We start from the raw sequence: 57671 nt of genomic DNA, 5'->3' as shown, positions 1-57671 counted from the left end.
TTTTCAAAGAAAGGATTTCCGGCATCTACTTTAATATCATTTGAAATTGTTTTAGCTACCGCCATACCTACCAAATCTAAAATCGTTTGAATCTCTGTTTCAGAAAAACGGAATTCAGCGACTTCATCACTTACATCCAATGCTCTTTTGGCCTGACGAACTGCTCGTTGTTTAGTACGAAAGTCTGGTGCATGATTCCCATATGCTTCGATCCGTTCAAAGGCATCTTTTGCATCCAAAAATGCTTTTTGTTTGTCTCGTACATCTTTTGATGCATACATTGTTTGACGATTTATTTTATAAGATTCAATGCTGTCACTTGTTAAAATTGCTTGAACAAGTTTTTCTGTTTGATCTTCTATTTCAAAAAGTTTTTCTGTCACTATCATACTTATTCACTTTCCTCTGTTTGAGATATTTCTTTTTCTGTCTCTTGTAATAAGACTAACATACTTGCTTTAGAGAAAGCAACGCCAATGTTTTCATTTTCTTGGTGTGCAAAGCGAGAATGATATAATGAATCAGAAAACCACGAAAGCACTGTGAATGTTGGATCATAGATTGGCTCAGTATACATACCTGTCGCTTTTTTCTTATCTGATTGACCAGCCTTCAACAATTTTTGATATTCATCATTCGTCAATGTGAAAATAGCTTCTGAAGTCATTTGTTCTTTGCTAAACTGCCAACTTTCTGCTCGTTCCGGTGAAAGGATATTTTTTTGATTTTTGTTTAAGGTCTCAAAGAGTTTCTGAGCATTCTTTTGACTGTCTGTGTTCGTATAATAGATAGGTAAACCTTCTTTAAGCTTTAACAAATTGATTATTCGGATAACCTGATTACTTTTAACCGCATCAAAACCATTCAACTGTTCATTTATAGGAAGTGGAGTGGCTTCGCCTTCAAGAAGTTGATAGGGCATTAGCGTCAATAATGATTTTTTGTCTAAGTACGTCACAGCTGAAAGTTTACCAGTACCATGATTAAAAAATAAAATAGCAAATGTCTTATTGTCAAAAGCAATTAAAGGACGATAATTCATATCTTCTTCCATTAATTCGACATTATAGCTACTCTCTTTATATGTAAATGCAAAATTTGAATAAATAGTCATCAATTCTGAAACATCTGATAATTTCATTCCAATTGAAAATGGTGTTGTTTCTTTTGAATCATTAAAAGCTTTGATTGCAGAAATTTTTTCTTCTTGGATATTCACTTCTAAATAATCAGCATCTTCTTCACCATAAATCCAAAGTTCATAACCCATTCCTGTCTTGTGTTTTTCAAGTGGCTCACCAAACTCAGCAACAAAATCAGTGATTTTTCCACCTATATAAGCAGCATAACCAGAAGTTAAAATTTCTTCATAAGGTAAAGCAGTGTGGGAGACGATTGGTCTCCCTTTATCTGCTTCTTGCTGCATTTTATCAGCAGGGAAAAAGACAGGTTGTAAATAACCACCTATCAGGACTACAAAGAAAACGCCTAAGAAAGCTAAAAATCGTTTCATCTTTTCCCCCACTTTTCTTTTAATTTTCTTTTACTTCAATTAATAGATCACCTGAACTGATCGGTTCCTCTTCAAAAACATAGATATGTTCAACTATACCATCAAAACGTGCTTCGATCGTTGTTTCCATCTTCATCGCTTCCGTTACAAGTAAAGCATCGCCTTTTTTAACTTTATCTCCTTTGCTTACTAAAACTTGGAGGACAGAGCCAGACATTGTTGCTCCGATTTGCTCTTTATTGGTTGGTTCAGCCTTACGTTTTGCTTGAACAGAAGATTTGATAGAGGTATCTTTGATAACGACTTCACGACGTTGTCCGTTCAAATTGAAAAATAGTACTCTGTTTCCTTCAATATCGGGATCACCGATTTCATCTAGACGAATAATCAGAGTTTTCCCTTTTTCGATTTGAACTTCTACAGATTCTCCTTGACGAATCCCTTGGAAAAATGTTGGCGTATCCAACAAAGTAACATCACCAAAATTTTGATAAGAGGTACGATAATCCAAGAATACTTGAGGATACATTAAATAGCTCAATATCTCTTCTAGTTTTGGTTCATAGCCGATCTTTTCAGCCAATTCTGCTTTTACTTTATCAAATTTTACAGGTGCTGCCAAACTTCCTGGTCTTTCTGTAAAGGCCGGACGTCCTTTCAAAATAATTTTTTGTAAATCCTTAGGAAATCCGCCTACTGGTTGACCTAGATCTCCTTGGAAAAACGTCACTACTGATTCTGGAAAACTTAATTCTTCTCCATTATCATAGATATCTTGTTCAGTTAAATTATTTTGAACCATAAACAGTGCCATATCACCAACAACTTTTGAAGAGGGTGTCACTTTTACGATATCACCAAACATCAAGTTGACGGTATGATACATTTTTTTAATATCATCCCATTGATGGCCTAGTCCAACAGCTTTAGCCTGTTGTTGTAGATTAGAATACTGTCCACCTGGCATTTCATGCATATAGACTTCTGTTTGTGGTGCATTCAAGCCATTTTCAAATGGTTGATAATACATACGAACATCTTCCCAATAATGGTTGATCTTTTGCGTATTGTCGATGTTAACATCTGGTGTACGGTCTCCATTGACTAAAGCATAATATAAACTGCTCATGCTCGGCTGACTTGTTGCACCACTCATTGCACTTGTTGCTACATCTACGATATCTACACCAGCTTTAGTCGCAGCTGAATAGGTGATAATACCATTACCACTTGTATCATGAGTATGCAGATGAATCGGTAAATCCGTTGTATCTTTTAGCTCACTAATTAAACGATACGCAGCTTGTGGTTTTAATAAACCAGCCATATCTTTGATTGCAATAATATGGGCACCCATTTTTTCAAGTTCTTTTGCCATATTTTTGTAATATTCAACATTATATTTTGCTCTCGTTGGATCATTGATATCACCTGTATAACAAATAGCAGCTTCTGCAATTTTCCCTGTGTCTCTAACTGTTTGAATACTTTTTTCCATTTGTGGTAACCAATTCAAACTATCAAAAATACGGAAAACGTCAATACCTTGTTTTGCTGACTCTTTAATAAATTCTTCAATAACATTATCTGGATAATTTTGATAGCCAACAGCATTCGATCCTCTAAACAGCATTTGTAATAACGTATTAGGCATTAGCTTACGAATTTTACGTAATCTTTGCCATGGATCTTCATTCAAAAAACGATAAGCAACGTCAAAGGTTGCCCCGCCCCACATTTCACTAGAAAATAGCTCAGGTAATCCTTCACCAGTCAATCGTGCGATTTCTTTGAAATCTTGTGTTCTCACGCGAGTTGCTAATAAACTTTGATGTGCATCACGGAAAGTCGTATCAGTCAATAAAACATTTTCTTGTTTTTTAACCCAATCGATTACGCCTTTTGCACCGTCTTTATCTAAAATATTTTTAGCAGTCACATAATCACTACGTAACTCTAAATCAGTTGGAACACGTGGTGCATCAAAGTATTTTTTCGTTGATTTTTCAATTCCAGGAAACCCATTGACCGTTACTTCGCCAATATATTTCATGGTTTTATTACCACGGTCTCTTAATTTCGGAAATTCAAATAATTGTGGCGTACTATCAATAAATGTCGTTTTGGCTTCACCAGACTGAAATTCAGGATGAGCAATTACTTTGTGTAAAAATGGAATATTAGTTTTAACACCACGAATTCTAAATTCTCTTAAACAACGCTCCATCTTTTGAATTGCTTTTTCAAAAGTGAAACCATGTGTACAAACTTTTACTAAAAGAGAGTCAAAGTATGGTGTCACTACAGCACCTGAGTACGCATTCCCTACATCCAACCTAACACCAAAACCACCTGGTGAACGGTACGTATCGATTTTGCCAGTATCCGGCATGAAGTGATTCAGCGGATCTTCGGTTGTGATCCGGCATTGGATAGCAGCTCCATTTAAAGTGATTTGTTCTTGTTGTGGGATCTTCATATCTTTATGTAGATCAAGCCCTTGAGCGATTTGCAATTGAGAGACTACAATATCAATATCTGTAATCATTTCTGTAATTGTATGCTCTACTTGAACACGAGGATTTACCTCGATAAAATAAAAATGATCCCCTTCAACAAGAAACTCAACAGTCCCTGCATTGACATAATTAACATGTTTCATCAGTTGAACCGCAGCATCACAGATTTCTTTACGTTTTTCTTCGTTCATTGACACACATGGCGCAACTTCTACAACTTTTTGATGACGACGTTGAACTGAACAATCACGTTCAAATAAATGAACCACATTTCCATGAGTATCCCCTAAGATTTGAACCTCAATGTGTTTTGGATTTGAGATATATTTTTCTACATAGACCTCATCTGAACCAAAAGCGGCTTTTGCCTCACTTTTAGCTCGATCATAGCCTTCTCTAGCTTCTTTTTCATCGTGAGCTACTCGCATTCCGCGACCACCACCACCAAGTGCGGCTTTAATCATAATCGGAAAACCATGTGTACGGCCGAACTCTAAAACGCCTTCGATTGTATCCACCGGCCCATCAGAACCAGGTATAGACGCAATACCAGCTGCAACAGCCGCTTCTTTTGCTTTGATTTTATCTCCAAAAATGTCTAAGTGATGTAATGAAGGGCCAACAAAAATAAGTCCTTCTTCTTCACAACGACGAGCAAACTCTAAATTTTCGGATAAAAATCCATAACCAGGGTGAATGGCGTCAACACCAGATTTTTTAGCGATCCGGATAATATCTTCCATGTCAAGGTAGGCTTCAATTGGCTTTTTACCTTTACCAACTAAATACGCTTCATCCGCTTTAAAACGATGAACTGAATATTCATCTTCCGCTGCATAGATTGCCACTGTCCCGATGTGCATCTCTGTGCAGGCTCTAAAAATTCGAATTGCAATTTCTCCACGATTTGCTACTAAAACTTTTTTCATTTTTTCACTCCTACCCGTTTTGTTGAGGCTAAAACAGCAGTACCTAGCTCACTTCTCAATTCAAATCCTTCGTGATGCAATCGAATTGGAGCAAAGTAGTCGCTTTTGTTTCATCCTATATTTGTCTTCATTTATTAATTACCAAGTAATTGGTATTCTTGGTCCATTTTTTGCTTTTTCTCGTCTGCGCTGATATTTAGTACAAAAGCGACAGCGATAGAAATAATCAGTACACTATTTCCTCCTTGACTTAAGAAAGGAAACGTTACTCCTGTTAAAGGAATTACACCTGTAATACCACCTAAATTGATAAAAACCTGTAACAGTAACATTGAGCCAATACCGATACACATCAATGAGTTAAATGGTTTTTTAGAGCGCACCCCAACTAAAATAATCCGAGCAATCATAAACATTAAAATTGCTAGTATCATAAGTGATACCAATAAGCCTAACTCTTCAATCGTAATAGCAAAGATAAAATCTGAATGAGCCTCAGGTAAAAAACCTTTTTTCTGAATGCTATTTCCTAAGCCTTTTCCGAACCAACCACCATTATTAATAGCGAAATAAGAATTTGCTAACTGATGTCCTGCATTCCGTTCGTCTTTAAACGGGTTTAAAAAAATTGCAAAACGTTGATACACATATTGATACCGATCTGGAATAAAACTTCCTCCAGTTAAAAGCAAGGTTTGAATCACAGCGATACTACCTATAATGCCAACACCACCAACAAGATATGTGTACATATAATTAACACCGCTGGCAAGCACCATGATAATCACCAATAAAGTCAAAATTGCCGCATTACCTAAATCGGGTTGAATCGCTACAAGGAAAATTAAAAAACCAACCAAAAGCATTGGTCTAAAAACAGCTTTTTTAAATTCTTTGTCGATATATTTCTGTCTTCGACCTAAAATATAAGCTAGGTACCAGATGACCATAATTTTAAGGTATTCGGCTGGTTGCATTGAAAATGACCCAATCTGAATCCAACCTTTAGCACCATTGATCTCAGCCCCTAACTTTGTAAAACGAACAGCTAGAAGTAATACGGATATAACTACAATCGCAAACATAATGAAGCCTTTAATTTGAAAAACAGTAGTTTTCATTTTATAAATAAAAAACATTGCGACCAAACTTAAAAGCCAAAATTGTAATTGCGTGACAACCATTCCAGTTGGCGGTTCTCCTTTGGATACTAGTAAAGAGGATGTTGAACTGTAAACCATAATCAAGCCTATCGCACTAAGGACTAAGTACGGGATCAAAATACTATAATCTAACAGATGCCTCTTTTTTATCTTGTTTGGCAAAGTTTAACCCTCCTTGCCAATCTCTTTTTTTTCTTGTGTTTCCTCATAAACGTCACTATATAATTGGTTAAGTTCTTTTTCCAAATCACTTAGCAATTGATGTCCTTCTTTTGAACTTAAAATACCTAATCGAATGGCATAAGTCACTTGACGAGAGAAACCATACATTTGTGTATCTACGACTTCCTCAAAGGCTTTACATTGGGAAATACATAGGCTATTTTTTTGATTACGGATCAACATCATGATCCTTTGTGCATCATCGTTCAACAGCTGAACGGCAAAATCTTTTGAAATGGATTCCATTGCACTAAAACCTCCCATCTTAATTATGTAATTATAGCATAATTTGTCCATTTATTAACAGAAATTTCCTGAAAATCCCGTGTTTAACAATTTTTTTAATTTTTATGAAACAGAAATAAATGGAAATCTCATTATTCTTACAGATTATAGGGAAAATTAATCAAAGAAATAAGTTGTTTATTATAGATAGCAATAACTAAATTCTATCATTTGATGGATTGAAGCACGACACAAATAGTATCTCAAAGCGTTATTTTTATAACTAGTATTTTTCTTTTATTTCAATTTAAACCATAAACAATTGCGTAATAAATTACATAAAACCAACTTAATGCACCATGAAACACAGCCCAAATAATACTGTGCCAATTCACATACGAAATAACTAAAGCTAATGCACATCCAAATGAAATTCCTGCTTTGGCACTTTCTTTCATAATTGCTCCTCCTAAAATTAATGACTTATTTTATAAAATAATAGTTTAGATTATGATGAAAACCACGTTAGTTAAATGGGATACTTCTTTTTTATTGATTCGTTTAACAAATACATAATTCTATTATTAATAGTAACAGAATCTATTTTAAGAAGCTATCAAAGCAATTAGAAGAGAGGCGTTGTTCTAAAAAAAGACCCTTAAAAGTTAGAATTTTAACTCTTTCTTTAAGGGTCTTTACTATTTAACTTTTTTTTACCTTAGAATTGTTTTATTTTTTTAAATCAACAACCATTCTACCTTTGATTTTGCCTTGTTCCATTTCTTCAAAGATGTCATTGACTTCATGTAGACAACGTGTTTCTACAACTGGCACTACTTTACCTTCTGCACCAAATTGGAATGCTTCTTCTAAATCTTTACGTGTTCCAACTAATGAACCTACGATTTGAATCCCATCCAATACAGTTTTAACGATTGCTAAATCCATTGTTTCAGGCGGTAATCCAACTGCAACGACTTTCCCAGCAGCTCTTACAGAATCAACCGCTTGGTTAAAGGCAACTTTTGAAACAGCCGTAACAACTGCCGCGTGAGCACCGCCGACTTTCTCTTGAATCCACGCTCCTGCATCGCCATCTGTTAGTGGGTTGCAAACCAAATCAGCGCCTAATTCTTTAGCAAATTCTAACTTATCATCATTGATATCAACGGCAATTACTTTAGCATTAAATACATTTTTAGCATATTGAATCGCTAAATTACCTAATCCACCGATTCCGTAGATAGCAACCCATTGTCCTGGTTTTACATCTGACACTTTGATTGCTTTATAACAAGTAACACCCGCACATGAAATACTGCTGGCCTGAGCTGGATCTAATCCTTCTGGTACTTTAACAGCGTAGTCAGCTTTAACGATACATTGTTCAGCCATCGCACCATCTACTGAAAATCCAGCATTTTTCACTTGACGACAGAAAGTTTCACGGCCTGTAATACAATATTCACACGTTCCGCATCCTTCAAAGAACCAAGCAATACTTACACGATCTCCTACTTTAACACTTTCAACGCCAGGAGCAATTTCTCTAACGATCCCGATTCCTTCATGACCGATTACTCGTCCTGGCACTTCACCAAAATCACCATGAGCCACATGTAAGTCAGTATGACAAACACCACAATATTCAACATCCACTAAAGCTTCCCCAGCTTCAAGTGGTCTAAGACTTACTTCCTTGATTTCTACTTTTCCATTATTTTCTTTCGTTACAACAGCTGCTTTCATTCTATCACTCCTGTATTTTATATTATATGGTAACAATTATATTTTACCATGTATGAAATCGTTTTAACAGTCTTTTTGAGAATAATTTCACAATACGAGAAAATTTGTTTAACATACATAAAAAAGAGTGAAAATGAATCATTTTGCATGATTCATTCTCACTCTTTTTAAAGCTATAATTAAAAGTTTAGATTGCTGTTGTTGCGCCACGGTATACAATACCACGACGAGGATCAACAGTGATTAATTCATCGTTAGCAATCAAGTTTGTTGCATCAGCTGCACCAACGATTACAGGAATATCTTTCGCAATTGCAACAACTGCTGCATGAGAAGTTAATCCACCTTCTTCAACAACCAAAGCAATTGCTTTGTCGATTGCAGGCATATAATCTTTGTCAGTTGTTTTAACAACTAGAATCGAACCTTCTACTGCATTTGCTACTGCTTCTTCAGCTGTATTTGCTACAACTGCTTTAGCAATAACTGATGATTCACCGATCCCTTGACCTTGTACTAATTTTGATCCGATCATTTGGATCTTCATTAAGTTGGTTGTACCTTTCTCGCCTACAGGTACCCCCGCTGTAATGATGATCAAATCACCTTCACTTGCAAATCCTTCTTCTTGAGAAATGTGTGTTGCTAAGTTGAACATTTCATCAGTGCTTGATGGTTTGTCAGCAACAGTTGCATAAACTCCCCAAGATAATGATAAGCTACGAGCTTTTTGTTCTGAGAAAGTGATCGCAACGATATGAGATTTTGGACGATATTTAGAAATCATGCGAGCAGTGTGGCCTGATTCAGTTGCTGCAACGATAGTTTGGATACCCAAGTTACGTGCAGTGTGACCAACTGATTGTCCAATTGCTTCAGCCATATCTGTTTTGCTGTAAAGTTTCAAGGCAAATGAATCTTGGTTAATCAATGCTTCTTCAGTACGAACTGCGATACGAGCCATTGTTTGAACAGCTTCTAATGGGTAATCCCCCGCAGCTGTTTCACCAGAAAGCATTACTGCATCTGTTCCGTCATAGATTGCATTGGCAACGTCATTTGCTTCCGCACGTGTTGGACGTGGGTTACGTTGCATAGAATCTAACATTTGAGTTGCCGTAATAACTGGTTTGCCTAAAGCGTTACATTTTTTGATCAATTCTTTTTGAACAACTGGAACGTCTTCTGTTGGAATTTCAACACCCATGTCACCACGAGCAACCATCAAGCCATCAGAAACTTTTAGGATTTCGTCAATGTTATCGATACCTTCTTGGTTTTCGATTTTAGGAATAATTTGGATATGGGTTGCGTTTTCTTCTTCTAAAATTTTAGTAATTTCTAAAACGTCAGTTGCACGGCGAACGAAACTTGCTGCGATAAAATCAACACCTTGTTCGATACCAAAACGGATATCAGCAGCATCTTTATCAGTGATACCAGGAAGATTTACAGAAACTCCAGGTACGTTAACACCTTTTTTATTTTTTAGAACGCCTTCGTTTTTAACAAGGGTAACGATTTCGTTTGCAGCACGGTCGATATCAGTTACTTCTAAATCGATTAATCCATCATCTAAAAGAATATGAGAACCAACATTTACATCGTTGATCAATTCTGGATAAGTGATTGAGAATTTTTCGTTAGTCCCTAAAACTTCCGTCATAGAAAGACGTACTGAATCACCAGTTCTTAAAGTGATTGCGCCATTTTCCATTTCGTTCGTACGGATTTCAGGACCTTTTGTATCAAGTAAGATTGCTACACGTTTTCCTGTAATTTTTGCAGCCTCACGAATATTTTTGATGCGGTTACCATGTTCTTCAAAGTCACCATGTGAGAAGTTCAAACGGCAAACATTCATTCCTGCATTCATTAAGTTGACTAGCATATCTACAGTTTCACTAGCTGGTCCGATCGTACATACGATTTTCGTTTTTTTCATTACCAAACGCTCCTATTCCATTTTTGTTTATACGTTGTGAAGATTATCTATTTTCCTCAAGCGATGCTTAAGACAGCTCAAATTTTAAGCTCATCCTTAGAAAGAAATCTCTTGATTTAAATCATAAAGTGATAAGTCGGGTTTATGTTTGTGGTTTTCCAATGTGTCAACGATATCCGCTGAAACAACTTGGTTATCAAGCATACCAATACATTGTCCGCCTTTGCCTGCTTTTAATAATTCGACAGCATATGATCCAAACTTACTTGCTAATACACGATCACGAGCACTTGGTGAGCCACCACGGACAACGTGTCCTAAAATAGATACACGTGTGTGGAAATCGCCATGTTCAGAAAGTTGGTCAGCAAATTCGTTACCGCCCATAACACCTTCAGCTAAAATGATCAAGCAATGTTTTTTACCACGATCGCGGCCTTCTCTAATGCGCTGAGCAACATTGACCATATCAAAATCATGCTCTGGAATGATGATTTCATCAGCGCCACCTGCTACGCCTGACCAAAGAGCGATATCGCCTGCGCCACGTCCCATTACCTCAATAACGAATGTACGTACGTGTGAAGTTGCAGTATCACGAATACGGTCAATCGATTCTAATACTGTGTTGATCGCTGTATCAAAACCAATCGTAAAATCAGTCCCTGGGATGTCATTATCGATCGTTCCTGGAATACCAACAGCTGGGAATCCACGTTTAGTAAGAGCCATCGCCCCATGATAAGAACCGTCTCCACCGATAACAACTAGTCCTTCGATGCCGAATTTTTTTAATTGTTCGATCCCTTTTAATTGTCCTTCTTCTGTTGCGAATTCTGGATAACGAGCAGAGTATAAAAATGTTCCACCACGTTGAATCTTGTCACCAACATCAGCAATGTCTAAACGACGGATGTCTCCTGCCACTAAACCTGCAAAACCGTAGTTGATCCCATAAACTTCGATTCCGTCAAAAATACCTTTACGTACTACTGCACGAATTGCAGCGTTCATTCCTGGGGCGTCTCCCCCACTGGTTAAAATACCGATACGTTTCATTCGTTCTTTCACCTCATATAATATACTTTTAAGCTGTAACAAATTTTGTTACAGTTATTCATTACTCAAAAATATTACGTCACTCATTTTACCATTAATAGTGCAAAATGTCTTGGTTTAAGAAGAAATAATTGAAAAAAGATGAAAACAATTAGTATTTTTTACCGTAAATCATTTGAAAACAACATTTTGACCACCTAAGATCGCCTCTAATTGTTCTTTTGCATCTACTGTATCCGTTACCCAATTCTCTTCTCCTAAGACTAATTTCTTCCCATTTTTTTCAAAATAAATGATTACCGGCGTATTGCCTTTGTATTTTTGAATGACTTCGTGAATGCTTTGCAGAACCTCTTTTTGATCTTTCGCTTCAATAATTTTTAAATAACAAGTTGTTGCACTAATACTATTTTCAATTTCACTAGCTTTTTCAATCTGGTTTACCAATAATTGAAGTTCTTGATTATAGTTACTTTTTTCTATTTTACCTTCTACGAAATAAACTTGATTTTTTTCAACATTTTGACGAAGGGTTCTGAAAACTGTAGGAAAAAGTGTCAAAGATATTGCCCCAGTCAAGTCATCACCTTCTACAAAAGCCATTTGTTCGCCTTTTTTTGTACGAATCACTCGGATATCTTTTACATAAATCAATAGGCGCGCCGTTTGATTTTCCACTACGTCGCTGACTAACATCACTTGTTTGGCCAAACGAGTTTTTTTGAATTCCTCAGTAGGATGACCTGATAAATAAACACCTAGAAATTGTTCTTCTTGTTCTAATTTCTCTTCTAAAGTGTAATCGGCTACTTCTACTTCTTTCAATTTCAGCGTATCTTCTAAAAGATTCATACTGCCCCCGCTATAGATAATATTTTGAATTTCACTATCTAAGCTGACAGCTAATTGACGGCGATTTGATTGTAATTCATCAAAGGCACCAATGGCGATTAGAGGTTGAATATTTTCAGCTTTTAGCCACTTTCGGTCGATACGCAATAGAAATTGGTCAAAAGATTTAAACGGTCCACGTTCTTTACGTTCCTCTATGATATTTTGGATAAAATCTCTACGTATCCCTTTTAACGAGCTAAAACCAAACGTTATTTGATCATCATTGTTTAGGTAAAAGCTGTATTGACTAGTATTGATGGAGGGTTGGATGATCGCCATTTTATTTTTACGTGCTTCGCCGATATATTCTTTGATTTTAGTCGGATTATGTCGTACAGAATGGAGAATTGCTGCATAAAATGCCCCTGGAAAATGTACTTTTAAGTAGGCCATTTGAAAGCCTATAAAAGAATAAGCAAACGCATGAGATCGATTAAATCCATAGTTAGCAAATCGCTCGATATAATCATAAATAGTCGTTGCAACTTCTTCACTATGACCTTGTTTCATTGCGCCTTCAACAAAGTGCTTGCGTTCTTCATCCAGTACATCTTTTTTCTTTTTACTTACTGCACGTCGTAAAATATCTGCTTGCCCTAGACTAAATCCTGCCATCGTAGAAGCCACTTGAATGATTTGTTCCTGATACACAATAACACCATAAGTATTTTTTAAAATCGGCTCTAAAACAGGATCTGGGTAATCAATTGGTTCTATCCCTTTTTTTCTGCGAATAAACAGGTCGATATTTTGCATTGGACCTGGTCGGTATAAAGCATTAACAGCCGCAATATCTTCAATACTTGATGGTCCAAGTTTTCGTAAAACATTTCTGATACCTGCTGACTCAAACTGAAAAACGCCACTTGTTTCCCCTCGTCTAAACAAGGATAATGTCAATTCATCATCTAAAGGAATTTGATTTAAGATCACTTCTTTTTTGTAGACGCGTTTAATCGACTTGATCGTATCATCAATGATCGATAGATTTCTCAATCCTAAGAAATCCATCTTTAGTAGTCCTATCTTCTCAACATCATTCATTGTAAATTGCGTCAGGAAAATATCATTTGAACCCGGTTGTAATGGGACGACATCTAAAAGATCCAAGTCACTGATCACCACGCCAGCTGCATGAGTTGAGACATGACGAGGTAACCCTTCTAAACGAACAGCTGTATCATATAACAAGCGGTTTATCTCAGATGAATTTACTAATTCGACAAGATTTTTTGAATCAGCATATGCTGTTTTCAAGGTCATTTTTAGTGCACTAGGTACGGCATTAGACCAGCGATTTGATTCACTTTGAGATAAACCGAACACTCTAGCAACATCTCTTAAAACCATTTTTGCTGCCATTGTACCAAAAGTAGCGATTTGTGCCATATGATAATGTCCATATTTTTCACGAACATATTGCAGCACTTCTTCACGCCGATTATCAGGAATATCTAAGTCTATATCGGGCATAGAATGCCTTTCTGGATTTAAAAATCGTTCAAAGAGTAAGTCGTATTTGATTGGATCGACATCTGTGATCGACAAAACATATGACACTAAAGAACCCGCAGCAGAACCACGACCTGCACCTGTTACGATTTTTCTATCATGAGCAAAGGCCATTACATCCCATACAATCAAGAAGTAATCATCAAATCCCATCGTATGAATAATATCAAGTTCTTTTACTAACCGTTCTTCATATTCAACTGAAACATTCGAGATGCGTTCAGGTAGTTTCTTCAAGCATAACTCTTTTAAAAATTCTCCTGCTTGTTTCCCCTCTGGAATCGGATAATGCGGTAGTAAACGTTGATGTAACGGAATCTCCAAAATACAAGAATCAGCAAGCTTTTCTGCATTTTGGACAGCTTGTTCATTCACCTTTATGAGTAATTGTTCTGCTGCATCTGTCTGATTTCTTAAATAAAAGGGGCCTTCAATCTTTGTTTCCTCGGCATTTAACGTCATCTGTTGGCCTTCATCAATGTGCGCTAATACTTTCAACGCAAAGCCGTCTTCTCGGTTTAAATAACGAGTTTCCTGCAAAGCAAGGAGCGGCTGATTTTTTGCTTCATAAAACTTAAAAAGTGCTGGATCAGTTTCCGGATTACATGTAAATGAGGCACCTGCAAAAAAAGACGACGGGTCAAATAATTGCACTAGCTGATCTAAACTTTCAGAGGCCTCCACTTCATTTCTTTTTAAAGCAAAAGAAACTTCTCCTTTGTCAGAGGGCATAACAGCAAACAAATGCGTTAAATGTTCTTTAATTGCATCTAAATAAAAAATTCTTTCGCTATTCATTTTCGCAGTGGAAATCCGCATCAAGTTTTGGTAGCCTTCTATATCTTTTGCATAGAGTAACAATTGAGCCGATTGTTCGGACTTTTTTGGGGTGTAATCTAACGTCAAACCAATGATTGGTTTAATTGCTTCCTTTTTACAGACTTCAAAAAATTCGATTGCCCCGTGAAGTACATTTATATCCGTAATTCCTAACGTCGTATAACCTAATTTTTTTGCTTGTTGCACTAATTCTTGAATACGAATAGTACTGGAGAGTAATGAATAGGAAGTAATTGTATATAATTGTGGAAAGGGCATAGGACATCTCCTTTTACATGTGATGGTTTTAAATCAAAAATGTAACTTTCATTTTCTTTACATTTACAAAAATTGTGCTAAACTATAGCTAGAAAAGAGGTGCAATCCATGCGTTACATTCTTGTATTGTTGTGGTCCTTTTTACTAGGACAAGTGGTCGGCTATATCGGTGGTGCCTTAAACGGCGGAACCTATGATTTTATGCTGACAACGATTATGTCATTGACTACCGGCGTGATTATCTTATTGATTGGTCAATTCGCATTACCAAAAAAAGAAACCACTAAAAGTGCTCAATAACTCTGAAGTTGCTATCTTAAGCTGATTTTTCAAAACAGCTTTTGAACTGACCATCTATTAGTTGAAAATCATGATTATAAAAAAACCAGTTACTACAAACATTGTAACTGGTTTTTTTATGTTTTCAACTGTTTATAGCCTTTTATTTAAAATTTTTCGGAAATTGAACAAAGATAGGCAAATATTTCCCAGTACAAAACAGGCTGTTACAATAAATACCGCGCTGTACCCCATACCGTGAGCCACCGTCGAACCGATCATCGGACCTAAGACTTGTCCAAAATTACTAAACATTTGATTATAACTATAGACACGACTAACACCTTCTGAGGGCGTGATTTTGCTGATTAAGGTGTTGATCGACGGCATCAAAGCTCCAGTTGAAAATCCTAAGAAAAAGCGCAATAATCCTAGTTGAAAAGGAGTTTTAACAAATGCCATAGGAATATAACAAATCATTGATAAAAACAACCCTGCTAACAAAACCTTATGATTGCCAATCTTGTCCCCTAGTTTCCCTAAAACTGGCGAAGAAATCACCGCTGATACACCTGCAACAGAAACAATTAAACCACTAATGAATAAAATATTGCCAGTATCATGACTCAATGAACGAATATATAACGTTAAAATAGGGCTAATACTCGTAACGCCAATTTGTAAAATCAACGTTGTAATGAATAATCCAATCAAAATAGACACATGGTCCATCTTTGAAAAAATTTCTTTTGTACTTAACAAATTTTTCTTTTCAACTGGTTGGAAGTCTTCTTTCACCATAAAAATCGTTAATATTGTCGTAATCAACAATACAATTCCAGTGATAATAAAAACATTTTCCATCCCAAACCATTGAGCCAACGCCCCTCCGATAGATGGCCCAATCAAGTTTCCAGCAATAGCACCTGTGGAAAGCGTTCCTAATGCCCATCCACTTTTTTCTTTTGGGGCTTGAGACGCGATCATGGCGGTTGCATTTGGAATATATCCAGACAATATACCGTTAAAAAAGCGCATGATCAAGAGCCAATAAACATTTGGTACAAATGCTAACGACCCCATCGTAATTGTCATTCCAGCTGCTGCCCGGATCATCATGAGCTTTCGCCCTTTTCTATCCGCTAAATTACCCCAAATAGGTGCTACGATCGCAGCGGCAAATGCCGTAACAGATATGGCAAGTCCAGAAAACAACGCAACCTGACTCTTTGGTGTTCCTAGCTGCTCAACATAGACGGGGATAAAGGGCATCACTAAACTAATACTTGCACCAGTAAAAAAACAGCCTAACCAGGCAACCATTAAATTTTTTTTCCAATCAATTTTCATTTTAAAGCACACCTCACAAGTTCTTCACTATTAACTATACTCCAAATTTTCAAATCTCTCAAAAAATTTTTACGCAAGCACATAAAAAGCTTAACTATCTAAATGACAGCTAAGCTTTATCAATAATAGTGGCTTACAAAATCGCCAAAATAATGAAATTCAGGATAAACAGCGCGTTAACGACCCAAAGAATTGGTGAAATTTCTCTGAATTTCCCTTTTGCAAATTTAACAATTGCATAAAAAATGAAGCCTGCTGCAATCCCATAAGAAATGCTATAACATAATCCCATAAAAATAGAAGCGAAAAATGCAGGAATTGCTTCTTCTAAATTTGTCCATTCAATATCTTTAAATGAAGCAAGCATCATCACACCCACTAAAATCAGCGCAGGTGCAGTTGCTTGTGCTGGAACAATTGCAATCAGTGGTGAAAATAGACTGCTTAATGCGAACAAGGCAGCAACCACAACTGACGTTAAACCAGTCCGTCCACCAGCTCCAATACCTGCAGCACTTTCAACATAGGTCGTAGTGTTAGATGTTCCAAAAACAGCACCGATTGATGTTGCAATTGCATCTGCAAACAAAGCTTTATCCATTTTTGTAGAAAAACCTTTACTATCTTCCAATGCTAACTCATCTTCTTTAGAAAATATTCCTGTACGGCGTCCTGTTCCAATAAAAGTACCGATCGTATCAAATGTGTCTGACAAGCTAAACGCAATAATCGTCATCAAAACTTGAGGGATTTTTGAGGCATCACTGAATAACGACTGCATACCGTCAGCACCAAAAGCCGCACCAAAAGTCGTCCCTAATTCACCGATAGAATTTCCTAAAGAATTCGCTTGCCAGTCAATCGCTGACAAATCAACGACACCTAGTGGAATCGCAATGATCGTTGTGGCTACGATACCAATCAAAATAGCACCTCGAACATTTAACACGACTAAAACCGTGGTTAAAACTAATCCAATCACAGCTAATATAATTTCTGGATTATTAAAATTTCCCAAAGCAGGAACGATACTATTGCCATTAACAACACCCTTAGTAGGTTCAGCTTGTACTGTAAAATCCAATAATTTTGCATTTTTGATACCTACATATGCAACAAAAATTCCAATACCGCCGCCAATTGCATGCTGCATGCTTTCTGGTATAGCTTTGATGATCAACTTTCGTATTTTTGTGACAGTAATCAAGACATTGATTAGTCCACAGATAAATACCATTGCTAATGCTTGTTGCCAGGTATACCCTAAGCCAAAAACCACAGTAAAGGTGAAAAACGCATTTAATCCCATGCCTGGTGCTTGAGCATAAGGGACATTTGCAAATAGTCCCATGATCAAAGTTCCTATAATCGATGCAATAATCGTTGCTAAAAATACTGCTTGAAATGGCATTCCCGTTTGAGATAAAATCGACGGATTTACGAATAAAATATAGCTCATCGCAAAAAATGTCGTTACCCCTGCCACCATTTCAGTTGAGATCGTTGTTTTGTTTTCCTTTAATTTGAAAAACTTTTCCATGAAATTGTCTCGCTCCCTTTTTACCAAAAAATTTTATCAGGATGATTCAGTTTGCTCGTCGAAATAACTATTTAGAGAGCCAACTGTCTGTAAATAATAAGTGCATGTTCCTGTTTCCTGATGAATACTTTTAAAGTATAAGACAGCCATTTCTTCTTTTCAACAAAATATTAACTTTCACACTGTTTTTTCTTTTTAATGTTCGTGTTTCAGGAACAACTAATTGTTTCTTCTACTCATTACTCGATGTTAATAAAAAACTTTACAGTTACTGAATGAAAATCATAACTGTAAAGTTTCTTTATTCTATAGAATTTTTCGTTTCAATATAACAACAACACAGGTACTGATTGCCATAGTTCCAGCTAAAATTGCATGACTAGAGTGTTGTTCACCAGTTTTCGGTAATTCTTTTTTAGCTCCTGTCTCAGGAAGTTCTTTAGTATTCGACGTTATCAAGATTGCTTCTTTTCTAGCTAGAATTTCTATTGGAAATGCCATTTTATTTTTCTCTTCATCCAATACAAGAGCAGTCAATTGCTTCTTCTCGATAAGTTTTAATGACGTAACATCGATTTTAATACGCCCTTCCGAATCAGCATGTCCAGCTAAATCAGCATCTGGAAGTTCTGTTGTTCTTGCATTTGTTTGAGGAAATTCACCATCATAGAGTAAAATCGTTGCATTTGGTAGTGTAACACCTCTCAAAAGTTCGTCATCTTCATACAAAGGATCAAAAATGGTCGCTTTTTTGATTTTGTCCTCTGCTTCTTTTGAGTCCGGTGCTCCCGGGTCTATTGGCGAACTCGGATCAATTAGTTTTTTACGGTTTTCAATGGATGCTTCAATCAGCTCTCCGGATGCTTCTTTACTTTCAATATACCCAACAAATGTCTCTGTATCGGGTTTAATCGCATTAACTAACTTCCCTCCGGTAAACCCAGAAAAGCCATCGCCTCCGCCAAATAAAAAGTCATTGATTACGACGAGATATGTTTGACCTGTCTGAATCGGAGTACCGTCTTTTTTATACATATCTTGGACTTTAAAGGGTTGATTTTTATCTTTAGTTGCTACATAAGTATAGGATAATCCAGAAATTTGTAAGAAGTAACGTCCTTCTTCATCGTATTGCTCATTTAGTACTTGTTCAACTTGCGCGCCAGTCATTTCGACTACTTGCATGATATTCCCAAAAGGTTGCACTGCTTGAGCCGCCCCCCACGTAATATCACGATTTTCTCCAACAGCTAAATCAGCACGAATACCACCATTGTTTGTCATAGCAAAATCAGCATCAATTCCTTGAGCCTTAGCCATCGCAACTTGACCATCAGTGATCAGATTACCAAGCGGTGATTCTTTCGACTCATTGACTTCCCGAGTGATTGCCCCATTCTCTTTAGCTGTTCCAATTTTCTTATTCGTAACTTCTGCTACACGTTTTTCAGCATCTTTTACGGTTGTTTCCACTTTTTCATCAAGCTTAGGAGCATCCTTTACACCTGGATCTACTGGTAAAACCTTTGCTTTAGGAACATCGACAAAATCTTTTGTTTCAGGATCAAGTGTTCCTTGTAAGTCGATATAGCCTTTTCCTTGAGCCGTTGACTGAACTACTCTTGTTTTGTTGACTACCCCATTTGTATATTGGTGGTTGTGCGCTGCAAAAAATGCATCTACGCTATTTTCAGGATAGATTTCAGCGACTTTATTCATAATTTCTCCAGCTTCACCGTTCACTTTATTCTCTTTGCTAGTAGCAGGAACATGGGCTAACACAACGATTGCTTTCACTTTTTCTTTCTCTTGTAGTATATTAGAATAATAGGCAATCGTTTCAGCTTCATTTAAAAAGTCATACGCTTCATAATGTTCCTTTAAAACTAAATTAGGAATTTCAGTTGTAACAACGCCGATAAAACCAACTTTTACTTTATTATTTTCTGTTCCCACTTCTTTGATCGTATAAGGTTTCCAACCAAAAGGGATTTCTTCTGTTCCTTTTTTAACGACATTTCCGATTACAAGCTCCGTTTTCGATGCCTCTCTTGGATAATCCATTAAAATCCCATACGGATCATTTTTTGGCTTTTCACCAATCATGATTCGGTTAAACTCTTGTAAACCTTCATCAAATTCGTGATTTCCTAAGGTTCCCACAGAAAAATTCATTTGATTCAACACTTTAATCGTCGGCTCATCTTGAAGCAGACCTGAACTTGCTGGACTTGCTCCAACCATATCACCAGCTTGAACACGTATTGTTTGCGCACCTTTGTTAGCGGTTTCAAACCGCTTTTGCGCACGATTCAAATAGCTTGCTAAAAGTGAGGCTGTCCCAGCGTTTGCTGTTTTATTGCCTTCGTCATCAAAAAAAGATCCTGTTGTATTCAAAGCACCATGAAAATCATTGATGCCCAAAATTTGAAAGGGGATCTTCTCTTCTTGTGATTGTTGCTCCACTAACTGATTGCTATTTTCTATATCATTGACCGTTTGTCCATCAGCAAGCTTGCTAGTTCCAACGACACTACCACTGATTCCCCCAATAGTAAATAAAACAGTCAACAAAGAGCTTTGCCACTTTTTCATGTTGATAACTCCTCTTCAATTATTTCCAAACATACTTAGTTAAAGAGTAACAATTTCCTCACACGCTGTCAACACTACATCTCACCTTCATCAACCAATCTCAATCCTTTCAATCCAAAAATAGCCGCCAATAAAAGGAACTGCATCCCTGTAAATAAAAGGATAAATAAGACTTTGTTCACTGAGCAATTAAAAAAAATAATTTGTAGTGTCTGGATAGGTTTAGTAAGTAAATGAACACTATGTAAACGATCAAATCGCCCAACAAAAATAGCCAAACTGGATAATACATTCACAATCATAATAAACAAAAACCCTTGCCATTTCTTATTCAAAATATTTCTTTGAAAACATTCATTAAGCGTTGTAAATACTGTTGCCATCCCTAAAAGACCATATACACAGATTCCAACCGTCAATAAACTAAAAGAAAACCATGCAGACAATGACTGGCCGAAAATTTGATTCATCCCCTGATAAATAGATAAATTCTCTAAATGAAAAAAGTCTGTGAACAGATACGGTGCATTGGGATAGAATAATAACCATAATATTCCTAATAGAAGAAACAATTGATTGTTCACTTTCTTATAATGAAAACTAAGTTCAAGTGGAATATAACCTAACAAGACATTCAATGCCATAAAATGATAATTTCTAGCAACAAATAGCATATAGAAGCAATACACTACCGTTGCTATTCGTATTGACCAACGATACATTTGAACCAAACTTTTCACCGTCCTTTTTTATCTAGTGTATCATAAAGAAAATTTTTTCTAAAATTTTCTTGAAAACTTGTCATTCTACCATTTTATGCTAGACTAAGTTATAGAAAAATTTCCGGGAGGAATGATTTTGAAAAAATTAATTGCAATCGACTTAGATGGAACAACTTTAAATGGACAGTCACTAATTAGTGAAACAACTGAAAAAGCATTAAAAAATGCTATGAAACATGGTCACTATGTCAGTATCGTTACAGGACGTCCCTATCGAATGAGCGGTCAGTTTTATCGCCAATTAGATTTAGCAACGCCAATGGTCAATTTTAATGGCGCTCTTGTTCACATGCCTGAAAAACAATGGGCAGATGAAAAGGAAACAGGAATCCAACGAGACTTAGTTTTTGATATTTTAGCGCAAAAAAAAGCGCTGAACCTTGATTTTGTCGCTGCTGAAAATAAAGAGACATTTTATATCGATAGTTTAGATTACTTTGATTCAGCATTCTTTGCCTCAGAAGCTACACCAAGTAATCTTTTAACTGCTAAAAATTTGATTACGGATCCTACTTCTATGATGGTTCGAACTTCAAAAGATCAAGCAGCTTTCGTTTCAGACTCGTTAATGAAGCAATACGGAGATTATGTAGACGTTAGGACTTGGGGCGGCCCAACACCTATTTTAGAAATCGTCTCCAAAGGGATACAAAAAGCCAAAGGCGTGGAACAAGTCGCTAAATATCTAGATGTGAAACGTTCGGATATCATCGCGTTTGGTGATGAACATAACGATGAAGAAATGCTGGATTATGTTGGCTGGGGAGTTGCTATGAAAAATGCGACTGACAAAATCAAAGCTGTCGCAAATGATGTTACTGAAAAAACCAATGATGAAGATGGCTTAGCTGATTATTTAGAACAATATTTAGAGTTAAATAAGCAATAAATTTAATGACTGGAACACAACCCATACGGCTTTGTGTTCTAGTCATTTTGATTTTTCCCCTTTGACAAAATCAAAAGCTCTTGCTAAAATAAGAACATACGTTCGATTTTTTTAGGAATGAGGGATTAGATTGGATTTGTCTAGAAAAATAGAGATTCTTGCTGAATCAGCAAAATATGATGTTTCATGTTCCAGTAGCGGTGTTATGAATAATACACGACAAGGAGCTATCGGCAGCACATCCGCAGCTGGAATCTGTCATTCCTTCACCAGTGATGGTCGTTGTGTATCTCTTTTAAAATTATTATTTACAAATGCTTGTATTTTCGATTGTCATTATTGCATCAACAGAAAATCTAATTCGATTCCTCGAGCTACATTTACACCACAGGAAGTTGCAGATTTAACGATGGATTTTTATATGCGCAATTATATTGAAGGGCTTTTTCTAAGCTCTGCTATTATAAAAAACGTTGATTACACAAGCGAACTATTGATCAAAACATTAAAAATTTTACGTTATGAAAAAGGCTTCAAAGGCTATATCCATGTTAAAGCCATTCCTGGAGCAGATGAAAATTTGATTGAGGAGTTAGGTTTTTTAGCCGATCGAATGAGTGTCAATGTCGAACTGCCTTCCAGAGAAAGTCTTAAACTATTAGCTCCTGATAAAGATCCATTTGCTTTATACAAGCCAATGAAACAAATCACACATAAGAAAAAAGAATTGTCACAAGTTCCTACTTTACGAAAACCTGCTTCTTTTGTTCCAGCTGGTCAATCTACTCAAATGATCGTCGGAGCTTCTCCAGAAAGTGATCACTCAATCGTAAAGATTGCTGAAAATCTTTATAAACAATATGAATTAAAGAGAGTCTATTACTCTGCTTATATCCCTGTAAATAAAGATTCTTTATTACCTGCAATCACAACTGAGCCACCATTATTAAGAGAGCATCGCTTGTATCAAGCAGATTGGTTGTTGCGATTTTATCATTTTTCCGCTGATGAAATCTTGTCCGAAAATAAGCCTAATTTCAATTTATATCTCGATCCTAAAGCCAATTGGGCTGTTCAAAATTATGATCAGTTTCCAATTGATGTTCAAACGGCTTCTTATGAGCAGTTATTACGAATTCCTGGGATTGGTCCTAAAAGTGCCCTTAATATTCTAAAGGCTAGAAAATATTATCGATTACACCTCTCTGATTTGAAAAAATTGGGCGTAGTAATCAAGCGAGCCCAATATTTTATCAGTTGTAACGGTGCTTGTCAGCCTGGACTAGTCAATGATCCGGAATGGATCATCTCGTCTCTAATTTCATCGCGCCAATACGAGACTTTAAAAAAAGTAAACAGCCAGTCACGACAAGAACAGTTATCGTTATTTGATGTTGAACGTTTTGAAACAAATAAACGAAAGGAATCCCGTTATGCAAATTGAAGAAACCGACGAAATTTGGGAATATGATGGCAGTTTTTATGGATTTCTGACAATAGTCTACCAAGCATTTTCAAAAAAAACATTTCCTGAAATCATCTTAACCCCAAAAACTGCTGTAGAAAGCTTGTTTGTTAGTTCTTGGATCAATACAGATGAATCTTTAGCTCAAAAAATGTATGAAAGACTGACCAAACGATTGAGAAAAGAAAATGTTCAGTTTATTATTGATGGATTTTATTGCTCATTAAAAGAAAAAGACCGGTGTTTGTTAGATGCTATTCAAATCGCATTAGAGTCAAAAGACTTATTGACAAACCATTTGGGACATCCTTCAATTTTAGCATTGGAAAAATCTTTAAAAGCGTTGTTTGGTGAAGTTCATTTATTTAAAGGGTTTGTTCGATTTGAATACATAGGAACTTTACTTTATAGTTCTATTGCACCTAAACATTTTTCATTGCCATACTTATGCCCTCACTTCGCTCAAAGATATCCGCAAGAAACCATCATGATCTACGATGAAACACATCGATTACTTGGTATTATTAAACAAGGACATATACGTTTTATTGAAAACAGCAATCCGCCACCATTTAGTACTAGAGAATCTGAACAAGATATTCAGGAAAATTGGCGTACCTTTCTCCAAGCAGTCACTATTCAAGAACGTAAAAATGAGCGAACTCAATTGTCCCATTTACCGAAACGATACCGTGGACATATGGTTGATTTCCAATAATTTTGGACTAAAAAAGATGATGGTACAAACTTTGACAAGCTTTGTACACATCATCTGAAATTAAAGTAAATGATTTAGTCTATTCTAAGATGGATTTTTTTTACAATCAGTTTGTCTGATAAATGAGATTGGTTACTCTGTTCTCCAATCACTTCAGCAAAAATATTCGTCCGGTCTTCTTTTTTTTGTAAATGATAATCGATTTTTCCAGTCTCATTCAATTCATTCATCATTTCACTATAGTCGTCTGATTCAGCTTTTCTAGTAATAAAACCTAATGATACTAAGTGATCATCTAAATTTTTAGTAGACATTAATGAACCAAAAGCAATTTTTTGACGAATTGCCTGGTTTAATTGAGCTATTTTTATGTCTTGACCTTGCCCAGCCTTTTTTTTCTTAATCAATGCTTCATATTGTTCAGCAGACAACATAACGCCGGCAACTTTTTTTCTATTATAAATATAGACACCAGTATTTGTTTCCTTTGCTGTTTCAAAGATTGTCATAGGAGACTGTTTTACATCTGTAATTGAAAATGCTACATCTTGTTTCACTTTATTGTTCATTTGGCAACTCCCTTTCCAAATGATTATATCATACAGATTTTTGGTGTGAAGTGCTTTTTCATTTTTTCACCCCTTAATCAGTATATAGCAGCAAAAATAAACAGAAAACAGTCCCCTACATTATTGCATTGACATAATACGCCTTTCAATTCGTTGCTTTTACTTAATTCCTTTAAAACCAATGTCCTTACGATAAAATGTTCCTTTTGTATCGACAGCTTTCAAAACATCGTAAACTGCTTTTTGTGCTTCTTTTAACGTTTTCCCACTAGACTCGACAAGATAAATACGTCCGCCATTTGAAACAAACTGAGCATTTTCTTCTTTTACACCTGCATAATAAATCTGCCCTGTTTCTAAATCCGAAAAGTCAGGAAGCTGACAGCCTCTTTTATAAAAATTGGGGTAGCCTTCAGCAGCTACAACTACTCCTAAACTGTAGCCATTTTGTTTCCATTTGATTTGGGGCTCTTTGCCTTTTAGTAAATCGTCAATAATTTGGGCAAAATCACTTTCTAAACGCTGCAATACGACTTGTGTTTCTGGGTCCCCAAAGCGGGCATTGAATTCAATGACTTTAGGCCCACTTTCTGTCACAATCAATCCAGCATACAAAACACCTGTAAAAGCTCTACCTTCTTCTACCATTCCTTTGGCTGTCGGTTTTACAATTGTTTCTATTGCCTCTTTGACTATTTCATCTGAAATCTGGGGTACCGGACTATATGCACCCATTCCGCCAGTATTTGGGCCAAGATCATTTTCGTAAACACGTTTATGGTCCTGAGCAATCACCATAGGATAAACTTCTTGACCTCGAACAAAAGCTAGTAAGGAAAATTCTTCTCCAAACAGGAATTCTTCAACAACAACTTTAGCACCACTTGCACCAAACTTGTTTTTTTCAAGCATCTCTTTTAGCGCTTTAATTGCTTCCTCATCAGTTTGTGCAACTACAACACCCTTTCCAGCTGCTAAACCATCTGCTTTGATAACGATTGGTGCACCTTTTTTCATTACATAAGCTTGTGCCTTTGCAAAATCAGAAAATGTTTGATGTTCTGCTGTGGGAACCTGATATTTATTCATAATATCTTTAGCAAAATCTTTAGAGCCTTCAATTTCTGCCGCTGCTTTGACTGGTCCAAATGCTAATAAACCAGCATCTGTAAAGTCATCTATAATGCCATTTAGTAACGGGATCTCGGGTCCTACAAATGTCCAATCAACCCCATTTTCCTGAGCAAATTTAATCAAGGCAGGATGATCATTTTCTGCAATATCTACTAACGTAATCCCGTCATTTTTCATACCTGCATTTCCTTTAGCACAGTAAACAGTTCTAACTTTAGGACTTTGAATCAACTTTTGTGCGATGACGTGTTCTCTGCCTCCGCTTCCAATAACTAAAATAGTTAAACCCATCGAATTCTCCTTTTAATGTCTAAAATGTCTAATGTCGGTAAATATCATCGCTATCCCATATTTGTCAGCCATATCAATCGATTCTTGGTCTTTGATACTTCCACCAGGTTGAACAATTGCTTTAATTCCATTTTTCCCAGCATATTCAACACTATCTCCCATCGGAAAAAATGCATCACTGGCTAAGACCGCACCATTGACTTTTGCTCCTGCTTGTTTGATAGCAATTTCAACAGAACCAACACGATTCATTTGCCCTGCACCAATTCCTAATGTTTGGTGACTATTTGCAACCACAATCGCGTTACTTTTCACATGTTTGACCGTTTTCCAGGAAAATTCTAATGCGTTTAACTCATCTATTGTAGGTCGTCTTTTGGTTACAACATGCCAATTCTCTGATTTTTCTTTAACAATATCTTGATTTTGAATAAGTAATCCGCCTAAAACAGAAACTTTTTCATCTTCTATAGCTTGATCTTTCTGAGAGAAATCTAGCGTCATCAAACGAAGATTTTTTTTAGCGCTTAAAAGGGTGAATGCTTCTACTGAAAAGCTTGGTGCAATAATGATCTCAAGAAATAACTGATGCATTTTCTCTGCAACATCTTTATCAACCTCACGGTTCAAAACAATGATTCCGCCAAAAATAGAGACAGGATCCGCTTCATAAGCATACTGATAGGCTTCATTGATCGTTTCACCAATACCAATTCCACAAGGATTCATATGTTTGACAGCTACAACTGCTGGCTGATCAAATTCTCTAGAAATACGTATAGCCGCATCAGCATCTTTGATATTATTGTAAGATAATTCTTTGCCATGAAGTTGTTTAGCATTAGCAATCGAAAAATCAACTGGAATTGCGTTTTGATAAAAAGCTGCGTTTTGATGACTATTCTCACCATATCGCAAAACTTGTTTTAAATCGTATGTCAAAGTCAAAGACTCGGGTTCCTTCTCACCTACTGCTTCTGTCAAATATTCTGCAATCATAGCATCATATGCTGCAGTGTGCCTAAAAACTTTTGCAGCTAATTTTTGTCTCGTTGCAAAGGTTGTCTCCCCTGTTTTAGAAAGTTCAGCTAATAATTGATCATAATCCATAGGATCAACAACAACCGTCACAAACTGATGATTTTTTGCAGCACTTCTTAACATACTCGGTCCGCCAATATCAATATTTTCAATTGCTTGTTCTTGCGTTGTTTCCTCTTTTAAAATCGTTTCTTTAAACGGGTATAAGTTCACACAAACAAAGTCTATTGGCTGAATACCATTTGCTTCCATCACTTCTACATGACTCATCGCATCCCGACGGCCCAATAAACCACCATGAATTTTAGGATGCAATGTTTTCACACGACCATCCAGCATTTCTGGAAACTCGGTGACCTCTTCGATGGAGATTGTTGGAATCCCTTCTGCTTCAAGTGTAGATTTCGTCCCTCCTGTAGAAATGATTTCTACTCCTAATTCTACCAATCCTTTGGCAAAAGCGATGATTCCTGTTTTATCTGAAACACTGATCAATGCTCTTTTTTTTGTCATGAACGGCTCTCTCCCTGTAGTGTTTTAATAAGTTTCGCTAAGGTACTTGGAAATAGTTTATGCTCAACATTATGGATTTTTTCTTCTAAAGAATCAAGTGTGTCTGTGTCTTCAATCACTACTTTGGCTTGAGCAATGATTGGGCCAGTATCCACACCATCATCTACGTAATGAATCGTTACACCTGTTTCTGATACATTCGCGTAAAAAGCGTCTCGAATCCCAGACAAACCTGGAAACTGCGGCAACAACGATGGATGGATATTGATCATCCGATTTGAAAATACCTCTAATAAAGTCGGTCCGACGATCCTCATATAGCCAGCTAAAACCACCAAATCGATTTGCTCTTCTTCAAGTAAATGAAGGATTTCCGCTTCATACATTGCTTTTGATTCAAAGTCTTTTGGTGAAAATGAAATAACTGGAATCTGCATTGATCTAGCTCGCTGAACGACATAGGCATCTTTTTTATCACAAAATAAGAAAGCAATTTCCGCACTAATTTCCCCCTCTTCGACAGCTTCGGCAATCGCTTGAAAGTTACTACCATACCCTGAGGCAAATATCGCTAATTTCATCCTTACACCTCTTTAAAGACGACAGCTTGCTTATCTTTTGCAGTAATTTTTCCGATAATATAACTCGATTCATTTAGTTCACTTAAAATGGTTCGAACATCATCGATTTTTTCTGGTGAAATCGCTAAAACCATCCCGATACCCATATTGAAAATCTCATACATCTCCATTGCTGAAATCTGCCCATATTTTTCTATTGTTGTAAAAATCGGTAGCCTTGGCCAGCTACCAAGATGTATTTCTGCTGCTAACTTTTCTGGAAGCATTCTAGGAATATTTTCCACAAATCCACCACCTGTAATATGCGCAATCCCGTTCACTAATTCCTGTTTTATTAGTGGTAGCAATGCCTTTACATAGATTTTAGTTGGCGTTAAAAGTTCCTCACCTAATTGTTTTTCATTTAGCTCAGAAATGACAGTTTCTCCTGTAAGTTGATGTGTTTCAAAGAAGATCTTACGCACAAGGGAATAACCATTTGAATGAATCCCGCTAGACGGCAAGCCAAGAAGAACGTCTCCTTCTCTACTATTCTCTCCAGTAACTAATTGACTTTTTTCAGCAACCCCTACAGCAAATCCTGCTAAATCATAATCATTTTCGCCATACATACCAGGCATTTCAGCAGTTTCACCGCCAATAAGTGCCACACCTGCTTGAAGACAACCATCAGCTACACCAGAAACGACTTGTTCTAAGCGCACTGGTCTATTTTTCCCTGTGGCGATATAATCTAGAAAATAAAGTGGCTCTGCACCTTGAGCAACAATATCATTCACACACATTGCAACACAATCGATCCCAATCGTATCATGTTTATTTTCCTGAATCGCAATCATTAATTTTGTTCCCACGCCATCTGTTCCCGAAATCAAGATAGGTTCCTTCACTTCCACCTTACTTAAATCAAAACAACCGCCAAAACCACCAAGCGCTCCCATTACACCGATGCGTTCGGTTCTTTTAACGTGCTTTTTGATTCTTTCCACCACTTCATAACCGGCTTCCACATCAACGCCTGCTTTTGCATAGGCATTTACCATTAGGGTTCCTCCTTGTTTTTAATGAATTATTATTTGTTTCATACTTTAAGTTCGCTTAGTTAAAGATGATTTTCTCTTTCAACGACACTTGATACTGCTCTTCATAATCATATAAAGGCGTTGGATAATCACCATTGAAATATGCCATACAAAGTCCCGAATATGGTGCATCATAATTCAATCCAATTGAATCGATCAATCCTTGCTCACTTAAAAAACATAATGAGTCCGCAGCAATTAGATTCTTGATTTCTAAAACAGAGTGATTTGCAGCAATCAACTCTTTTCTTGTTTGAATATCTATTCCGTAAAAACAAGGAAACCTTAGCGGTGGAGAAGCAATCCGTACATGTACTTCTTTAGCACCAGCATCTTTCAGCAACTTCACGATCCGACGACTTGTCGTTCCCCTAACAATCGAGTCATCTACCATGATTACTCGTTTGCCCTCAACCACACCTCGAACAGCTGAAAGTTTCATTCTAACGCCTTGTTCTCTTAATTCTTGTGTAGGTTGAATAAATGTTCGAGCGATATATTGATTTTTTACTAAGCCCATTTCATAAGGAATACCGCTCTCTTCAGCATAACCGCTAGCCGCTGAAAGGGAAGAGTTAGGAACACCGACGACCATATCTGCCTCAATTGGTGCTTCTTGTGCCAAACGTTTACCCATATTTTTACGAGCTGTGTGCACGTTTACTCCGGCTATATTTGAATCCGGACGGGCAAAATAAATATATTCCATTGAACAAATCGAAAATTGTGTATTTTCAGTATAACTTTCAATTGTATAACCAGTATCATTAATAATGATCATTTCTCCTGGACCCACATCACGAACAAAAACAGCTCCAATCACTTCTAGTGCACATGTTTCACTGGCAATTACATAGGCTCCATTTTTCATTTGACCAATAGATAATGGGCGAAACGCATTAGGATCAAGTGCTGCGATCATTGACGTTTCAGTCATTAAAAGATAGGCGAAGCCTCCTTTGACCGTCCGTAAACTTTCTTTTAGTTGATCAATAAATGTTGGTTGCTTACTGCGACGAATCAAATGCATCAAAATTTCAGTGTCAGAATTAGAGTGAAAAATTGCGCCATCTTGTTCTAATTCTTTTCGCAAACTTTTAGCATTCGTTAAATTACCATTATGAGCCAAACCACACGCGCCATCATAAAACTTGAATAAAAACGGTTGAATATTATCTACACTTCCGTTACCAGCAGTAGCATATCGAACATGTCCAATTGCAGCATCTCCATTTAATGACGTTAGAGAACGATCATCATTAAACACTTCAGAAAGCAATCCTAATCCTCTATGTCCATTTAAATTTCCGTCTTTATTAGAAACAATCCCAGCACCTTCTTGCCCACGATGTTGTAAACTATGCAAACCAAAGTAGGTTACTCGAGCAGCATCCGGATGTCCCCAAATACCAAAAATACCACACTCTTCGTTTAAACTTTTCACTTCATAAGACATGGAATAGCTTCCTCCCACAACGCTTTGGCTGTTTCCGTCTGTACCTCGATTTTTTGATTTTCTGTCTGAATACTGATTGTTCTATTATCTGTTACTTTCCCAATCCATTGTGCTTTACCGTTCATTAACTCTTCAAACTTCTCTTTATTTTCAGGCTTTATCGATAAAACAAATCTTGACTGTGTTTCCGAAAAAAGCAACGAAACCGGCATCGGCAACTCTACTTCTATACCAAGCTCTTTTTCAAATACAGATTCAGCTAACGCCACACCTAACCCACCTTCTGAACAATCATGTGCACTTTGAATCACACCTGACTTAATTGCCGTTAACACTAATTGCTGTATCTCTTTTTCAACAGCTAAGTCAAAGTTCATTAATTTCCCTTCTATCAGTCCAAGGGTCATTTTTTGGAGCTCACTTCCATTAAAATCAGCTTTTGTTTCTCCTAAAACATAAATCAAATCGTCAACATCCTTAAATTCTTGTGTTGTAATATCAGATAAGTTCTCTATTAAGCCCACCATTCCGATTACTGGAGTAGGATAAACAGCCTGCCCATCTGTTTCATTATATAAAGAAACATTCCCTGAAATGACAGGTGTTTCTAAGATTTCACAAGCCTTAGCAATCCCATCTGCCGAGGTCCAAAGCTCCCAGAATCCTTCAGGTTTATCAGGTGAGCCATAATTCAGGCAATCTGTAATTGCCAATGGTTTGCCTCCACTAGCTACAATATTTCTTGCAGCTTCTGCCACTGCGATTTGTCCTCCAATTTCTGGGTTTAAATACAGATAACGCCCATTACAATCTGTGGTCATTGCTAATGCTTTTTGCGTTCCTCGAACACGCAAAACTGCCGCATCACTTCCTGGTAAAACTACGGTATTTGTTCGAACTTGGGAATCATACGTTTCATAAATCATCTTTTTAGAAGCGATCGTTGGCTGTTGCAGTAGCTTTAACAGTGTTTTTGTGCCATCGGTTATATTAGGTTTGAAATCAGCTAATGCTTCAAATGTTTTGATCCTTGCTGGTTCTTTACATTCCTTATGGTAGACTGGCGCATCTTCTGCTAATGCATCTACAGGTAAATTCGCTACTTCTACACCTTTATGATTCAAACGATATAGTCCATCGTCCGTTACTTTTCCAATCGTCACGGCGTCTAATTCATATTTTTGAAACAGGTCAATAACTTCAGCTTCGTGTCCTTTTTCGACACAAATCAACATTCGCTCTTGCGACTCAGACAACATCATTTCATAAGGTGTCATTCCCGACTCTCTTTGAGGTACATCATCTAAATATAAGGTTAAACCAGAGCCTGCTTTAGAAGCCATTTCTGCGCTTGAAGAGACTAAACCGGCCGCACCCATATCTTGTATTCCCACTAAAATATTTGCGTGTTCAAGAATCAATTCAAGACAAGCTTCAAGTAATAATTTTTCCATAAAAGGGTCGCCTACTTGAACAGCTGAACGTTGCTGCTCTTCTCCTTCTACGAACTCTTCAGAAGCAAATGTTGCACCATGAATGCCGTCACGTCCTGTTTTTGCTCCGACATACATAATAGCGTTCCCTACACCCTTAGCTTGTCCTTTTTGAATATTTTTATGGTCAATCAACCCAACACACATCGCATTTACTAGCGGATTCCCTTCGTAACATGGATCAAAAGCCACTTCACCACCAACTGTTGGAATACCAATACAATTCCCATAACCTGATATCCCAGCTACAACTTCTTCCAAAAGATACTTTGTTCGTTCGTTCGTCAACTCACCAAATCGCAATGAATCCAGAATTGCGATTGGTCTAGCCCCCATACTAAAAATATCCCGAATAATTCCACCAACACCAGTCGCCGCTCCTTCATACGGCTCAACAGCAGATGGATGATTGTGACTTTCCGCTTTAAAAACAACTGCTTGACCATCACCGATATCCACGATTCCTGCGCCTTCTCCAGGACCTTGTAAGACTTGAGGTCCGTGTGTTGGAAATTTGCTTAGTACTGGCTTTGAATTTTTATAAGAACAGTGTTCACTCCACATCACAGAAAATAGTCCTGTTTCTGTATAATTTGGCATACGATGCAGGATATCTTCTTCAATCATGCGATATTCTTCATCCGTTAAGCCCCATTCAGAATACATTCGCAAATTTTTAATTTCCTGAGGTGTAGGCTCTTTCACTTTCATCATCCATTTGCCCTAACCTTTCCATAATTTTTAATGATAGATTTGAAAAAAATCAACCCATCATTAGAACCAAGTAAACTTTCAACTGCACGTTCTGGATGAGGCATCATTCCTAAAACATTGCCTTTTTCGTTGATGATTCCCGCGATATTTTCCAAACTACCATTGGGATTTTCATCAGCATAAGTAAAAACAATTTGCTGATTTGCCTTCAACTGTTTCAAAGTGACCTCATCACAATAATATTTCCCTTCCCCATGGGCTACTGGTAGCTGAATAATTTCGTTTTTTTGATATTCTGAGGTGAATTTGGTCTGATTATTTGATACATTTAAACGAACTGTTTTGCAAACGAAATGAAGGGAATCATTTCGAAGTAAAGCACCAGGTAAAAGGCCTACTTCTGTTAATATTTGAAAACCATTACACGTGCCAAATACAGGTTTCCCCTCATCAGCAAAACGAATTACTTCTTGAATCACTTTTGAAAAACGAGCAATTGCACCACATCTAAGATAATCTCCATATGAAAATCCCCCTGGAATTAATACCCCGTCAAATCCAACTAAACTATCTGCATCATGTCTTACGTATTCAGCTTCTTCACCTAAAATATCTTTGACTGCCCAGAGTAGATCCATATCACAATTTGATCCTGGAAAAACAATCACTGCAAATTTCATCTTAGACTTCCTCTCTAATCTCATATCGATAGGTTTCCATGTTCACGTTGGCAAGCAATTTATCACAGATTTCTTCGATTACAATTTCAATTGGTCTGTTTGTTTTTCTAACTTTTATTTCAAAATACTTTCCAATACGAATCTCTTCAATTTCCCTAACTCCTAGACGATGAACGGCTCCTTTAACTGCTTCCCCTTGAGGATCTAAGACAGAATCTTTATAGGTAACATACACTTTTACATCATACATATAAAACAACTCTCCTTTATTTTTAATGGGGTACTTGCTTTAAGCGGTCTAAAACTTCTTTATAAACTGGAATAAGCTCTCCCAAATTTCTGCGATAAACATCTTTATCTAAATGATCATTTGTCTTTTCATCCCATAGACGGCAAGTATCTGGCGTAATTTCATCTGCTAATAATATTGTTCCGTCATTGTTTTTACCAAACTCAATTTTAAAGTCAATCAGGCGGATGCTAACTTTCTTAAATAACTCAATCAACACTTGATTGACCTTATAGGCTTCCTCTTTTATCGTGTCTATTTCTTTCTCAGTTGCAATTTTTAAAATTTTAACATGGTCATCATTGATGATTGGATCGTCAAGGTTATCATCTTTGTAGTAAAATTCTAAAACAGGAAATTCGAGCAATTGTCCTTCTGGGATAGCTAGGCGTTTGGCAAAACTGCCAGCAGAAACATTTCTAACGACAACTTCAAGTGGAATCATCTTCAGCGCCTCTACCAATTGTTCGTTTTTCGATATTTTTTTAATAAAATGATTTTTCACCCCATTTTGCTTAAAATGCTCAAAAATTAGTGATGTGATTTGATTATTTAAGACTGCTTTCCCTTGTACAATATCTTTACGAATACCGTTTAATGCAGTTGCTTGATCTAAATATATTACTCTTAATATCTTCGGATCATCTGTCGTGTATAATTTTTTAGCTTTTCCCTCATATAATAGTGTATTATCTCTCACTAGTCATGACACTCCTTTTCCGTACATTATAAACACTTATCACCATATTAGTTCGTCTATTCATTTTCAGTTTAACAAGGTCATTACAAACCGTCAACTATTTATTAACAATAATAGCGAAACAACTAAACAATGTTCGTTTTTAATGTTTTTTAAATTATAAATATTAAGAATTCCTGTAAGCATTTACAACTATTAAGAAAAGTGGTATGCTGATCGAAACTAGATTTATAGAATATTCACGCTTAAACTTTTTACTACCAGTGATGTTTTTTTAGGAGGGAACACAGGAATGACTAGCGATTACGATAGTTTGGCGCAGGATTTTTTGACAGGATTGATACCTGAAGAAAGAACAAAATTGTATAATGATTTACTAGCATTGGAAGAAGTTCACAAATTAAATCAACATAGTTCTTACTACACATTTAAAAACTTAAAACGAGCTGTTCATCGTCATTCAGAAAGACGTAAACGGACGTTTCGTTATATGAATAGTTTTAATAACGAATTAATTATACATCAAATTCATGAGCAGCATTTTTTCAAAAATAAATATTGTATGCACGTTTACTTTAATTCACAAGAATGTACTTACCTATTTATTGACTGCTTGCTCTCTGTTTTAAAAGCACCAACCTCTAGACCGATGCGTAACTTCCAAGAAATTTCAATTTGAAAACTAAACAAGCTATATTATAACGAAGAGAATAGCTTGAAACCGGGATGTTGAAGAACAAAATGCTTATATTTTAAATGCTCATTTTGTCTTTCTGAAAAAATGAGTACTGTTACTAATGAAACCGAATGGATCATGATTCCAGAAGAAACAAGCATTTCTGAACCATCAATAATTGAACAAACGTATTTCATTGATCATTATTTTAACAGCTATGTCGAAATATTTTAAACAAAAAAATAGTAGTGAACTCACAAGAAATCGCGAGTTTACTACTATTTTTTTAACTCAGGCTAAGCCCACACGTTCAAAAATAATATCAACATTTTTCAAATGATAATTATAATCAAACGCATCGTCTAATTCTTCTGTCGATAAAATCGAGGTGATTTTTTCATCAGCCTCAAGTAATGGTCTGAACGCTGTTTGATGATCCCAAGCAAAAGCTGTTTTCGGCTGTATCAAATCGTACGCAGCTTCTCTGGTCATACCATGGTCGATCAACTTTAACAAGACACGTTGACTATAAATCAAGCCGTAAGTTGCATCCATATTTCGCTTCATATTTTCAGGAAATACCGTTAAATTTTTTACGATATTAGCAAAACGATTCAGCATATAATCAAGTAAAATAGTTGTGTCTGGAATAATAATTCGTTCCGCTGATGAATGTGAAATGTCACGCTCATGCCACAATGTGACATTTTCGTAGGCTGTCACCATATGACCACGTATCACACGAGCAAGCCCCGTCATATTTTCAGAACCAATTGGATTACGTTTATGCGGCATCGCAGACGAACCTTTTTGACCCTTTGAAAAGAATTCTTCTACTTCTCTAGTTTCTGACTTTTGCAAGCCACGAATTTCTGTCGCAAATTTCTCAATACTAGTTGCAATCAAAGCCATTGCTGATAAGTATTCTGCGTGTAAATCACGAGGCAACACTTGGGTAGAAATTTCTTGTGCTCGAATCCCTAAATGCTCACAAACATATTCTTCAACAAAAGGTGAGATATTCGCAAATGTTCCCACAGCTCCACTGATTTTCCCAGCTTCTACACCTTTCGCCGCATGCTCAAAACGTTCAACATTACGTTTCATTTCAGAATACCATAATGCCAATTTCAACCCAAACGTTGTTGGTTCAGCATGTACACCATGGGTACGCCCCATCATTACTGTATGTTGATGTTCTTTCGCTTTTCCACCAATGATTGCAGTAAACTTCTTTAGATCTTCTCGTAAAATATCATTTGCTTGTTTCAGTAAGTAGCCATAGGCTGTATCAACAACATCTGTGCTAGTCAAACCATAATGAACCCATTTACGCTCTTCACCTAACGTTTCTGATACAGCACGAGTAAACGCAACTACGTCGTGTCTTGTTTCTGCTTCGATTTCTAATATCCGCGCTACATCAAACGACGCATTTTCGCGAATTTTTTGTACATCTTCTTTCGGGATATCACCTAATTCAGCCCATGCTTCGTCTGCTAAGATCTCAACTTCTAACCAAGCGTTGTAGCGGTTTTCATCTGTCCAAATAGCGCCCATTTCAGGTCGTGTATAACGATCGATCATTCGATTATTTGCTCCTTTTTAATCCCAAATATTGGTTTGATAGATTTCTTCTAATGTTTCAAAAATATCTTCTGTTAAAACAGTAATATGGCCCATTTTTCTGCCTTTTTTCGCTTCAGCTTTCCCGTAGTAATGAAAGTGCCAATCTGGTTTTTCAGAAATTAAATCCATTGTCTCATACACTTCATTCCCTATAATATTGACCATTACCGCTTCGGATAAAAGTTCAATATCCGGCAAAGGCCAACCACAAATACCGCGAATATGAGCATCAAATTGACTTGTGGAACACGCTTCAATCGAATAATGTCCTGAATTGTGCGGTCTTGGTGCTAGTTCATTGACATAAATACCACCATCGCTTGTCAGAAACATCTCCACAGCCAAAGTGCCAGCCAAATCAACCGCTTCTGCAATGACACGGGCAATGCGCTGTGCCTCTTCGACCACGTCATCATTCACCCTCGCTGGTGCAATTGTTTCATGCAAAATATTATTTCGATGAATATTTTCAACTACTGGGAAGACCTTAATATCACCCGATCCATTTCCACTCACTAATACCGAAATCTCTTTCTCATACGGGATCCAGGCTTCTAATACGCACGTTCCTTCTCTAAGAATATTCATTGAAGGTGCTAAATCAGAGGTACTATATAGAACAAATTGCCCTTTTCCGTCATATCCGCCACGTGTGGTCTTTAAAACACACGGATAACCAATACCATCGATAGCGTCTTGAATATCTGTCGGACTAACAATTGTCGCAAACGGAGCAATGACTATATTATTTGCTTCTAAGAAAGATTTTTCTAGCAAACGATCTTGAGTAATAGCTAAAAGATCTGTTCCCTGAGGAATATTTACAAAATCTTGAACCTGCACCAATGCTCCAACATCTACATTTTCAAACTCATAGGTTAAAACTTGAGAACGCTTAGCAAGTTCTTCTAACGCTTCTATATCATCGTAATCAGCTAATAAATGCCAATCAGCAACTTGGGCAGCTGGACAATCGACAGTCGGATCCAAAACACCCACACGAAAACCCATCTCCCGTGCACTCAAGGCCATCATCCTGCCTAATTGTCCGCCACCGATAATACCGATCATTTGTCCCGGTAATAAAGGTTTATTCAAGTTCATCACTACTTTCCATCACAGTTTCTTCAAGAAATTTACGCTTAGCGTCTAATTTCCCTGCTAACTCTACATCATACATGGAAAGCATCTGAACTGCAAGTAGTCCGGCGTTCTTGGCACCTGATTCTCCAATTGCGGTCGTCGCAACCGGAACGCCTCCAGGCATTTGAACGATGGACAACAGCGAGTCTAGGCCATTCATTGCTTTCGATTGAATTGGAACACCAATCACCGGTAACGTTGTTTTAGCCGCAATCATTCCCGGTAAATGTGCTGCACCTCCAGCACCTGCAATAATAACTTTAATCCCACGATCACGCGCTTGTCCAGCAAATTCAAACATATAATCTGGTGTACGATGCGCTGATACTACTTTTTTTTCATAAGAAATGCCAAATTCTTCTAAACTATCACACGCATGCTTCATTGTTGCCCAATCTGATATACTTCCCATAATCACTGAAACCACGATAGCCATAACATTCCCCTTTCTTTATTGTCCATTATATTTTATCAATGGAAATCATAGGTGTCAAAATTAAATCGAATATTATAGTTTTTTTTAATCTTAATGTTCGTATAAAACAAACAAAAAAAGAAAAACCGGGAGAATGTCCGGTTTTTCCGTTTCTACAACTCGGTAGGCTCTTCTTCATCTTTTAAACCATTAATCAATAAATTTAAGATAATCGCAGTTAAACTACTCATAACGATTCCATTACCCGTAAACATTCTCACCGTTTCCGGCATTTGTTGAAATAATGTTGGAAGCATATTAAATCCTAATCCGAAACCAATTGAAATAGCAATGATCAATAAGTTTTTATCATTATTATAATCAACTTTTGATAACATACGCATGCCTTGCACAGCTACCATACCGAACATCACTAACATCCCACCGCCTAAAACAGGTTCTGGAATAATTTGAGCGACCGCACCAACTTTTGGTAACAGACCCAATACAATCAAAAAGAAAGCTGAATAGTAAATTGGTCTTCTTGTTTTAATTCCAGAAAGCTGAACTAAACCAACATTTTGAGAAAAACCAGTATAAGGAAATGTATTGAAAATACCGCCTAAAATGACAGCTAACCCTTCTGCACGATACCCTTTTTTTAGCTCTTCTTCACCGATGTGCTTGCCTGTGATATCACCTAAAGCAAAATAAACACCTGTCGATTCAACCATACTCACGATTGAAATAATAATCATCAACACTATTGAAGAAATATCGAAGGTTGGTGTACCAAAGTAAAAAGGTTGAGGAAAATGGAACCAAGTTGCTTCACCCACTGGCGCTAAGTCCACTTGTCCTAAAATAGCCGCTAAAATAGTGCCGCCAACCAAGCCAACTAACACAGCAATCGACTTTATAAACCCTCTACCCCAAACCTGAATAACAATAATCAAAGCAATTGTTACAAAGGCCAAAAGTAGATTCGTTCCATCACCAAAATTAGCATCTGTTGCCAATCCTCCACCCATTTTTTCAACTGCTACCGGAATCAAGGTCAAACCGATCACAGTAATCACTGTTCCTGTTACTAAAGGTGGAAATAGTTTTTTTATTTTCGAAAAAATACCTGAGACTAGCACAACAAAAATACCTGAGGCAATAATCGAGCCATATATCGCTCCTACACCTTTATCACTACCGATCATGATCAACGGAGCTACCGCTTGAATCGCACAGCCAAGTACTACAGGCAAACCAATACCAAAAAATTTATTGACCGTCAGCTGCAGTAACGTTGCAATTCCGCACATAAAAATATCGATTGAAATCAAATACGTCATTTGCTCTGAATTAAAATTCAAACCAGTTCCTATCAGCAACGGTACAGCTACAGCACCTGCATACATAGCCAATAAATGCTGAAGCCCTAAAACAGCAGCTTTACCATTCTCAGTTTCAGGCTGATTCATCGATCCATTTAGTTCTGTTTTACTTTCCAAGTTTACGCATCCCCCTCAAAAAATTCGACTTCTCCATTTTTCAAGGAAGCAATACGCGCTAACGAAACAACACGCATCCCCATTTCTTCTAATAAATCCCGTCCATCTTGGAAAGACTTTTCAATCACAATCCCAATACCATCAACTTGGGCTCCTGCTTGTTGGCACAATTCAACTAATCCTTTAGCAGCTTGCCCATTGGCTAAAAAGTCATCGATGATCAATACTTTATCTTCACTTGATAAAAATTTTCTTGAAATCGAGATTTGGCTTGTCACTTGCTTAGTAAACGAATAGACAGATGCCGTCAACAACTCCTCATCCATCGTTAAACTTTTCGCTTTACGAGCAAAAATCATCGGTACATCTAATTTTTTTGCAGCAAAAAGAGCGGGTGCAATACCTGATGCTTCTATCGTAACTACTTTAGTAATACCAACCTCTGCGAAAACTTCCGCGAAACGATAGCCGATTGCTTCCATTAAATTAGGGTCCACTTGATGGGTAACAAAGCTATCTACTTTTAAGACGCCTTCCCCCAAAACACGACCATCTTCTTTGATTCGTTGTACTAATTCTTCCATTTCTTCCGACTCCTTCACCAATTTTTCAATGCGTCATTCCTTATAAAACAAAAAAACCTTTTCTGCGTAAGCAAAAAAGGGTCTCAGACACTTTTTCACTTATAGACCAACATTTACGGTGTTGGGTAGAGACGGCCATCCTTATTATGACCATATATAAGCTTCTCGTATTAGTATACAATAGTACAAAACTCTGAAAATTTCAATGAAAAAAAATATTTTTCATTGAAATCTTACAGAGTCTCTTGTCATTTCTATTCATCATTTAACAATCTTTTTCGAGGCAAACTCCCTCCATTTTTTGTTAAATACATGGAAATTTCTAATCTCTAAAACGCTTTTTTCATTTTTTGTCATCTATGCTTCACAAAAAAATTCTAGAATTTAATTATACATCATTCTTTTTTTCCAAATTTCTATACTTATCCATTTTATGGCTAAAGAGTTCCCCATTACTTGGTGGTGTATATGTGATCGCATTCGCTCCAGCTTCAATCGTTTCTGTGATGGATGCATCGGTTGGCCCCCCCGTTGCAATAATCGGTAATTTAGGATATTTATCACGGAAAAATTTAACTGTCTTAGCAGTCTCTTTCCCTGCACTGATATTGATCATTGTTACACCTGCTGCTATTTTCTCATCGATTGGCGTATGGACAGAAGTTACGGTACTAACTACTGGAATATCAACAACTTCACAAACCATCTCTACTGTTTCAACTGGCGTTGGTCCGTTTAGCACTACGCCAATCGAACCTTGTGCTTCTGCGAATAAACTCATATATGCACAACGTTGTCCTTGAGTTAAGCCACCCCCAACTCCTGAAAAAACAGGAATGTCGGCTGCCTCAATAATACTTTTAGTAATTGCTGGATGAGGTGTAAATGGATAAACAGCAATTACCGCATTGGCATCCGTATTTCTAATAATAGCAATATCTGTTGTAAAAATAATTGATTTGATTTTCTTTCCAAAAATTCGAATTCCACTCGCTTGTGCAATAACTTTCGGCACTTGCACAATATCCTGTTTTAATGGCGTAACAATTTCCGGCACCCACTTTTCATCCATTCAACCCACTCCTTTTGCTTTGTTGATTAATGATCGTATTGATTAAGATCATAACTTTCAATTACATGTATCACTTTATCTGCATATGTAGGATCTGTTGCATAACCTGCATCTTGTAAAGCCTGTGCAGCTTGCTTATAATTTTTTGCCAAAAGGACATGTTCGTACAAACGTGGATTCCACGTTACACCATTAACAAATAAACGTGTGTGATCATCCATCGATTCTTCCCATGTGTTATATACTCTAAAGTCTCCTTGAATAACGATCCACTCTTCATTGATATATTCACGAGTTTCTAGGTTGACCTTTTTTTGCTCTCCATATGCTTTGATCCCAAATAAATTATTATATTTCGAGGCCAGAGTACTCTGTCCCCAATTTGATTCCAAAATCCCCTGACCTATGATAATACTAGGTAAAACACCATAAGAAGCTTGTAGTTCTTTAGCGTGAGGACTTATTCTATCAATAAACTGTTCTTTTGATACTTGCTCTTTTTGTTGAGCAGATTCTTCTACTGTTTTTGAACTATCTGACAATACATTTATTGAAAAGATAAATGCCACACCGACAATTAACAAACCCGCAAAAAGCGCTGGTAAATTTGTTTTTCTCATTTTTTTCTTCTTATACCTTGGACTATTCATACATTCCCTACTTTATCTTGTATTCGCTCTTACACTAGCTTTAGCCAGCTTTGAGCAATAGCTGATTGATTATATCAGTTTTTTTTCATACAATCAATCAACAGCTGTTGTAGTCGTAGTTGTCGATGTTTTCATTTGTACTTCAGATGTGGTTGTTGTCACAGTTATGCTCGTTTGGTTCGTATCTTCATTAGTATTTTTTGGTTTTTCCTTTGGTGCAGAATGACCGAAAAAAACAAATATCACAGCACCTAAGACTATGATGACGGATAAAATTCCTAAAATTTGTTTCAAAAAAAAACTCCCTTACTTACTTATTCACCAACGTAAGTACCCATCAAATTTTCATTTACCCAATCAAGTAGTTCTACTTTTGATCCTTCTAGTTGTCCCTGTAATCTAGCTGGTAATCGGAACGTTACAATATCGTCAAAGCCCCACTCTCCATAAGAAACCGTTACTTTTAAATCAATAAAAGCTTGCTCCTTTTCTTCACGGCTCGCTTTTGACGGTATCAATTCAGCAATCCCCGCTCCAGACTGTAGCCATTTTTTAGCTATCAATGTTTTTAAACGTTTATATTCTGAAACGGCAATATTTCGTTTTTCCGGAAACAGAATCGTTTGACGCAGTATCTTTTGCGTCAACATCCATTCATAATCAGAAAACAAATTTTTCACTTTTTGCATTTCTTCATTGGTTAAATTGATTCTACCTTTTTTCCAATTATCCCAATTTTCTTTTGTAATTTGGAGATAGTCTGTATAAAAGTGCTCTTCTGTTTCAAATTGCTCTATAATTGCATCAATAAGAATATCTATATACATTTGGTTCATGACTTTCGCCTCCTCTTCTTATTTTACTTAAATTATCCCGAAAATGCATCTCTTTGAATCACTTATTTCTGTATTTTTAAGAAAAATTCAGCCTCTTCCCATAAATAATAAGACAATTTAGTACTTCTGTCCAAAATAATCCATCATTTTGGACTTCTCATGTATAATAAGATTGTTATCTATATACTATTAAGGAGGATTTTTTTATGAAACAGTACAACTGGGGTATTATTGGCCTTGGAGATATTGCAACTAGTTTTGCCGAGAGTTTTCAACAAGAAAATAGTAGGATAACGGCAGTTGCCTCTAGAACGTTAGCGAAAGCAAAAACTTTTGCTGAAGAACACGGTATTCCCGAAGCTTATGGGTCATTTGAAGAACTTTTAGCCAATGAAACAATCGATATCATCTACATCGCTGTTCCGAATCGCCAACATCTCGAACATATTTTAAAAGCTTTAAAAGCAGGGAAACATGTTCTTTGTGAAAAAGCGATTACCATGAATAGCGAAGAACTAGGTGAAGCAATGAAAGTAGCCGAGGAAAAGGGCTTGATTTTAGCTGAAGCGATGACTATATTTAACATGCCATTATATCACGAATTACGAAGTCAAATTGATTCTAACCGTTTCGGTAAATTAAAAATGATTCAAGCACCTTTTGGTAGCTATAAGGATCCAGATCCAACAAATCGTTTCTTTAATCCAGACTTAGCTGGCGGTGCCCTTTTAGATATTGGGACGTATGCAGTTTCCTTTGCCCGCTGGTTCTTTACTGCTCAACCTAAAGTCATTGCGTCTGTCATGCAGCCATTCTCAACTGGAGTAGACGAACAATCGGCGACTATTCTACAAAATGATGCACAAGAAATGGCAACAGTCTCCTTAAGTTTCCAAGCAAAAATGCCTAAGCAAGGTGTTGTTGCTTTCGAAAATGCTTACATTGTGATCAATGAATACCCCAGAGCTGATGAAGCAAAAATATTTTTTAATGATGGTACCATTGAAACAGTTGTATCTGGAAACACTAGTCAAGCGTTAAATTACGAAATCACTAATATGGTTAAAATGATCGAAGGAAACTTACCAAACCGTTCACTTTTTTTAACAAAAGATGTAATTGACCTTCTAGATCAAATGCAGCAACAATGGAATAAATAAAAAATGCCCGTGAAAGCGGGTGTTTTTTATATAAAAATACTGAGACAAAACTTAATAAGCACAGCTTTGTCTCAGTTCATTTACTTGTTACATTTCATTTGGTGCGTGCAAACCAAGTAAACGTAAATCTTCTTTAATAATTGTTGCCATCGCATAAACTAATGCCAAACGTGATTCTTTTTGCTCATCTTCAGCCAAAATTTTGACATGCGCATAGTATTTATTAAATGCTTGGGCAACCTGAATCGCATGTTTTGCAATAACAGAAGGTTCATATTTTTCGGCAGCTTGCATCACAATCTCTGGGAATTTTTGTAATAACTTAACCACTTCCCAGCTTTCTTTATCATCTAATGCATACTCTTTTGTCTCATCGATAGTGAAGTCAGCTTTTCTTAAAATACTCATTGCACGAGCATGAGTGTATTGTACATATGGACCTGTTTCGCCTTCAAAACGCACAACTTCTTCTAAAACAAAGTCAAAGTTATTTAAACGATCATTTTTTAGATCGTGGAAAATAACAGAGCCGATCCCTACTTGTCTAGCAACTTCTTCACGATCTGGTAAATCTGGATTTTTCTCCATGATTTGTTTGTTTGCTAACTCGACCGCTTCATTTAACACTTCTTCAAGTAAGACGATTTTTCCTTTACGTGTCGATAGTTTTTTACCACCTTGTGTGATCAAACCAAACGGTATGTGATGCATGTCTTTAGACCAGTCAAACCCCAGCTCATTTAAAACAGCTTTCAATTGTTTGAAGTGATTGCTTTGTTCATTTCCGACAACATAAACTGATTTCGCAAAATCATAGTTACGTTTACGGTAAACAGCAGCAGCCAGGTCACGCGTGATATAAAGAGTTGCACCATCTGATTTTTTGATTAATGCAGGATTTAAATCATACGCAGATAAATCAACGATTTCAGCCCCTTGATTTTCTTGCAATAGATGTTTTTCTTCCAGCATTGTTACGATTTCATCCATTTTATCGTTGTAGAAAGCTTCTCCATTGTATGAATCAAAAGAAACTTCCAACATAGAATAAATTTTATCGAATTCTTTTAATGATTCTGTACGGAACCATTGCCATAATTCAGTGGCTTCTTCATCGCCTTCTTCTAATTTTTTAAACCATGCACGAGCTTCTTCTTCTAATTCAGGTTGTGTTTCAGCCTCTTCGTGAAACTGTACATACAAGCGCAACAATTCGGTGATTGGTGCCGTTTTAACCGCTTCTTCTGAACCCCATTTTTTGTAACCTACGATCAATTTGCCAAACTGTGTGCCCCAATCACCCAAATGGTTGATGCGAATCGGCGTATAACCAATTTTTTCAAGAATAAAAGCTATAGAATTCCCAATTACCGTTGAACGTAAATGCCCCATTGAAATAGGTTTTGCAATATTTGGAGAAGACATATCGATTGGTACATTCCCTTTATTTCCGATCGAGCTATCTCCGTAGTGCCCTTTTTCTTTGGCGATTTGCCCGATCACTGCTTGACTGACCATTTTTTTATTCATAAAAAAGTTTAAGTAAGGTCCAACTACTTCGATTTTTTCAAAGTCTGTTCCAGTGATTTTTTCGGCCAAATCTGCGGCGATTTGTTGTGGTGCTTTGCGGTAAACTTTAGCTAATGAGAAAGCTGGAAAAGCTACATCACCGTGATCGACAGATTTTGGATTTTCCAATAATTGTGTAACGTTTTCTAAAGATAGGTCTTCTTTTACTACATCATAAATGGCTTTTGCTACGATTTCTTTGTTGTTCATAGATATCCTCCTAAGGGTTGATTTTATTGTTTAACAGAAACTTGCTAGTTGATGATTCTTCATCATTTTCTAGCTTAATTATTCTTAGTTTTAGGAAATGATACCATTTTTGCTAATGCGTTGTTTTATTATTCGGGAACATCGATGATGAACAACAAAACAAAAAGTCCCTAGTGTTAAAAAACACCAGAGACGAGATTTTCCCGCGGTACCACTCTAATTGTTCGTACTTTTATAAAGACGAACCCACTTAATCTATTAACGGTAGATAACCGTCTGCCTAAGCAGATTCTCCAAAGTGCGCTTCCTTCATTTGATCATTTTCGGCTTACACCTTCCCGAAATCGCTTGAATAATAGGAAATGAAGTACTCTCTTTATCAATGAATCATTATTAAACTGGGTTCATTATAGCAAATTTTTTTCTCTATGCCTAGTCTTGTCTGTTGATTTTTACGTTTAAATCGTCATAAAGGATAAACTAGGATCCGCATTTAAGCCATAATCAGCAAAATGACCTTTTTCAGCTTCGACAAATGCCGCTGCACCAATCATTGCTGCATTATCTCCACAGAGTTTAAGTGGTGGAACAATGAATGTTACTTCTGAAAGCTCTTTAGCCACTTCACTGCTCAAACGCTCACGCAAGCCTTTATTCGCTGCAACTCCACCCGCCATCACCAATTGTTTGATTGGGTATTCTTTACAGGCTCGAATCGTTTTATCCACTAGTACATCCATAACACTTGCTTGAAAACTTGCAGCCAAATCCTTCACTCTCAATTCTTCACCACGCTGTTCAGCATTATGGACGGTATTGATAAATGAGCTTTTCAACCCGCTAAAACTAAAATCGTAATTGTCCTCTTTGATCATAGCACGAGGAAAATGATACGTATCTTGTCCAAGGTGAGCTAGCTCGTCAATTTCTTTTCCGCTTGGATAGGTTAAACCAAGAACCCGGCCTACCTTATCATACGCTTCGCCGGCTGCATCATCTCTCGTTTCTCCAATAATTTCAAATGAACCTGTTTCTTTCATGTAAACTAATTCCGTATGACCTCCACTCACTAATAATGCCATCAGCGGAAACTGCAGTGGCTCCACAAAATGAGCAGCATAAATGTGCCCAGCCATATGATTGACTGGAATCAATGGCAAGTCATGTGCCCAAGCAAATGCCTTAGCAGCAGAGATGCCGATCAATAAAGCACCAACTAAACCAGGCCCATAAGTAACGCCAACACCACTTAAATCACTTGGTTTTACGTTTGCTTCATCTAATGCATCTCCAATACATAACGTGATTTCTTCTACATGGTGACGGCTGGCAACTTCTGGTACAACTCCGCCAAAACGTTGATGACTTTTCACTTGGGAAGCTACGATATTCGATAAAATTTTAGCACCATCTTCAATAACTGCAACACTTGTTTCGTCACAACTACTTTCGATAGCCAGTATTAATTTTCTTTCTTTATTAAAAAAAATCATTGTTTCACTTCCTTAACGTTCAAACACATAACGATCCCGTCCTCTTTAGGACGACTGTAGTATTTTTTTCGACGGTTGATTGTGTTGAATCCTTTTTTTTCATATAATCTTTGTGCCTTTACATTAGACTCACGAACTTCTAAAAAAGCCTGACAAACTCCTTGCTCAAAAAAACGCTGGATCAATCGATCGATCAATTGACTGCCATATCCTTTTTGCTGAAATTCTTTATGAATCACAACATGGGTAATTTCAGCTTCATCTAAAACTAAATGATAACTGACAAAACCAACCCAATCGCCTTTTTGGATCAAGACAAGATAGTCACTCGCTTTTTGCGCTAAATCATCCCTAAATTGTTTTTCAGACCAAGGCGATCCATGGTTATATGAATGTTCACTGATCAACCAAAGTTTTTCAGCAGATTGTTCAGTTGGTAAATTTTCTTTTGAATAATACATCGCTTCACTCTTCTTTTAAATATAAAATCATTTCTAGTGCATCTTCTTTATCTTCTGTATAATAATCAGGCTTGATGGTATTTGAGACAAATCCGAGTTGTCGATATACACGCTGGGCGTTTTTATTACTGATACGTACCTCTAAAGAAATCGTTTCACAATCGTTGTTTTTGGCAAACTGTCGAACTTCTCTAATCAAGAAACTGCCAATCCCTTTTCCTTGATTTTGCGATGAAACAGCAACATTTGTAATATGAGCATCTTTACCAAAAATACGGCAACCTATAAAACCAATTGTTTTTCCTTCTTTTTGGATAAGTAAGTATAGATGAGGTTCTGATGATTGAAGCTCAACTAAAAAAGCTGTCTTTGTCCAAGGCAATTCTCCAGCATACACTTCTCTTTCGATTGAAAGCAAATCTTTGATGTCATCCAGTGTAATCCCACGAACAAAATATTCCTGATCTGAAATTTCTACAGTCTTTTCATCATATGGACGATTCTTAAAAAAAATCCCCAGAATACTATGAAAAAGATTAAATTTTTTCAACATAATTTTCTACCTCAGATGTATGATCTTTTAACCAATTTTCTTCTGCTTCTACTCGTTTTAAATAGTTAGGTAAAAAGTGATGGATATCCACTTCTGGTTGAGCTAATCTGCCAAGTTCTGCTAAGGTTGCACCGTTTGGGATTTGCCATTGGGAAATGTCACAAATTTCAGCATTTGGTATAATTGATTCAATCTGTAAACGAAATTTTTCAACATCTTCTCCAACAAAGTATAAATGATCAAATTCTTTTAACTGCTCCAACCACTCTTCCATCGCAATATGTCGATCCGCAATCACCGCTGTTAAAACACCTTCGACATATTCATAAGCACCAGTATAAACATTATTTCTTCTCGCATCAAAAACTGGAATGATTAGCCCTTTTACCTCAACACAATTTGCGGCCAAGGCTTTTAAACTGGACACACCTACTAATTCTTTCTTTAATGTATAAGCAAGTGTTTTTGCTGTTGTTACACCTATTCTTAAACCTGTATATGAACCTGGACCTTGAGCCACTACAATGCGGTCAAAATCATTTGGGGTCAAGCCAACCCCTTTCACTAATTGTGTAATTGCCGGCATCAAGGTCAAGCTATGGTTTCTTTTTACAGTGATTGTATATTGTCCTATTATCTTCTTTTCTTCACAAACAGCAACTGTCAGTGTCTGATTTGAAGTATCGATTGCTAAAATGCGCACAAAAAATCCCTTTCTTTCATCATGTAGTTGGTTAATTGTAGCATATTTTTGTTCGTTCGTAAAAAAACGAGGCATCAAAATAAAAGGGGCAAAAACGCTTGTTGCGCTTGCCCCAACTTTGATCATTACTTGATATTCGCCTCTAAATAATCGATCAATGGTTTACTGATATTGGTCGCTGTATCATTTTTTCTAGAATCTTCCACCATAATCATCGCTTGGAATTTATTATTCGTCCGATCCATCGCTAAAAGGAAACTGTTCTCTTTTCCAACAGTATCTTGTTTATCCTTGATTTCAGCAGTACCAGTTTTTGCTGCTAACGAGAATTCTGGGTTATACATATTGTGAACATACCCAGTCTCATCTTCTACACTGCCAAGTAAATCAGTCACGATTGTGTTTGCGGCATTTGAACTAATAACATTTTCTTTAGTTTTTGTTTCTTTATTCAGTTCAATTTTTGGATAAACCAATTTCCCTTCATTTTGGAACACTGTGTACATTGTCGCTTGTTGGATAGGTGTCACCAGCAACTGTCCTTGCCCGTAACCTGTATCTGCTAGTAAAATTTCAGACTTGAATTTGTCTTCATTGGAAATTTGTGCTGGGTTCATCGGAATGGATAAATCTAATTTTTCACCAAAAATAAATTTGTCTAACCCTTTTCTAAACGTATCTTCTCCCATACGCAAGGTTTGCTCTGCAAAATAGATATTATCAGAATTGACTAAGGCCGTTCTTAAGTTTACTGGGCTTGCTTCTTTTACACGAGTGACAAAATAATCTCCCCATGAAGCATCCTTTTGCCATTTTAAACCGTTGATAGCAATTTCTTCATCTGGTTTTAAAGTGCCGGCATCTAAACCAATTCCACCAGTAATTGTTTTAAAGGTCGAACCTGGCGCATAGCCTGTTGCAAATCGTGCCGTAAATGGTAAATTCTCATTGTTCGCGTATCCGTCATAATCGGCTTGAGAAATTCCATTTGCCATCTTATTTGGATCAAATGATGGCGAACTAGCTGCTGCTAACAAATCTCCCTGTTGTGGATCCATAATGACTGCACTTCCTGGTCGGTTATTAAATATAGCATAGGATTGCGATTGTACATTATTATCAATCGTCAACTGAATTTTTTCGCCGTCTTTTTTATCTACTTTTTGCAAAACACTTTTGACAGCCCCGTTTTCATCAGTAATCGAGATATTCCCACCATCTTGACCTCGAAGTTCTTTATCGTATGCCTGCTCCAATCCAACTTTTCCAATCACACCGTTACTGCTTAGTGTAGGGTCTTTTTCGATATCTTCTGCTGTGATTGTTCCGACATAACCTACTAATTGAGCTGCCGCTTCCTTCAAAGGATAGTAGCGAACAATCGTATCTTGTGAGGCAGCACCTTTCGGCAACGTTGTCACTGGTTCAAAAGAAATCGTCATCGGAACAAACGCATCCGGCTTGACCCAATCTTGTTTAAGTTTTTGTTCAACTTCGTCAACAGAAACTTTAAATTGTTCACTGAACGCTTTAATATTATCTGTTTTTTCTTGCCCTTCACCAAGTTTACCTGGTACTATTCCAACCTGATCAAATGCTTGATTGACCGCAAGTCCTTCGCCTTTACGATCGACGATTTCACCTCTATTGGCCGCATCTATGCCAATAGAAATCTTATCCTGACCTGACATTTCGGGAAAAATCAAATTAGGAGCCCAGTTGATTTTATAATTCTCTCCTGTTTTTTTGATCGTCGTCTTATAGGATAAATCTTTTAAATTACCTAATGGTGTTGTCATTTCTAACTTGTAAGTAAACGTATACTGCCCCTCTTTGTCTTGAATTACGTGGACATCTTTACTTTTAATTCCTTCCGCTTGAATTCCAGAAAAGACTGCTTGGTATTTTTCAACGACTTTTGTGTTGTCATAACCGCTTTTCTTAACTGATGCTTCATTCAATAACTCAGGAAATTGCTCAAATTCTTGCTTTGAAAAATAATTTAAAAAAGTTTTAGCAGATTTTTCTGCTTTGTTTAACTCTTGCGTTTTCTGCCAAGAACTATAGGCAAAATAACCGCCTCCTATTGCTGCCACTGCAACAACACCACCCAGGGCTAAGAACACTGTTTTATTTGATTTTTTTTTACTTCTTCTTTCCATTTTTCAATCCCCCAACTCTTTAATTCAATCTGTTTTATTTATTATACCCTATCAGTCAAAATCTAAGGTAGAAAAATGAAAGTTTTATCCAAAATATAAAATTTTTGACTACGATCTTCCATTTTTATCCTTCAATTTGGTTTTACAATCAGTCTCTAGCAGTATTTTTCTTACACTTACCTGTGGTATACTATTTTCACATACTACTTTTTTATTTAGCCATGCATAAGGTCTCTTCAAGACGACTCAGCTAGGCTTTCAATTTTAGGAGGGATTTCAGATGGGAATTATAAAAGCAGCAACAAGTACTATCGGTGGAGGCTTAGCTGATCAGTGGATCGAAGTTATCGAGCCTGATAATATGGGCGATACGACGGTTATGACAAAAGGTGTTTTTGTTCGTAAAAATGATAAACGTGGTTCAAATCGCAAAGGAACCGAAGATGTTTTAACAGACGGTTCTGTTATCCATGTCTATCCAAACATGATGATGATATTAGTCGATGGCGGTAAGATTATTGACTATACTGCAGAAGAAGGATACTACACTGTTAAAAATGATTCAGCGCCTTCAGCATTCAACGGGTCATTAAAAGATGCAATCTCTGAAACATTCGATCGCTTTAAATTTGGTGGTGTAACACCTCAAAAACAACAAGTATTTTATATCAATTTACAAGAAATCAAAGGGATCAAGTTTGGGACATCGTCACCAATCAATTATTTTGACAATTTTTACAATGCAGAACTATTTTTACGTGCACATGGGAATTACTCAATCAAAATTACTGACCCGTTGTTATTTTTTTCAAATGCGATTCCTAGAAATAAAAGCCAAGTTGATATCAATGATATTAACGAACAATACTTGGCAGAATTTTTAACAGCACTACAATCTGCGATCAATAAAATGTCTGCTGACGGCGAACGTATTTCGTATGTACCATCTAAAAGTTTAGAATTAAGTAAATATATGGGGCAAGCGTTAGATGATGAATGGCGTGAGTTACGCGGTATGGAAATTGTTTCTGTTGCTGTAGCCAGCATTTCTTATACAGATGATTCTACTAAATTGATCAATATGCGTAACCAAGGTGCCATGCTTAGTGACGCTAGTGTTCGTGAAGGGTATGTGCAAGGCTCGATGGCTCGTGGAATGGAAGCAGCCGGAAGTAACGAAGGTGGTGCCATGAATGGCTTTATGGGTGTTGGCATGGGAATGAATACAAGCGGGAACTATTTTGCTCAAGCCTCTCAAACCAATCAACAACAAATGCAAGAAAAACAAAATCAGCAAAACGCTCAAGGTTCTTCCGATACTTGGACCTGCCCACAATGCGGAACTGAAAATAATGGTAAATTTTGCTCAAATTGTGGAACACCTAAACCAACGAACGAAAAACCTAAATTAGAAATGAAATGCAGTGAATGTAGCGAAGTTGTTGATTTATCTAATGGTATTCCAAAATTCTGTCCACATTGTGGCAAACCGTTCCAAGGTATTCCTTTATAAAAAATGATTAGGGCTAGGCGACCGTGTCCTGCCCTTTTTCTATCTAATTTAAACACTAAAAATTTGTATTAGAATCAAGTTACGATAATTTTAATGAATTTTCAAAGAAAGGAATAATCATGACGGATACATTTACACACAAATGCCCAAATTGTGGCGGACCTTTGTTATTCGACCCTAAAGATCAAAAATTTCATTGCGAATACTGCTTAAGTGTTTATACGGAGGATGAAGTCACCGCTTATGAAAAAACGCAGCACGAAGCACATTTAGAAAGCCCTAAACAAGCCTCTGAACCAGAACTTACATTTTCAGCCGATTCACAAGTAGACGAAATGACGGTTGAAGAAAAAAAAGCTTTTAAAGAAGCAACTGGAACTGACGGAATGGAAGAAGATACATTGGATGGCGCAATGGAATTATTCAATTGTCCAAGTTGCGGTGCGCAAATCGTCACCGAAGCCACAACTGCTGCTACTTATTGTTATTATTGTCACAATCCGGTTGTTTTAGCTGGACGACTGACTGGGAATTTCCTACCCGAAAAAGTTTTGCCATTTGCAATTGAAAAAGAAGAAGCCGTTGAGAAGTTTTTGGCTTGGACAAAGAAAAAATGGTTTATTCCTAAAGACTTCTTCAATAAAGAACAGATCGATAAAATGACTGGTGTCTATTTCCCCTACTGGGTTGTAGATGCTGAAATTGATGGTCAAATGCAAGGTATGGGGACAACAATTCGCATCTGGCGTATCGGTGACATTGAGTATACTGAAACAAAACAGTTCGATGTCCAGCGTAAAGGGAAGATTTCATTTAAGGAATTGATCAAAAATGCGCTCTCTAAAAATGTCCAACAAAAAATGGTTGAAGCCGTTCAACCGTTTATATTAGATAAAGCCGTATCGTTTAAAAGTCAATATTTGGCTGGATTCCAAGCGGAAAAACGCGACATTGAATATGATGCAATCCAACAATCTATCCAAAGTGAGCTGAAAAATTACTCCGAATCTATTCTAAGAGATACAGCTTCCGGCTATACTACCCTAACAAAATTACAAACAGATATTTCCTTAGAAAATGAAGAAAATCACTATATGCTTTTGCCGATTTGGGTCGTGACCTATCGCAGCAATGAGCAGTCTAAAAAAGTCTATTACTACGCTATGAACGGTCAAACTGGAAAAGTCAGCGGTATTTTACCTGTAAGTTACAAAAGATTAGGATTGTTTACTTTTGGAATTTTTGCTACAATTTTAGCTATTTTCCTGATTGGAGGGTGGTTTATATGAGAAAGCTTGCTTTTAGCTTATTTACCGCTATTTTTATACTTTTCGGCTTTTCAATGGATGTTCAAGCAGCAGAAGATTCGATTGATGATCAAGCTTCACTTTTTACATCTCAAGAGATTACTCAGTTAAAAGAAGCGATTGTCCCTATCGAAGCCAAGACAAAAGCTCGTGTTTTCATTGTAACAAATACTGATAATGATATTGATTCAAAACGCTTTGCGGATTATTATATGCTTGATCGTATTGGCAAGGATACGAATGGGATTACTTTTTATCTTGATATGAATCAGAGAAAGTTTATAATTTCAACTTCCGGGAATATGATCGATTACTTGGATGATAAACGAATCAATAAAACCTTAGATGAAATTGAGCCTAGTATGATCGCTGGTAATTATTTTCAAGCAGCTCAAAGTTTCCTAAACAATACCAGTCATTACTTTGATCAAGGCGTTCCAGGAGGGCATTACCGTGTTGATACTGAAACCGGGAAAATCACTCGATATAAAAGCTTGACTAAAACAGAAATTATTATTGCTTTTTTGGCAGCAATGTTATTAAGTGGCATTTTCTTTGCTGTTAGTATTTCAAAATATCAATTAAAATTTGGGACATACAAGTACCCTTTTAGAGAAAAATCTAGTCTTAATTTAACTAGCAGAAATGATGTACTGATCAATTCATTCGTTACTACTCGTCGTATCCCTAGAAACAATTCCAGCGGTGGTGGTTCTGGTGGTGGAAGTAGCACGAACTCCACTGGTGGAGGAACATTTGGCGGCGGCGGTCGCAGTTTTTAAATAAACTAGCGTTTAACAAAATCCCCATTCAACAATGATGAGCATCGTTGTTGAATGGGGATTTTATTATGTCCTTTCATAACACTAGCAATACTGCTATCTTCTTTATATCAATAAACGAATATTTTATCTATAAATCGGATGTTTTCTACTGGTATTTTTTTATTTTTCAAATAATTGGTTTACTAACAAAAGTCACCTTGTTATTTAGCAAAATACAAGGTAGTATAGAGTAAAATAGCCCTTAAATAAATGATTTAGCTTTTATCTTACTTGGGCCTTCTATAACCATTATTTTATAAAGTGAGGATATATTGATGAAAAATTTACTAAGTTTAGGAGTCTTAACATTATGCAGTGTAACCTTAGCTGCTTGCACAGGAAATAACAACTCTACTAACGAGAAAAAATCTGAACATACAGCAACTTCCCAAAAGAAAACTGACGAAGTCTATTTTAAAGATGATACCTTAAAAATAGATATGGCAACCTTGAAAATACTTTCTACTGAGGTATTACAAGCCGATGAAAGCCTATATAGAGAAAAACCTCAATTAGCGATTACCTATGAGGTTACTAATGACAGCGATGAGCTTATTTCTGCCTCTACTGTCTGGATAGCTTGTATGGGACTGACTCAAGAAGGTGAAAACACAATCAATAAGCTAACTGTTGGTATGACGCCACAAGATGAAAAATTTACTGAATACACAGAACATCAATTAGATGACATAAAACCTGGTGGTACAGCCAAAGCAGTCATCTCTTATGATTTAGAGGATACAGAAACACCAGTTAAATTAAAAGCAAATCAAGGAATGGCTGGAAAAGAACTGGGAAAAAGAATGATCAACTTAAAATAATAATTGATTGAAATGTAAAACTAAAAAAACAGGGACAGCAGTCGTAATTCCATTGACTACTGTCCCTATTCTTAATGATCAACGATTTGTTACTTCGTTATTATCCAAAAATCGTTGCATTCGTAAAAAAGTATCGTCTTCTCAAATAAATTGATTTATCTGTGGAACTAATCTTTTAAAATATTATGATTCAACGTGATTGTTTAACGCTTTTTCATTCGGCCACTCTTCGATAAAAATAAAATGACCGGGGGCAATTTGATCAATAAATAGATCATATGCAACACTTTGAGATTCTCTCTTTGTTTTTCTACTAGCTTTTTATATAGAGGATAGAGGGACAACTTTTTCAATATGTTCAAGTTTAATAAAATCTTCGGCAATTAATTTCAACATATCTGTTCTTCATTTCTGTTATTTTTTAGACAAAAAAAAGGCCTAACAGCCTTGTTAAATCAACTATTCATTCAGACACATGGCGGCACCTACTTAGTGCTGCTTCCTTCCGGATCTGACACGCTTCGTAAGCCCACCATTGTCCTAGCCTTTCGGCAAGATTTAGTATACCGCATTTTTTGATGCTTGGCTAGTCTTTCTGTTGATTTTTTAAAAATTTCTTTTCTTCTCTCAGTGTTCTAAAAAAATTTGAAAGCAAATCACCGCATTCTTGCTCTAAAATTCCCGATTCAACGTAAGCAACATGATTGAATCGCTCATCTTCCAAGAGATTCATTAAAGTACCAGCTGTTCCACCTTTTGGATCCTTTGCCCCATAGTAAACTTCGTTGACTCTAGAAAGAATCATTGCACCGCTACACATAGGACACGGCTCTAACGTGACAAATAATTGAGCACGTTCTAAACGCCAGTTTTCAATCGTTGCACAAGCTTGTTTAATAGCATACATTTCTGCATGAGCCGTTGCATCTTGGCTCTCTTCTCTAAGATTATGTCCACGACCAATAATTTCTCCATCCAAAACAATAATTGCACCAATCGGGACTTCTTTAATGGCTTCCGCTTTTTTAGCTTCCTTGATGGCTTCTGTCATAAATTTTTCTTTTTCTTCGATCGTTAAACTGCTTGTCTTTTCATTCAAGCGATTTCCGCCTCTCGTTCTTTATACTTTTCCCTCATTCATGGTACAATAAACTAGTGAGGTGTGTCTATGACTATTGAAGAATTAATTGAATTGTATCCTGCAGGTAAAATCCAACAAACAAAAGCCACAAGCGAAGCTCTTTCATTACCGGTCAACGGAAAATATTTTGTCCTTGCCAAAGAAGCACTACAAGAGACAGAAATTCGTTTATTGGAAACCTTATTTCCTGCAAAGGAATATTTTGTCAATCAAAAAAATCATCCTTGGTTTGGCTATTTATTCGATCAAATGCCTATT

Annotated in this window: 51 protein-coding genes, 1 other RNA gene, 1 riboswitch and 1 other annotated feature (2 of these 54 only partly in view); of the genes, 11 read left to right on the top strand and 41 right to left on the bottom strand. The window is 36.7% G+C overall.

Annotated features, from left to right (window positions below):
* From IGJ02_RS07180 to dnaE, 10 genes are all read right to left on the bottom strand, one after another.
* Window positions 1-389: the 5' portion of a YlbF family regulator gene (locus IGJ02_RS07180; protein WP_010761152.1), read on the bottom strand. Its footprint begins 43 nt before the window's first position; the window shows 389 of its 432 coding nt (coding positions 1-389); the start codon lies at window positions 387-389; the stop codon falls past the left edge of the window.
* A 2-nt stretch (window positions 390-391) separates the two neighbouring features.
* Window positions 392-1513, bottom strand: a complete 1122-nt coding sequence (locus tag IGJ02_RS07175) for a CAP-associated domain-containing protein (protein WP_430603860.1) — start codon at window positions 1511-1513, stop codon at window positions 392-394.
* Between the two features lie 19 nt (window positions 1514-1532).
* On the bottom strand, window positions 1533-4961 hold the full coding sequence (locus IGJ02_RS07170) for a pyruvate carboxylase (RefSeq protein ID WP_430603858.1): 3429 nt from the start codon (window positions 4959-4961) through the stop codon (window positions 1533-1535).
* A 134-nt stretch (window positions 4962-5095) separates the two neighbouring features.
* On the bottom strand, window positions 5096-6286 hold the full coding sequence (locus IGJ02_RS07165; RefSeq protein WP_010761149.1) for an FtsW/RodA/SpoVE family cell cycle protein: 1191 nt from the start codon (window positions 6284-6286) through the stop codon (window positions 5096-5098).
* Window positions 6287-6289: 3 nt separating this feature from the next.
* Window positions 6290-6592: a YlaN family protein gene (locus IGJ02_RS07160; RefSeq protein WP_010761148.1), complete on the bottom strand. Its 303-nt coding sequence runs from the start codon at window positions 6590-6592 to the stop codon at window positions 6290-6292.
* Between the two features lie 281 nt (window positions 6593-6873).
* Window positions 6874-7029 (bottom strand): hypothetical protein, encoded by a 156-nt coding sequence (locus tag IGJ02_RS07155; protein ID WP_010761147.1) that lies wholly within the window; start codon window positions 7027-7029, stop codon window positions 6874-6876.
* A 271-nt stretch (window positions 7030-7300) separates the two neighbouring features.
* Complete coding sequence (adhP, locus tag IGJ02_RS07150) at window positions 7301-8320, bottom strand: alcohol dehydrogenase AdhP (protein WP_430603856.1); 1020 nt, start codon at window positions 8318-8320, stop codon at window positions 7301-7303.
* Between the two features lie 187 nt (window positions 8321-8507).
* Entirely contained in the window at window positions 8508-10265 is a 1758-nt protein-coding gene (pyk, locus tag IGJ02_RS07145) for a pyruvate kinase (protein ID WP_430603854.1), read from the bottom strand.
* 96 nt (window positions 10266-10361) lie between these two features.
* Complete coding sequence (gene pfkA, locus IGJ02_RS07140) at window positions 10362-11324, bottom strand: 6-phosphofructokinase (protein ID WP_010761144.1); 963 nt, start codon at window positions 11322-11324, stop codon at window positions 10362-10364.
* Between the two features lie 171 nt (window positions 11325-11495).
* Window positions 11496-14828 (bottom strand): DNA polymerase III subunit alpha, encoded by a 3333-nt coding sequence (gene dnaE, locus IGJ02_RS07135; RefSeq protein WP_430603853.1) that lies wholly within the window; start codon window positions 14826-14828, stop codon window positions 11496-11498.
* Between the two features lie 108 nt (window positions 14829-14936).
* Here dnaE and IGJ02_RS07130 point away from each other — a divergent pair, with 108 nt between their 5' ends.
* On the top strand, window positions 14937-15128 hold the full coding sequence (locus tag IGJ02_RS07130; RefSeq protein ID WP_010761142.1) for a YjzD family protein: 192 nt from the start codon (window positions 14937-14939) through the stop codon (window positions 15126-15128).
* A 132-nt stretch (window positions 15129-15260) separates the two neighbouring features.
* Here IGJ02_RS07130 and IGJ02_RS07125 read toward each other — a convergent pair whose 3' ends face one another.
* The 4 genes from IGJ02_RS07125 to IGJ02_RS07110 all read right to left on the bottom strand — a co-directional run bounded on the left by IGJ02_RS07125 (window position 15261) and on the right by IGJ02_RS07110 (window position 21266).
* Complete coding sequence (locus tag IGJ02_RS07125) at window positions 15261-16457, bottom strand: multidrug efflux MFS transporter (RefSeq protein ID WP_430603850.1); 1197 nt, start codon at window positions 16455-16457, stop codon at window positions 15261-15263.
* 133 nt (window positions 16458-16590) lie between these two features.
* Entirely contained in the window at window positions 16591-17997 is a 1407-nt protein-coding gene (locus tag IGJ02_RS07120) for an NCS2 family permease (protein ID WP_430603848.1), read from the bottom strand.
* Between the two features lie 306 nt (window positions 17998-18303).
* A complete protein-coding gene (locus tag IGJ02_RS07115) occupies window positions 18304-20592 on the bottom strand; it encodes a 5'-nucleotidase C-terminal domain-containing protein (protein WP_430603846.1) in 2289 nt (762 codons plus the stop codon).
* Between the two features lie 74 nt (window positions 20593-20666).
* Window positions 20667-21266: a DUF1361 domain-containing protein gene (locus IGJ02_RS07110; protein ID WP_430604082.1), complete on the bottom strand. Its 600-nt coding sequence runs from the start codon at window positions 21264-21266 to the stop codon at window positions 20667-20669.
* Between the two features lie 184 nt (window positions 21267-21450).
* On the opposite strand from IGJ02_RS07110, the gene IGJ02_RS07105 reads away from it, so the two are divergent.
* The 3 genes from IGJ02_RS07105 (at window position 21451) to IGJ02_RS07095 (ending at window position 24446) form a co-directional block, all read left to right on the top strand.
* Window positions 21451-22263, top strand: coding sequence for a Cof-type HAD-IIB family hydrolase (locus tag IGJ02_RS07105; protein ID WP_010761137.1), 813 nt, complete (start codon window positions 21451-21453; stop codon window positions 22261-22263).
* Between the two features lie 130 nt (window positions 22264-22393).
* Window positions 22394-23707, top strand: a complete 1314-nt coding sequence (locus IGJ02_RS07100; RefSeq protein ID WP_430603845.1) for a putative DNA modification/repair radical SAM protein — start codon at window positions 22394-22396, stop codon at window positions 23705-23707.
* Window positions 23697-24446, top strand: coding sequence for a TIGR03915 family putative DNA repair protein (locus IGJ02_RS07095; RefSeq protein ID WP_010761135.1), 750 nt, complete (start codon window positions 23697-23699; stop codon window positions 24444-24446). The genes IGJ02_RS07100 and IGJ02_RS07095 overlap by 11 nt, the downstream gene beginning before the upstream one ends.
* A 74-nt stretch (window positions 24447-24520) precedes the next feature.
* On the opposite strand, the gene IGJ02_RS07090 is transcribed toward IGJ02_RS07095, so the two are convergent.
* From IGJ02_RS07090 to purC, 10 genes are all read right to left on the bottom strand, one after another.
* A complete protein-coding gene (locus IGJ02_RS07090) occupies window positions 24521-25015 on the bottom strand; it encodes a type II toxin-antitoxin system Phd/YefM family antitoxin (protein ID WP_010761134.1) in 495 nt (164 codons plus the stop codon).
* A 159-nt stretch (window positions 25016-25174) separates the two neighbouring features.
* Entirely contained in the window at window positions 25175-26440 is a 1266-nt protein-coding gene (purD, locus tag IGJ02_RS07085) for a phosphoribosylamine--glycine ligase (protein WP_430603844.1), read from the bottom strand.
* 12 nt (window positions 26441-26452) lie between these two features.
* Window positions 26453-27994 carry a bifunctional phosphoribosylaminoimidazolecarboxamide formyltransferase/IMP cyclohydrolase gene (gene purH, locus IGJ02_RS07080; protein ID WP_430603842.1) on the bottom strand — a complete coding sequence of 514 codons (1542 nt, stop codon included), beginning with the start codon at window positions 27992-27994 and terminating at the stop codon, window positions 26453-26455.
* Window positions 27991-28575 (bottom strand): phosphoribosylglycinamide formyltransferase, encoded by a 585-nt coding sequence (purN, locus tag IGJ02_RS07075; RefSeq protein WP_430603841.1) that lies wholly within the window; start codon window positions 28573-28575, stop codon window positions 27991-27993. Before purN ends, purH begins: the two co-directional genes overlap by 4 nt.
* Window positions 28576-28577: 2 nt before the next feature.
* Window positions 28578-29618: a phosphoribosylformylglycinamidine cyclo-ligase gene (gene purM, locus IGJ02_RS07070; protein ID WP_430603839.1), complete on the bottom strand. Its 1041-nt coding sequence runs from the start codon at window positions 29616-29618 to the stop codon at window positions 28578-28580.
* A gap of 55 nt (window positions 29619-29673) precedes the next feature.
* The gene (purF, locus tag IGJ02_RS07065) at window positions 29674-31113 is read right to left on the bottom strand and encodes an amidophosphoribosyltransferase (RefSeq protein ID WP_010761129.1); all 1440 of its coding nucleotides are present in this window, start codon (window positions 31111-31113) and stop codon (window positions 29674-29676) included.
* Window positions 31098-33320 carry a phosphoribosylformylglycinamidine synthase subunit PurL gene (gene purL / locus IGJ02_RS07060; RefSeq protein WP_430603837.1) on the bottom strand — a complete coding sequence of 741 codons (2223 nt, stop codon included), beginning with the start codon at window positions 33318-33320 and terminating at the stop codon, window positions 31098-31100. Before purL ends, purF begins: the two co-directional genes overlap by 16 nt.
* Complete coding sequence (gene purQ, locus IGJ02_RS07055) at window positions 33317-34000, bottom strand: phosphoribosylformylglycinamidine synthase subunit PurQ (RefSeq protein ID WP_430603836.1); 684 nt, start codon at window positions 33998-34000, stop codon at window positions 33317-33319. The genes purL and purQ overlap by 4 nt, the downstream gene beginning before the upstream one ends.
* 1 nt (window position 34001) lies before the next feature.
* Window positions 34002-34250, bottom strand: coding sequence for a phosphoribosylformylglycinamidine synthase subunit PurS (purS, locus tag IGJ02_RS07050; RefSeq protein WP_010761126.1), 249 nt, complete (start codon window positions 34248-34250; stop codon window positions 34002-34004).
* A gap of 22 nt (window positions 34251-34272) precedes the next feature.
* Complete coding sequence (gene purC, locus IGJ02_RS07045) at window positions 34273-34989, bottom strand: phosphoribosylaminoimidazolesuccinocarboxamide synthase (RefSeq protein ID WP_430603834.1); 717 nt, start codon at window positions 34987-34989, stop codon at window positions 34273-34275.
* A gap of 292 nt (window positions 34990-35281) precedes the next feature.
* Between purC and IGJ02_RS07040 the strand changes: the two genes are divergently transcribed.
* A complete protein-coding gene (locus IGJ02_RS07040) occupies window positions 35282-35668 on the top strand; it encodes a hypothetical protein (protein WP_430603832.1) in 387 nt (128 codons plus the stop codon).
* A 288-nt stretch (window positions 35669-35956) separates the two neighbouring features.
* On the opposite strand, the gene purB is transcribed toward IGJ02_RS07040, so the two are convergent.
* The 9 genes from purB to IGJ02_RS06995 all read right to left on the bottom strand — a co-directional run bounded on the left by purB (window position 35957) and on the right by IGJ02_RS06995 (window position 43496).
* Window positions 35957-37252 carry an adenylosuccinate lyase gene (gene purB / locus IGJ02_RS07035; RefSeq protein ID WP_430603830.1) on the bottom strand — a complete coding sequence of 432 codons (1296 nt, stop codon included), beginning with the start codon at window positions 37250-37252 and terminating at the stop codon, window positions 35957-35959.
* Window positions 37253-37270: 18 nt separating this feature from the next.
* Complete coding sequence (purK, locus tag IGJ02_RS07030; protein ID WP_034682811.1) at window positions 37271-38401, bottom strand: 5-(carboxyamino)imidazole ribonucleotide synthase; 1131 nt, start codon at window positions 38399-38401, stop codon at window positions 37271-37273.
* Window positions 38385-38873, bottom strand: coding sequence for a 5-(carboxyamino)imidazole ribonucleotide mutase (purE, locus tag IGJ02_RS07025; RefSeq protein WP_430603828.1), 489 nt, complete (start codon window positions 38871-38873; stop codon window positions 38385-38387). The genes purK and purE overlap by 17 nt, the downstream gene beginning before the upstream one ends.
* Before the next feature lie 152 nt (window positions 38874-39025).
* The gene (locus IGJ02_RS07020; protein ID WP_034683220.1) at window positions 39026-40324 is read right to left on the bottom strand and encodes a nucleobase:cation symporter-2 family protein; all 1299 of its coding nucleotides are present in this window, start codon (window positions 40322-40324) and stop codon (window positions 39026-39028) included.
* Window positions 40325-40356: 32 nt separating this feature from the next.
* Window positions 40357-40938, bottom strand: coding sequence for a xanthine phosphoribosyltransferase (locus IGJ02_RS07015; RefSeq protein ID WP_010761119.1), 582 nt, complete (start codon window positions 40936-40938; stop codon window positions 40357-40359).
* An 82-nt stretch (window positions 40939-41020) separates the two neighbouring features.
* Window positions 41021-41118: riboswitch (purine riboswitch) on the bottom strand.
* A 208-nt stretch (window positions 41119-41326) separates the two neighbouring features.
* Entirely contained in the window at window positions 41327-42010 is a 684-nt protein-coding gene (locus IGJ02_RS07010; protein WP_010761118.1) for a hypothetical protein, read from the bottom strand.
* Window positions 42011-42036: 26 nt separating this feature from the next.
* Window positions 42037-42660, bottom strand: coding sequence for a glycoside hydrolase family 73 protein (locus IGJ02_RS07005; RefSeq protein ID WP_010761117.1), 624 nt, complete (start codon window positions 42658-42660; stop codon window positions 42037-42039).
* 93 nt (window positions 42661-42753) lie between these two features.
* Window positions 42754-42954 (bottom strand): hypothetical protein, encoded by a 201-nt coding sequence (locus IGJ02_RS07000; protein ID WP_010761116.1) that lies wholly within the window; start codon window positions 42952-42954, stop codon window positions 42754-42756.
* 20 nt (window positions 42955-42974) lie between these two features.
* Window positions 42975-43496 carry a hypothetical protein gene (locus IGJ02_RS06995; RefSeq protein ID WP_010761115.1) on the bottom strand — a complete coding sequence of 174 codons (522 nt, stop codon included), beginning with the start codon at window positions 43494-43496 and terminating at the stop codon, window positions 42975-42977.
* A 206-nt stretch (window positions 43497-43702) separates the two neighbouring features.
* On the opposite strand from IGJ02_RS06995, the gene IGJ02_RS06990 reads away from it, so the two are divergent.
* Window positions 43703-44656 (top strand): Gfo/Idh/MocA family protein, encoded by a 954-nt coding sequence (locus tag IGJ02_RS06990; protein ID WP_430603826.1) that lies wholly within the window; start codon window positions 43703-43705, stop codon window positions 44654-44656.
* A gap of 87 nt (window positions 44657-44743) precedes the next feature.
* Here the strand turns inward: IGJ02_RS06990 and argS are convergent, their stop codons facing one another.
* The 6 genes from argS to IGJ02_RS06960 all read right to left on the bottom strand — a co-directional run bounded on the left by argS (window position 44744) and on the right by IGJ02_RS06960 (window position 51807).
* Window positions 44744-46435: an arginine--tRNA ligase gene (gene argS / locus IGJ02_RS06985; protein ID WP_430603824.1), complete on the bottom strand. Its 1692-nt coding sequence runs from the start codon at window positions 46433-46435 to the stop codon at window positions 44744-44746.
* A 185-nt stretch (window positions 46436-46620) separates the two neighbouring features.
* Window positions 46621-46827, bottom strand: a binding site (T-box leader).
* A 66-nt stretch (window positions 46828-46893) separates the two neighbouring features.
* Entirely contained in the window at window positions 46894-47928 is a 1035-nt protein-coding gene (tsaD, locus tag IGJ02_RS06980; RefSeq protein ID WP_430603822.1) for a tRNA (adenosine(37)-N6)-threonylcarbamoyltransferase complex transferase subunit TsaD, read from the bottom strand.
* Entirely contained in the window at window positions 47925-48389 is a 465-nt protein-coding gene (gene rimI, locus IGJ02_RS06975; RefSeq protein ID WP_430603821.1) for a ribosomal protein S18-alanine N-acetyltransferase, read from the bottom strand. Before rimI (IGJ02_RS06975) ends, tsaD begins: the two co-directional genes overlap by 4 nt.
* A 4-nt stretch (window positions 48390-48393) precedes the next feature.
* Complete coding sequence (gene rimI / locus IGJ02_RS06970) at window positions 48394-48942, bottom strand: ribosomal protein S18-alanine N-acetyltransferase (RefSeq protein ID WP_010761110.1); 549 nt, start codon at window positions 48940-48942, stop codon at window positions 48394-48396.
* Window positions 48926-49645, bottom strand: coding sequence for a tRNA (adenosine(37)-N6)-threonylcarbamoyltransferase complex dimerization subunit type 1 TsaB (tsaB, locus tag IGJ02_RS06965; protein ID WP_430604080.1), 720 nt, complete (start codon window positions 49643-49645; stop codon window positions 48926-48928). The genes rimI (IGJ02_RS06970) and tsaB overlap by 17 nt, the downstream gene beginning before the upstream one ends.
* A gap of 125 nt (window positions 49646-49770) precedes the next feature.
* Window positions 49771-51807, bottom strand: coding sequence for a penicillin-binding transpeptidase domain-containing protein (locus IGJ02_RS06960; RefSeq protein WP_430603820.1), 2037 nt, complete (start codon window positions 51805-51807; stop codon window positions 49771-49773).
* Between the two features lie 280 nt (window positions 51808-52087).
* Between IGJ02_RS06960 and IGJ02_RS06955 the strand changes: the two genes are divergently transcribed.
* From IGJ02_RS06955 to IGJ02_RS06940, 4 genes are all read left to right on the top strand, one after another.
* On the top strand, window positions 52088-53320 hold the full coding sequence (locus tag IGJ02_RS06955; protein ID WP_010761107.1) for an SPFH domain-containing protein: 1233 nt from the start codon (window positions 52088-52090) through the stop codon (window positions 53318-53320).
* 119 nt (window positions 53321-53439) lie between these two features.
* Window positions 53440-54609 (top strand): TFIIB-type zinc ribbon-containing protein, encoded by a 1170-nt coding sequence (locus tag IGJ02_RS06950; RefSeq protein WP_430603819.1) that lies wholly within the window; start codon window positions 53440-53442, stop codon window positions 54607-54609.
* A complete protein-coding gene (locus IGJ02_RS06945; RefSeq protein WP_430603818.1) occupies window positions 54606-55409 on the top strand; it encodes a TPM domain-containing protein in 804 nt (267 codons plus the stop codon). The genes IGJ02_RS06950 and IGJ02_RS06945 overlap by 4 nt, the downstream gene beginning before the upstream one ends.
* Window positions 55410-55726: 317 nt before the next feature.
* Window positions 55727-56272, top strand: a complete 546-nt coding sequence (locus tag IGJ02_RS06940) for a DUF5067 domain-containing protein (RefSeq protein WP_010761104.1) — start codon at window positions 55727-55729, stop codon at window positions 56270-56272.
* A 451-nt stretch (window positions 56273-56723) separates the two neighbouring features.
* Here the strand turns inward: IGJ02_RS06940 and ffs are convergent.
* Together ffs and tadA are read right to left on the bottom strand one after the other, a co-directional pair.
* Window positions 56724-56821: signal recognition particle sRNA small type (gene ffs, locus IGJ02_RS06935), an RNA gene on the bottom strand.
* A gap of 37 nt (window positions 56822-56858) precedes the next feature.
* Window positions 56859-57371, bottom strand: a complete 513-nt coding sequence (tadA, locus tag IGJ02_RS06930; protein WP_430603816.1) for a tRNA adenosine(34) deaminase TadA — start codon at window positions 57369-57371, stop codon at window positions 56859-56861.
* Between the two features lie 69 nt (window positions 57372-57440).
* Here tadA and IGJ02_RS06925 point away from each other — a divergent pair, with 69 nt between their 5' ends.
* On the top strand, window positions 57441-57671 hold the beginning of the coding sequence (locus IGJ02_RS06925; RefSeq protein ID WP_010761102.1) for a helix-turn-helix domain-containing protein. The gene runs 624 nt beyond the window's last position; only the first 231 of its 855 coding nucleotides appear in the window; the start codon lies at window positions 57441-57443; its stop codon lies beyond the right edge, outside the window.

Source organism: Enterococcus sp. DIV0724b (assembly GCF_050531475.1).
GTDB classification, from domain to species: Bacteria; Bacillota; Bacilli; order Lactobacillales; family Enterococcaceae; genus Enterococcus_L; species Enterococcus_L haemoperoxidus.
Note: the sequence above shows the minus strand (reverse complement) of the source record. Positions and strands in the feature narration are given on the sequence as shown.

Coding starts and splice junctions, on each gene's coding strand:
- IGJ02_RS07010 (WP_010761118.1), bottom strand. CDS start 42,010: ATGGATGAAAAGTGGGTGCCGGAAATTGTTACGCCATTAAAACAGGAT.
- IGJ02_RS07160 (WP_010761148.1), bottom strand. CDS start 6,592: ATGGAATCCATTTCAAAAGATTTTGCCGTTCAGCTGTTGAACGATGAT.
- IGJ02_RS07170 (WP_430603858.1), bottom strand. CDS start 4,961: ATGAAAAAAGTTTTAGTAGCAAATCGTGGAGAAATTGCAATTCGAATT.
- IGJ02_RS06945 (WP_430603818.1), top strand. CDS start 54,606: ATGAGAAAGCTTGCTTTTAGCTTATTTACCGCTATTTTTATACTTTTC.
- dnaE (WP_430603853.1), bottom strand. CDS start 14,828: ATGCCCTTTCCACAATTATATACAATTACTTCCTATTCATTACTCTCC.
- purM (WP_430603839.1), bottom strand. CDS start 29,618: ATGGTAAATGCCTATGCAAAAGCAGGCGTTGATGTGGAAGCCGGTTAT.
- IGJ02_RS07015 (WP_010761119.1), bottom strand. CDS start 40,938: ATGGAAGAATTAGTACAACGAATCAAAGAAGATGGTCGTGTTTTGGGG.
- pfkA (WP_010761144.1), bottom strand. CDS start 11,324: ATGAAACGTATCGGTATTTTAACCAGTGGGGGAGACGCCCCAGGAATG.
- purH (WP_430603842.1), bottom strand. CDS start 27,994: ATGACAAAAAAAAGAGCATTGATCAGTGTTTCAGATAAAACAGGAATC.
- IGJ02_RS06950 (WP_430603819.1), top strand. CDS start 53,440: ATGACGGATACATTTACACACAAATGCCCAAATTGTGGCGGACCTTTG.
- purD (WP_430603844.1), bottom strand. CDS start 26,440: ATGGGTTTAACTATTTTAGTTATTGGAAGCGGAGGCAGAGAACACGTC.
- rimI (WP_010761110.1), bottom strand. CDS start 48,942: ATGTTGAAAAAATTTAATCTTTTTCATAGTATTCTGGGGATTTTTTTT.
- IGJ02_RS07040 (WP_430603832.1), top strand. CDS start 35,282: ATGACTAGCGATTACGATAGTTTGGCGCAGGATTTTTTGACAGGATTG.
- tsaD (WP_430603822.1), bottom strand. CDS start 47,928: ATGATTTTTTTTAATAAAGAAAGAAAATTAATACTGGCTATCGAAAGT.
- IGJ02_RS06940 (WP_010761104.1), top strand. CDS start 55,727: ATGAAAAATTTACTAAGTTTAGGAGTCTTAACATTATGCAGTGTAACC.
- purN (WP_430603841.1), bottom strand. CDS start 28,575: ATGAAATTAGCGATATTTGCCTCAGGGTATGGTAGTAACTTTCAAGCG.
- pyk (WP_430603854.1), bottom strand. CDS start 10,265: ATGAAAAAAACGAAAATCGTATGTACGATCGGACCAGCTAGTGAAACT.
- IGJ02_RS07110 (WP_430604082.1), bottom strand. CDS start 21,266: ATGCTATTTGTTGCTAGAAATTATCATTTTATGGCATTGAATGTCTTG.
- IGJ02_RS06995 (WP_010761115.1), bottom strand. CDS start 43,496: ATGAACCAAATGTATATAGATATTCTTATTGATGCAATTATAGAGCAA.
- adhP (WP_430603856.1), bottom strand. CDS start 8,320: ATGAAAGCAGCTGTTGTAACGAAAGAAAATAATGGAAAAGTAGAAATC.
- purB (WP_430603830.1), bottom strand. CDS start 37,252: ATGATCGATCGTTATACACGACCTGAAATGGGCGCTATTTGGACAGAT.
- purS (WP_010761126.1), bottom strand. CDS start 34,250: ATGTATGATGTAAAAGTGTATGTTACCTATAAAGATTCTGTCTTAGAT.
- IGJ02_RS07125 (WP_430603850.1), bottom strand. CDS start 16,457: ATGAAAATTGATTGGAAAAAAAATTTAATGGTTGCCTGGTTAGGCTGT.
- IGJ02_RS07175 (WP_430603860.1), bottom strand. CDS start 1,513: ATGAAACGATTTTTAGCTTTCTTAGGCGTTTTCTTTGTAGTCCTGATA.
- rimI (WP_430603821.1), bottom strand. CDS start 48,389: ATGTATTATTCAAAAGAAAATTTACCAACTGAACAATCTGCTGAAAAA.
- argS (WP_430603824.1), bottom strand. CDS start 46,435: ATGAACAACAAAGAAATCGTAGCAAAAGCCATTTATGATGTAGTAAAA.
- IGJ02_RS07020 (WP_034683220.1), bottom strand. CDS start 40,324: ATGAATCAGCCTGAAACTGAGAATGGTAAAGCTGCTGTTTTAGGGCTT.
- purQ (WP_430603836.1), bottom strand. CDS start 34,000: ATGAAATTTGCAGTGATTGTTTTTCCAGGATCAAATTGTGATATGGAT.
- IGJ02_RS07130 (WP_010761142.1), top strand. CDS start 14,937: ATGCGTTACATTCTTGTATTGTTGTGGTCCTTTTTACTAGGACAAGTG.
- IGJ02_RS07115 (WP_430603846.1), bottom strand. CDS start 20,592: ATGAAAAAGTGGCAAAGCTCTTTGTTGACTGTTTTATTTACTATTGGG.
- purE (WP_430603828.1), bottom strand. CDS start 38,873: ATGGCTATCGTGGTTTCAGTGATTATGGGAAGTATATCAGATTGGGCA.
- IGJ02_RS07090 (WP_010761134.1), bottom strand. CDS start 25,015: ATGAACAATAAAGTGAAACAAGATGTAGCATTTTCAATTACAGATGTA.
- IGJ02_RS06955 (WP_010761107.1), top strand. CDS start 52,088: ATGGGAATTATAAAAGCAGCAACAAGTACTATCGGTGGAGGCTTAGCT.
- IGJ02_RS07120 (WP_430603848.1), bottom strand. CDS start 17,997: ATGGAAAAGTTTTTCAAATTAAAGGAAAACAAAACAACGATCTCAACT.
- IGJ02_RS06960 (WP_430603820.1), bottom strand. CDS start 51,807: ATGGAAAGAAGAAGTAAAAAAAAATCAAATAAAACAGTGTTCTTAGCC.
- IGJ02_RS07005 (WP_010761117.1), bottom strand. CDS start 42,660: ATGAATAGTCCAAGGTATAAGAAGAAAAAAATGAGAAAAACAAATTTA.
- IGJ02_RS07155 (WP_010761147.1), bottom strand. CDS start 7,029: ATGAAAGAAAGTGCCAAAGCAGGAATTTCATTTGGATGTGCATTAGCT.
- IGJ02_RS07095 (WP_010761135.1), top strand. CDS start 23,697: ATGCAAATTGAAGAAACCGACGAAATTTGGGAATATGATGGCAGTTTT.
- purL (WP_430603837.1), bottom strand. CDS start 33,320: ATGATGAAAGTGAAAGAGCCTACACCTCAGGAAATTAAAAATTTGCGA.
- IGJ02_RS06990 (WP_430603826.1), top strand. CDS start 43,703: ATGAAACAGTACAACTGGGGTATTATTGGCCTTGGAGATATTGCAACT.
- purF (WP_010761129.1), bottom strand. CDS start 31,113: ATGTCTTATGAAGTGAAAAGTTTAAACGAAGAGTGTGGTATTTTTGGT.